The sequence below is a fragment of the Pseudomonas sp. HP_12 genome (assembly GCF_055283955.1).
This window is the reverse complement of the sequence record NZ_JBTOQG010000061.1, coordinates 57,672-115,342: the sequence shown is the minus strand read 5'-3', so window position 1 is coordinate 115,342 and position 57,671 is coordinate 57,672. Positions and strand designations below refer to the sequence as shown.

Genomic DNA, 57,671 nt, shown 5'->3' with positions numbered 1-57,671 from the left:
AGGCGAGGCAGTGCGTATTCGGGAATGGGGTCGGCTCTGTTGAAAAACAGCACGTTCACGCGCTCGCCCTCCGGCTCGGCGCTGAAGCGCAACGTGCCTCCGTCTGGCGTGAAGTCCAGCGCGTTGTCGAGCAAATTGGAGAACGCCTGGCGCAACAGAAAGCGCTCCCCAGTCACAAACACCTCAGCCGTAATCAGCCGTTCGACGATCAAACCCTTGCGCTCGATGCGCGCGGCCTGCGCCGCCAGCGTGTCCTCGACCAGCCCGGCAAGTGGCACCAGGACGCGCTCTTCCAGTCCCTGGCGTTGTTCGACCATGGCCAGATTCAGCAGCCGTTCGATCAACTGCTGGACGCGCGCGCTTTCGTTATCGATGTTGCTGACGAAGCGCTGCCGCTGATCGGCGGGCATGTCGCCCTGCAACAGCTCGGCAGCGCCGCGGATCGCAGCAAGGGGGCTTTTCAGTTCATGGGTGAGGGTATGCACATAGCGCTCGACGTAGTCCTTGCCTTCCAGCTGTGTGCGCATGTGCTCGACGGCTGCAGACAACTGTGCCAGTTCGCCGCCTCGATAACGGGGCAGCTCGACGCGGCGCCCTTCGCTCACGGCCTGGGCGTATTCGGTCAATCGACGCAGCGCGCTGCTCACCCACCACGACAGCAACCCAGCGAACATCAACCCCAGAACGATCAGCCCCGCGCCGTAATACAGCAGACGCCGCTCTGTCCGGTCCACGTAAGGCTGCAGCGAGCTATTGGGTTTGGCCACGGTCACGACACCGATGATGCGGTCACCGTCGCGAATCGGCGCGCCCACGTGCATGACCGATGAGTTGGGGTCCTGAGGATCGCTGCGGGTCGAGCGCGCGCCATATTGGCCACGCAAGGTGAGAAACACATCATTCCAGCGTGAATAATCCTGTCCCACGGCCTCGCCACTGGAGTCGAGCAAAACAATGCCGTGGGCGTCGGTCACATACACGCGGTTATTGACCTGATTCTTTGGCATGCCCCAGATCTTCGCGTCCGGCTGTCGCAACCCATAGGCCGTGAGCACTTGCGGAAAGCGGCTCTGGCTCAAGGTGCCCGCTTTAACGTCGGCCTGCAGCACCTCGGCAAGAAGGTTCGCGGTGTCCACCAGCGTCTCTTCCGTGGATTGCCGAACGCCGGGGCGCACCTCTTTCATCACCGTGTTGAGGACGAAATACCCCGTCAGGCCAATGAACAGCGCATAGACCAAAAAAATCCGCAGGCCCAGCCGCATCAGCTGTGATCCGGGCTGTAGCTGTAGCCGAGCCCGCGATGGGTCTGAATCGGCTCGGCCACGGCGACGATCGCCCTCAACTTGGCGCGGACGCTTTTGATGTGGCTGTCGATGCTGCGCTCGTAGCCGGCATCGCTGGCAACGCCGACCGCATCGAGTAACTGCTCTCGGCTAAACACCCGTCCTGGTTGCTCCAGCAGACAGCGCAACAGGCGAAACTCGTGCCGCGTCAGGCTCATGGGCTGGCCGCGATAGCTGATCAGCACGCGCTGGGCATCCACCGAAAAATGGCCGGTGGGGGGATTGGCGTCGACTCGAGGCGCGATTCGTTTGAGGATCGCCTTGACCCGTGCAGTGACTTCACGCGGGCTGAACGGCTTGACGACGTAGTCATCCGCGCCGATTTCCAGCCCCACCACGCGATCAATTTCACCATCACGGGCGCTCAGAAACATCACAGGCACCTCGGTAAACCGACGCAGTTGTTTGCAGGCTTCGAAGCCGCTGATATCGGGCAGGCCGATGTCGAGGATGATGAGGTCGGCGGGCGTCTCGCGTTGCAGGTCGACGGCCGCCTGTCCCAGCGTTAGCCATGCGGTGGTGAAACCCTCGCCCTGCAGGGCATAGATGAGGGTATCGGCGATGGCGGCTTCATCTTCGACAATGAGAATGTGGGGCATGGCATCCGAGCACGCGGCGTAAAGCCGGAACGGTGCCGGATATCAGTCCCGCCCGTCAATCAGCACTCAGGCTTGTCCGCCGTATACCGACGGGCCGGGTTAACCGCCGCGCCGAATTCAAGCAGGGCCTTAGCGCCAATCAGCAGGGGATAGTTGAAGTGGCTGCGGTCGACGAGGTTGACCTCAACGGTACGCTTGACGTTGCCCAGGCACAGTTCGAGGTCCACGACCGGGCGCTTGGTCGGGTCAGCCGGTTCTTCTTCATCGTCGCCTTCGGAGCGGCCCTTGATCCGGCTGATGCGCGAAACCTTGTGCTCGTACACTTTGCTGTCGGCGTCTTTGGTCGCAAGACGGAAGCGCACCCAGTCATCGCCATCGCGCTTGAACAGTTCGATGTCCTTGGCCGACAGCGATGCGGTCAACGCGCCGGTGTCCATTTTGGCTTTGAACGTCTCGCCGATCTCCGAGACCTGAATGTATTCGTAACGACCGTACAACGTCGGTTCGGCAGCCATGACAGGCAACGCCAGCAAAGACATAAGCGCCAGAAGGGATTTCACGTCACATTTTCCTCGTGATGGATGAGCGGTCGGGCGTGCCCGGTTTAGACCATAACTTTGCCGATGGTTCGCGCCCGGAACTGCAGCACCGGGCAGTCGCGGTGCAGGCAATGGGAAGCGTACCGAAAACGGCGTGAAACATTCGTCGGTATCGCCGGGGATTTTGCGCCAGGCGCCCGGCCTGCTTATCATTGCGCGCCACCCTGTCGACCGCGAGTGCCTTATGCGTCACCTGCTCACCGGAATTGCCGTCACGTTGCTGCTTCTGCTCAATACGCTGGTGCTGATCGGCCCGCTGATGGTCTTTGCTCTGCTCAAGTTGGTGTTCCAGAGTGAGATGCGTGACAACTGCTCGGCGGCGGTGATGTGGATCGCCGAGACCTGGTGTGAGATCAACAAGCTGATTTTCAAAATTTGCCTGCCGACCCAGTGGGAAATCCGCGGCGACGAAGGCCTGCGTGGCGACACGTCCTACCTGGTCATCGGCAACCACCAGTCCTGGGTCGACATCCCGGCGCTGGTGCAGGCGCTGAATCGACGTACGCCGTTCTTCAAATTCTTCCTCAAGAAAGAGCTGATCTGGGTGCCGTTCCTGGGGCTGGCGTGGTGGGCGCTCGATTACCCGTTCATGAAGCGCTACACGAAAGCGTTTCTGGCCAGGCATCCCGAGCTCAAGGGTAAGGATCTGGAAATCACCCGCGAGGCGTGCGAACTGTTCAAACGTCAGCCGGTGACGGTGGTGAATTACCTGGAGGGGACGCGCTTTACCCCGGCCAAGAAAGCCGAGCAGGCTTCGCCCTATCGTTACTTGCTCAAGCCCAAGGCGGGCGGCGTCGCATTTGTGCTGGCGGCGATGGGTGAGCAACTGGACGCGGTGCTCGATGTGACGGTCGTGTATCCCAGCGAGCGCATCCCGGGGTTCTGGGACTTGCTATCAGGACGCGTGCCGCGGGTGATCGTCGACATCAAGACCCGCGAACTCGACCCTGCGCTGTGGCAGGGCGATTACGAGAATGACCCGGTGTTCCGCGTGTACGTGCAGGACTGGATCAACAGGCTTTGGGAAGAGAAGGATGCGCGAATTGCCGAGCTACGCGGCCTGATTTCCTAGCACCATTTCTTGGCAACAAGCGCCCCTTTTGCAGGGGCGCGGCAACTCAATTACTTGGCGCCCCAGACGCCACTCAACGCCTGCAACGCCGAACCACCGACGCCTTGCTGACCGAGGTATTGCAGAATCACCGGCACGAACTGGCTGACCATGCTGCTGTTCATGCCCAGCGCGCTGAACGCCTTGTTCACGTCGCCCATGCTCTGCACGTTGCCCAGTGCGCTATCCAGAGCAGAGTTGCTGCTCCCGGAATTACCCAACAGTCCGCCCAGATCACTCAGGCTACCAAGGGCTGATGTGCCGGCCAGCTGGTCGAGGCCAGGCACTGATTTGCTCAGTTGCGAATAGTCGTTGCCGGCGAGCTTGTTTTTGGCCAGCCCCAACAAGGCGCCAGTCCCGCCAACCGCTTGCTCCGGTGTGACGTTCAACTGGGTGCCCAGCGTGTTCAACAGCCCGGCTGCTTCAGGCGCGGCGGTTGCCTTTTGCTGGCCGCCGGTGGCATTGGCAACCGCATTGGCCGCGTCATTCAGATTGAAAGCGAAGACCGGCGTGGCTGCCAGCGCCATCAGGCTCGCCAGCGCAGCACCGCGTACGTTTTTCAGTGAAACTTTCATCGCAACAACCTCGTTTGCCGGGAGACCGGCCATGGCCGGGTAAACACGCGTTGGACCGCCCCTCGAAGGGAAGTTCCACGCAGGGCCTCAGGGTTTGCTGACATAAAACAACCGCTGCGGCTCGAAGGTCCGCGCCAGCCGTTGATTCGCAGCTGTGGAGCCCGCCTGCAGGACCCGGTGGCGAATGAATGCCTTATCGAAATGCTCGCCGTTGTTAAGCTTCTCGCGCAGGCTGATCAAGCGCGTGCCGCCCTGATGATCGGCGCCGCGATAGAGCGGTTCACTGAAGAGGCGCACCTGGGAGTCGGGGCTACCCCCGGTGGATGTCAGCTGAACCTGGGTGATGATCGCGAAACCGGACAGCCAGGGCGACCAGAGCCGGGAAACGTCGGCAGCGAAACACTCACCCGGGGTGAAGTCCGCCTCGCAGTCCGCCAGCTCACGGTAGGTCGGCGCCACTCGCACATGCTGTCGGTAAGCAGCGCGGTATCCTGCCTCGCAGACCGGCGGGGCGACCCCGGCCCAGATGCAGGCATTCGGACTTTCAAAGAACATTTCCGAAGAAGCCCAGCCCGACGAAAAGGGCTCCAGGTGAGCGCTTGCCAACGTCGCCGGCAGCCAGAGCAGCGGCATTGCGACGAGGAAATGAATCGATGTTCTAACCCACCTGACAACCATGCATGACCCGCCACCTGAAAAAACCGGCCGGACAAATAGCACGGAGAAAAGGCAGCTGAAACAAGCAGGAACGCAATTCAAACGCTCCTCAACCATTTTCAGAAACGCCCTACAAATATCGGGTTAGAGCCCTACGTCAGACATAAAAAAAGCGACCCGAAGGTCGCCTTTTGTGAGCGTCAGAGGATCACGCGGCGCTGAACAGTTTGTGCGGATCGATGACGAATTTCTTCGGCACACCGGCATCGAACTCGCCATAACCGCGCGGGGCATCGTCGAGGCTGATGACTTCCACGCCCACTACATCGGCGATGTTGATGCGGTCCCACATGATGGCCTGCATCAGTTGACGGTTGTACTTCATGACCGGTGTCTGGCCGGTGTGGAAGCTGTGGGATTTCGCCCAGCCCAGGCCGAAACGAATGCTCAGCGCGCCCACCTTGGCGGCAGCGTCCACGGCGCCCGGGTCTTCCGTTACGTAAAGGCCGGGAATGCCGATCTTGCCAGCAACGCGAACCACGCCCATCAGCGAGTTGAGTACGGTGGCTGGTGCCTCGGCCTTGGCGCCCGTATGGCCATGACCGCGCGCTTCAAAGCCCACAGCGTCGACGGCGCAGTCCACTTCGGGCTCACCCAGCAGATCGGCGATTTGCTCGTGCAGCGGGGTGTCTTTGGACAGGTCGGCGATCTCAAAACCCTGGGCCTTGGCGTGGGCCAGACGCACCGGGTTGACGTCACCGACGATCACAACTGCAGCGCCCAGCAAGCGGGCCGAAGCAGCAGCGGCAAGCCCCACGGGACCGGCGCCGGCGATGTACACCGAGCTGCCCGGGCCAACGCCGGCAGTCACTGCGCCGTGGTAGCCGGTCGGCAGGATGTCGGAAAGGCAGGTCAGGTCGCGGATCTTCGACATCGCCTTGTCGCGATCGGGAAGCTTGAGCAGGTTGAAGTCGGCGTAGGGCACGAGCACGTATTCGGCCTGCCCGCCGGTCCAGTCGCCCATGTCGACGTAACCGTAGGCACCGCCGGCACGGGCCGGGTTAACGGTCAGGCAGACGCCGGTGTGTTGTTCTTTGCAGGAGCGGCAACGGCCGCAGGCGACGTTGAACGGCACGGACACCAGATCGCCGATCTTGAGATTCTCGACGTCGCTGCCCTTCTCGATCACTTCACCGGTGATTTCGTGACCCAGTACGAGGCCAACCTGGGCCGTCGTTCGGCCACGCACCATGTGTTGATCGGAACCACAAATGTTGGTGGAAACCACGCGCAAGATCACCCCGTGCTCGATCTTCTTGCCGCGCGGGTCCTGCATCTTGGGATAGTCGATTTTCTGTACTTCGACCTTGCCTGCGCCGAGATACACCACACCACGATTACCAGACATGCCATCACCTCTGTATTTATTGTTGGATAGAGAGTGGATCGGGTTCGAGCGGCAAGCTACACGCCGCAAGAAGTGTGAACACCGCCTTTTCTTGCGGCTTGAAGCTTGAAGCTTGCAGCTACCACCTACAGCACCACCGTCCTGTTGGCGTTGAGAAACACCCGGCGCTCAATGTGGTAACCCACCGCGCGTGCCAGGGTCAGGCCTTCGATGTCGCGGCCCTTGGCGATCAGGTCTTCGGGGTAGTGACTGTGGTCGACCACTTCGACGCCCTGGGCGATGATCGGCCCTTCGTCGAGGTCGTTGTTAATGTAATGCGCGGTCGCGCCGACCAGTTTCACACCCTTGTTGTAAGCCTGGTGATAGGGCTTGGCGCCCTTGAAGCCTGGCAGCAGCGAGTGATGAATATTGATCGCCTTGCCATCGAGCTTACGGCACAGCTCCGGCGACAGCACCTGCATGTAGCGGGCAAGCACCACCAGTTCGGCGCCGGTGTCTTCGATCACCTTCATCACCCGCGCTTCCTGGGCCGGTTTGTCGTTGGGGTCGAGGGGGAAATGGTAGTAGGGAATGTCGTGCCAGCGCACCAGTGGTTCGAGGTCCGGGTGATTGGAGACGACAGCAACCACGTCCATGGACAGCTGATTGATGCGCTGGCGGTAGAGCAGATCGTTCAGGCAGTGGTCGGCTTTGGAGACCATGATCACCACTTTCGGGCGGTAATTCGGGGCCGTGAGCTCGAAGATCATGCCGAAGGATTCGCCGCGCTCGGCCAGGCCGGCCCGGAAAGACGACTCGTCAAATCCCTCCGGCTGGCGGAACTCGACGCGAATAAAGAAGCGGCTGGACAGCCGGTCATCGAACGAATGGTGCTCGGTGACGTAGCAGCCCTGCTCAAAGAGGTAACGCGTCACCGCGTCCACCGTGCCCAGCACGCTGGGACAGTCGGCGGTCAGAATCCAGGTATCGGGGGCGCGGCTCATAGATATTCCTTGATCGTTCCCACGCTCTGCGTGGGAATGCGGTTCAGGACGCTCCGCGTCCATAGTCGAGTGACGCCGAGCATCACAGGCGGCGTTCCTACGCTGAGCGTGGGAACGATCAGCACAGGTCGTGTCGCCAATCCGGAATCAGGCAGCGACGCCCAAACCATACTCCGCGCTCGCATCCTGCAACCACAGCCACCAGTAATCGGCAAAGCTGCGGCGGATCACCAGCTCCCAGGTCTCTTCACCGGTACGGCGGATCACCAGCTGCGATTTGGCGAACACCGTGCCGACGGCCTTCCCCACCGGAAAATTATTCGGGTGCACGTCATAGCTGGTGGACTTCATCAGCACTTCGCGCACCTTCGGGCCGGTCAGCTCCAGCAACGATTGCCCGCCGCTGACGTTGACGATCGCGATGTGCAGACCAGCGAGCGCTTCGCGCAGCTTCTGTTCGACGGCGAATTCTTCACCGGTCGGCACGATCAACAGCCACTCATCCGGGCCCAGCCACTGGATTGAGCTGTCGCCGCTGGAGACCAGCGCCAGCGCGCCCGGCAGTTCCATGCCCAGCGCCTTGTGCACGCCCGCCGCGAACGCCGGGTCCTGGCCATTGCCACGGATGGTCAGGTGGCCAAGCAGTTTTTTCTCCCGCAGCACGACGCCCGGATTGCTGCGGCCCTTGCCAATCAGGCTCTGAAGGTCAGCATGAAACAGCGGCGACTCGGCTTTGGCCTCGGTCGCTGGCCGCTGTTGGTAAACGTTGGCTGTGGTCATAGAGCACCTGTGTTGAAGTCTGTTGTTTCAGTGAACACGTTCCCGTAGGAGTGAGCTTGCTCGCGATCGCGGTGTATCAGTCACCAGATGTGAGCCTGATCTCACGCCATCGCGAGCAAGCTCACTCCCACAGGAATGTAAGCAAGCCAAGACTTACTCCACGTTCTGCTGATCACCCTTCGGATCGAAGAATACCGAGGACACAATCTCCGCCTCGATCACCGATCCATCCGCCAGCGGCGCAAACACCCGCTCGCCCATGCGCTTCAGCCCGCCCTTCACCACACCCATGGCAAACGAATAACCCAGCGAGTTCGCCGCGTAACTCGACGTCACGTGGCCGACCATCTTCATCGGGATCGACTGCTTCGGATCGAACACCAGTTGCGCGCCTTCCGGCAGCCACTTGTTCGGATCAATTGGCTTGAGGCCTACGAGTTGCTTGCGATCTTCCCGCACGCAGTCCTCACGGTTCATGCCACGCTGGCCGATCCACGAGAACGGCTTGGTACGGCCGACACACCAGCCCATGTTCAAATCGTCCGGGGTCATCGAACCGTCGGTGTCCTGGCCGACGATGATGAAGCCCTTCTCGGCCCGCAGGACGTGCATGGTTTCAGTGCCGTACGGGGTCAGGTTGTACTGCTTGCCCGCTTCGGCGATTTTTTCCAGAACGCCCATGGCGTAGTCGGCCTGGATGTTCACCTCGTAGGAGAGCTCTCCGGTAAACGAAATCCGGAACACCCGCGCCGGTACTCCGCCCACCAGCCCTTCTTTCCAGGTCATGAACGGAAACGCTTCACGGCCCAGATCGATGTCGGTCACTTCGCTGAGCAGCTTGCGGCTGTTCGGGCCTGACAGGGTCAGGGTCGCGTAGTGGTCGGTGACGGAGGTGAAGTACACCTTCAGGTCCGGCCATTCGGTCTGTTGATAAATTTCCAGCCACTGCAGCACGCGTGCGGCGCCGCCGGTTGTGGTGGTCATGATGAAATGGTTGTCGGCGATGCAGGCGGTGACGCCGTCGTCGAAGACCATGCCGTCTTCCTTGCACATCAGGCCGTAACGCGCCTTGCCCACATCGAGCTTGGTCCAGGCGTTGGTGTAGATGCGGTTCAGAAACTCCCGGGCATCCGGGCCTTGAATGTCGATTTTGCCCAGCGTCGATGCGTCCAGCAGGCCTACGCTGTCGCGCACGGCCTTGCATTCGCGGCGCACAGCCGCGTGGATGTCTTCACCGGCTTTCGGGAAGTACCACGGCCGTTTCCACTGCCCTACATCTTCGAATTCGGCGCCGTTCTTCACGTGCCACGCATGCAGCGCGGTGAAGCGCACAGGCTCGAAGACGTGACCGCAGTGACGCCCGGCAATGGCGCCGAAGGTCACCGGCGTGTAGTTCGGGCGGAACATGGTGGTGCCCATTTCCGGGATTGACACGTTCAGCGAGCGAGCCGCAATGGCCAGGCCGTTGACGTTGCCGAGCTTGCCCTGGTCGGTACCGAAACCCAGCGCCGTGTAGCGTTTGACGTGCTCGACGGACTCGAAACCCTCGCGGGTCGCCAGTTCGATGGCCGCGGCGGTGACGTCGTTCTGCAGGTCGACGAATTGCTTCGGCGCCCGCGCTGTGCCTTTTTCGTGCGGTACCTGGAACAGCGCCAGTGTCGGTTCTTCCACACGGCTCAGGGCTTTGGGCAGTACGCCTTCGACCGGTTTGAAACCGGCTTCACTGGCGGCACGAACACCGCCTTCAAAACCGTCGGCCAGCGAGTCGCCGAGGGCGTAAACGCCATTCACACCACCGACACAGACGCGTTTCTGCGGCGCTTCGCCCGGCACGAAACCGAGGATGTCCTCGCGCCAGACCGGTTTGCCGCCGAGGTGCGAAGCCAGGTGAACGATCGGGCTGTAGCCACCGGAGCTGGCGACCAGGTCGCAGTCGAGCCACTCGCCCGGGCTGGCAACCTTGTGGCCTTTGACGTCGATGGCGGCCACGCGGGCGGCACTGACGCGCTTGCTGCCACGGGCTTCCACCACGGCGCTGCCGGTCAGGATCCGAATGCCTTTGGCGCGGGCTTCTTCCACCAACGCACCGCGCGGGTTGTGACGCGCATCGGCGACGGCGACCACGTGCAGGCCGGCATCAAGCCAGTCCAGCGCCACGCGGTACGCGTAATCATTGTTGGTCGACAGGATCAGTTTCTTGCCCGGCGCCACGCCATAACGACGCACGTACGTGGAGACCGCGCCGGCCAGCATGTTGCCCGGCACATCGTTGTTGCCGTAAACCAGGGGACGCTCGTGGGTGCCGGTCGCCAGCACCACGCGCTTGGCGCGAACCCGGTGCATGCGCTGACGCACCTGGCCAATCGGCGCGCGATCGCCCAAGTGATCGGTCAGCCGCTCGTGAATGGTCAGGAAATTGTGGTCGTGATAGCCGTTCACCGTGGCGCGCGGCAACAGGGTCACGTTGGGCAGGCCTTTGAGTTCGGCCACCACCGTCGCTACCCATTCCGCTGCCGGTTTACCGTCCAGACTTTCGCGGCTGTCCAGCAGGCTGCCGCCGAATTCTTCCTGCTCGTCCGCCAGGATGACCCGAGCACCGCTGCGCGCAGCGGCCAGTGCGGCGGCCAGACCTGCAGGGCCGGCGCCGACCACCAGCACATCGCAGTGCTGGTTCATGTTGTCGTAGGTGTCCGGATCCAGCTCGGTCGGCGAACGCCCCAGGCCCGCTGCCTTGCGGATGTACTTCTCGTAGGTCATCCAGAACGACTGCGGGTACATGAAGGTTTTGTAGTAGAAGCCCGGCGGCATCAGCTTGCCGCCGACCTTGCCGAGAATGCCCATCATGTCGGTGTTCACGCTCGGCCAGCCGTTGGTGCTGGTCGCGACGAGGCCCGAGTAAAGCGCCTGTTGCGTGGCGCGCACGTTGGGGATCTGCGTGGCTTCGGTGGCGCCGATCTGCAGCACGGCATTCGGCTCTTCGGAACCCGCCGCGAAGATGCCGCGAGGACGGGAATACTTGAAGCTGCGACCGATGATGTCGACGCCGTTGGCAAGCAAGGCGGCGGCCAGGGTGTCGCCTTCGAAGCCTTGGTAGGTCTGGCCATTGAAGTTGAAATTCAGGACCTTGCTGCGATCGATGCGGCCGCCGTTGGGCAGGCGATTGGACTGGCTCATACCTGATCCCCCTTTCTGATCGCGGGCGCCGGATTGACGAACTGCGGCTGCGTGCCGATCGGATAGGTTTCGAGAATTTCGTAGGTCACGGTGTCACGCGTCGTGTTGAAGTACTGACGGCAGCCCGCTGCATGAATCCACAGTTCGTGGTGCAGGCCGCGCGGGTTGTCGCGAAAGAACATGTAGTCGCCCCACTCCTCGTCTGTGCAGGCGGCCGGGTCCAGCGGACGCGGGATGTGAGCCTGACCGGAGACGTGGAATTCCTCTTCGGAGCGCAGTTCGCCACAGTGAGGACAGAAGATATGCAACATGGGAAAAGTCCTCTGTTAGTGGGCTACGGCTGCAGCGCCGTGTTCGTCGATCAACGCGCCGTTGTGGAACCGGTCGATTGAGAAGGGTTTGGCCAGCGGGTGCATTTCGCCCTTGGCCAGGCTGGCGGCAAACACGTTGCCCGAGCCTGGGGTGGCCTTGAAGCCACCAGTGCCCCAACCGCAGTTGAAGAACATGTTCGGGACAGGCGTTTTGGAAATGATCGGGCAGGCGTCCGGCGTGGTGTCGACGATGCCGCCCCACTGGCGGTTCATGCGCACCCGCGAGAGCACCGGGAACATCTCGACGATGGCCTGAATGGTGTGTTCGATCACCGGGTAAGAGCCGCGCTGGCCGTAGCCGACCCAGCTGTCGATGCCGGCACCGATCACCAGGTCGCCCTTGTCGGACTGGCTGATGTAACCGTGTACGGCGTTGGACATGATCACGCTGTCGATGATGGGCTTGATCGGCTCCGACACCAGCGCCTGCAACGGATGGGATTCCACCGGCAGACGGAAGCCAGCGAGCTTGGCCATGTGGCCGGAGTTGCCTGCCGTCACCACACCGACGCGTTTGGCGCCAATGAAGCCCTTGTTGGTTTCGACGCCGATGCACACGCCGTTTTCCTTGCGGAAGCCGGTCACTTCGGTCTGCTGAATCAAGTCCACGCCCAACGCATCAGCGGCACGGGCGTAACCCCAGGCCACGGCGTCATGACGCGCGACACCGCCGCGACGCTGCACCGTTGCGCCGATGATCGGGTAACGGGTGTTTTTCGAGCAGTCGAGGTACGGAATTTCTTCAGCCACTTGCTTGCCGTTGAGCAGCTCGCCGTCGACACCGTTGAGGCGGTTGGCGCTGACTCGGCGCTCGGAATCACGCATGTCCTGCAGGGTGTGGCACAGGTTGTATACGCCGCGCTGGGAAAACATGACGTTGTAGTTGATGTCCTGGGACAGGCCTTCCCACAGTTTCATCGCGTGTTCGTACAAGTGCGCGGATTCGTCCCACAGGTAGTTGGAGCGCACGATGGTGGTGTTGCGTGCGGTATTACCGCCGCCCAGCCAACCTTTTTCGACCACGGCCACGTTGGTGATGCCGTGCTCTTTCGCCAGGTAATAGGCTGTCGCCAGACCGTGTCCGCCGCCGCCGACGATGACCACGTCGTAGACCTTTTTCGGGGTCGGCGTGCGCCACATGCGCTGCCAGTTTTCGTGGTGGCTGAGGGAGTGTTTGAAGAGGCCGAAGCCCGAGTAATGCTGCATGGTGCGACTCCTGACTCAGCGGTAAACCGGGAAATCGGCGCACAGCGCGGCGACCTGCTCGGCAACATTGGCCTCGACATCGGCGTCGCCGAGGTTGTCGAGGATGTCGCAGATCCAGCCGGCCAGCGTGATGCACTGGGTAACTTTGAAACCGCGCGTGGTCACAGCGGGTGTGCCGATGCGCAGGCCCGACGTCACGAACGGCGATTGGGGATCATTCGGCACGGCATTCTTGTTGACGGTAATGTGCGCTCGACCGAGCGCCGCGTCGCCGTCTTTCCCGGTCAGGCCCTGACGGATCAGGCTGACGAGGAACAGGTGGTTGTCCGTCCCGCCGGAAACTACGTCGTAACCACGATCAATGAACACTTGCGCCATGGCCTGGGCGTTGTCGATCACTTGCTGTTGATAGGCTTTGAAACCGGGCTCCATGGCTTCCTTGAAGCACACGGCCTTGCCGGCAATCACGTGCATCAGCGGGCCGCCCTGGGCACCCGGGAACACGGCGGAATTGAGCTTCTTCTCGATCTCTTCGTTGGCCTTGGCCAGGATCAACCCGCCACGGGGGCCGCGCAGGGTTTTGTGTGTGGTGGTGGTGACCACATCGGCGTACGGCAGCGGGTTCGGGTACAAACCGGCGGCGACCAGACCGGCCACATGGGCCATGTCAACGAACAGCAGCGCGCCCACCTTGTCGGCGATCTCACGAAAGCGCGGGAAATCCAGGGTTTTGGAGTAGGCCGAGAAACCGGCAACGATCATCTTCGGTTTGTGCTCGACCGCCAGTCGCTCAACTTCGTCGTAATCGATCAGGCCGGTGGCAACGTCGATACCGTATTGAACGGCGTTGTACAGCTTGCCCGAGGACGACACTTTGGCGCCGTGGGTCAGGTGACCGCCATGGGCCAGGCTCATGCCCAGCAATGTATCTCCCGCTTGCAGCAGCGCCAGGTAAACCGCGCTGTTGGCCGACGAACCGGAGTGTGGCTGGACGTTGGCGTAGTCGGCACCAAACAGCAGCTTGGCGCGATCGATCGCCAGTTGCTCGACCTTGTCGACGTGCTCGCAACCGCCGTAGTAACGCTTGCCGGGATAACCCTCGGCGTATTTGTTGGTCAGGCCGCTGCCCTGGGCCTGCATCACGCGCTTACTGGTGTAGTTCTCCGAGGCGATCAGCTCGATGTGGTCTTCCTGACGCTGCTCCTCGGCACTGATTGCCGCCAACAGTGCATCGTCATAACCCTGGATCTGGTCTTGCTTGCTGAACATCGCGGTTCTCCCAGCGGCGGCGCGGCGCCTGAATGATCGACAGGGCCGTGAACTGCCCTTTGGCCACGATGGTATGGCTGACGCCGACAGCCCAGATGCCTGCGCGCGCCACACAAAGGCGCGTTTACGACATGGGTTAACGGGGAAGGAGAAACGAGGTGCCTGGAACGATGATTTTACTACGGAAAGCCCCCCAATCCATTTCTGGTCCTGATTCTCGCCACAAGCCGTGAGAGTCTGGTTTGCCGACGATCTGCCGGGAAGAGACGGCAAGCCCACAGAACGCGGTATGTCAGGGGGGACCGTGTCGTCGGGCTTTGTGACTGAGTCGTAGCCAATCGTCGGCAAGCCGGACTCCCACGCCCTTCAGGCAGAAGTGGAACGGTCAATGCGTCACACACAAAAATCCTCTGTCGACGCTGCGACTCTAGTGGGGAGAATGTCGCATTTAGACATATCGACGATATGGGTATTTTTAAATCATCAACACGGGAGAGTGCTTATAATCCGATCAATGGCTATATAAACTGTCATTTCTGACAGTAGTCACATCACTAATACCAGCATAGAGTTGATTAGCAGTTCAGGGATTAATCCGTCATTCAAGGAGACAAACGCTAATTGAGGATTGGTAGCATTTTTGCTGCTGCTCCAGCTTTTCGTCATAACAAGCTCATCCTGCTACAACGGGGTGCATTTGAAGATAATCCGGCAACTCTCATACCAATGAAATAAGTTTATTGTCAAAAGGATAAATAACATGGCTGATATCGCTGCGAAAATCTATGTACAAGATGATTATAAAGGAGAGATCCCCTTGGAAGACTGGGCGTTTGCGGCGCTCAGCAAAGGTGACCTGCTGACAGTTTCCATGGTGGGTCCCACCGCTTACGAGGTCGCACACAAAGCAATGACTCACACATGGCATGACGCTACCCCTATTACGCTACAGTGCTCTTTATACTTAAAGTTACCTACATCCAGTTGAAAGTGCCGGAGAGTGAGCATGATCGACCTGCCGATATTATCAGGCAGAACGAGTGCGCGCCTATAGACGGGACGGCCCCTACGGGAGGGGCCGTCTAGTCATAGAAGATGTTTTTTCCAAAAAAATCTTGGCTTGTGCCCCGTAGGAATCTTGTTGGAATCACCTCAATAAGACCGACTTGGAGGGCAAAAACCCATCGGACCTGAACATCCCGCGAATCCTCGGCACGCCGCAACACCTCAGGCCAATGGGCACGGGGACTGTCAAAACTGACAGTATTCAAATAGCAATGACGGGCTTACTTTTGAGCCAACGGAACGGCTGACAGCCACTCACTCAAGGGAATGATCATGGGCACAATCGCAAGGTCGCATACGCTAACTCCGCAGTTATGGAAAAAGCTAAGGGGGAAAAACGTCTGTCGGCAGGGACCCGCTACGGAGCTGCTGCTCTTTCTGACTCAAGGCGTGTTTCATACGGTGGATATAGAAGGCTCGGTCAAACTGAGGATTATTCGGGAACTGAGCGAGTCTGAGGCGCTGCTTGCCGTCTACGTCGAAGATTCGGATGTAGTTCTTTCGTCCACTGTTTCAGTGAGTGACGCCAGGCTTTATGCCACCCCCCAAGACATCGTTCACCAGGACGGCGGTTACTATTCGGTCATTCTCAAGATCATTTCCTATCCGAACGCTGAGCTGGTCGCCGACATCTATCTATGGGAAATACCACCCATCGCGGCACCGCAGTCTGTCGAATCGGATCTTGCGCTGTACCTTCCCAAAGGCTCGACTTTTCACGCAAGCCCCTCTGAAGAAGACATTGTGATGGACAGGACTTTCAGAGTGTCTGAAGACCGCCAAGTCTCGGTCAACATTCGCACCGTTGAAGGGCGCAGCTACTCAACAACCGCCACGGAAGCCGAAGCAATCCGATGTGCCGCGCCCGGCGATTACTATGTAGAAAGCGGTTCCAACGAGCTGTCGGTCGTTTATGGCATCACCACACATCCCGAATCAGCGTCATCGCCGATCCTCAAGCGTATGCCGCTGCCGGATGTGCCGAGGTCAGGTCATGACCTCGGCAAATGAGTGACGACCGTCAGGCTTTTTGCGTAACCAATCCGTCAGCCCGGAACATGCTGCGAATACCCCGCACGGCCTGACGGATGCGGTCCTGATTCTCGATCAGCGCAAAGCGAACGTGGTCATCGCCGTATTCACCAAAACCGACACCAGGCGACACGCAGACTTTGGCTTCGGCGAGCAGTTTCTTGGCGAATTCCAGCGATCCCAGGTGTGCGTAAGCCTCGGGTATCTTGGCCCAGACGTACATCGACGCTTTCGGGTTTTCGACCATCCAGCCCAGTTCGTGCAGGCCTTTAACCAGCACGTTACGGCGCTGGCGGTACTGCTCGGCGATGTCGAGCACGCATTGCTGATCACCTTCCAGCGCGGCGATGGCGGCCACTTGCAGCGGCGTGAACGTGCCGTAGTCGTGGTAGCTCTTGATCCGCGCGAGGGCGTTGACCAGCTCGGGATTGCCGACCATGAAGCCAATCCGCCAGCCCGCCATGTTGTAACTCTTGGACAGGGTGAAGAATTCGACGGCGATGTCCTTGGCGCTCGGCACCTGCATGATCGACGGGGCTTTCCAGCCGTCGTAGACGATGTCGGCGTAGGCCAGGTCGTGAACCACCAGCACGTCGTACTGTTTGGCGAGGGCAACGACGCGCTCAAAGAAATCCAGCTCGACACATTGGGCGGTCGGGTTGGACGGGAAACCCAGGATCATCATTTTCGGCTTGGGGATCGAACCGCGAATGGCTTTTTCCAGTTCAGCGAAAAAGTCCACGCCTGGCACCAGTGGCACGGAGCGCACCTGAGCGCCGGCGATAACGGCACCATAGATGTGAATCGGGTAACTGGGGTTCGGCACCAGAACGGTGTCGCCCTGATCCAGCGTGGCGAGCATCAAATGCGCCAGGCCCTCTTTGGAACCGATGGTGACGATAGCTTCGTCTTCGGGATCGATGTCCACGTCGTAGCGTTTTTTGTACCAGCTGGAAATCGCCCGACGCAGACGCGGGATGCCACGCGAAGTCGAGTAGCCGTGAGTGTCTTCACGTTGGGCGACGGTGACCAGTTTCTCGACAATGTGCGGCGGCGTTGCCCCATCAGGGTTGCCCATGCTCAGGTCGATGATGTCCTCACCACGACGACGCGCAGCCATTTTCAGCTCGGCGGTGATGTTGAACACGTAAGGGGGGAGTCGATCGATGCGCGCGAAACGGCGCGGCGAACCTTGGTCTGCCATGGAAACCTCTGAAGACGTAAGCGCCCGGAACCGTCCGAGCGACGCTGGCCACTGCGGTGGCCTGAGGCGGAAGATACGGGCGGGGACGGCGGTTTGTCTACAGCGAAACCGCGAAATCGACGGCGCTCTCACAGGCCTCTTCTCGGCTGAAGCCGGTCCCACTGAAGATATGCGCGCGGTCAGTAGGACCGGCTTTAGCCGGGCAGGCGTCGGAGGTCGGAACGCAAAACCAAGGGCATACACGCTGAATACCTGTCTGCCACATCACCGTCATTCGATGATCTGCCGCAGTCCAAACAACAGCAAAAAATGCACTGGATAAATCAGGTACGCCCACCGCCGCATCGGCCACACTCCGAATGCCGGGCGCCCGCGCAGAATCGCTAACCCCAACAGTGGCGCCAGCAAACAGGCCACCAGCGCGCCGATGGAAATCGGGTCGCCCCATAGCATGCCGTCGATAATCTTCGGCCACTCGTTGCTCAATAAACAGACGATCCCCGGCACAATCGCCAGCCATATGGAAGTGCGCAGCACGAGCACAAACGCCAGAGGCAGCAACACCCCGTACATGCCGAACATCAATTGCGACCCAAACAGAACACCCATCGCCAGGGCAGCGATACCCAAGACCCTCGCCGGCCATGAGCGACTCAATCCACCCTGCGCGACCAGCAAACCCAAAGCCAGCGTAGGCAGCACATTGAGCGTGGTGACCTCACCGGCCATGTAAATCCGGTATGGCAGCTCCGCGACCACGGAAAACACCGCCAGCCACGTCAGGTATTTCCACTTGATCGAAGCCTCCACATCGTGCCGGCCAGTGCGTACGACGTTGACCGCGATCGCCAGGCAAAACCACGGGAACGCCAGACGCCCCGGCACGTACAGCCAATTGGCGTGCCAGCCGACATAGCGCAGGTGATCCATCACCATGCTTAGCATCGCCAGCCACTTGAGCAGGTCCAGCGCGCGATTCCGCCCGGGTGTGGTCATTGATTTCGGTTCGCTCATATTGCTTCGCTGTCTGGCTGAATTTTCTGACGCAAGAATGCATGACCAAACCGATCAACTTTGGTTACAGTCGCAGCCTTCGATTACAGGGAAGCGGCCATGTCAGACCAAAGCCAGCAGTTTGCCAGCGACAACTATTCGGGAATCTGCCCGGAAGCGTGGGCGGCCATGGAGCAAGCCAACCACGGGCACCAGCGTGCCTATGGCGACGACCAATGGACAGCGCGCGCGGCCGATCAATTCCGTCAGTTGTTCGAAACAGACTGCGAGGTGTTTTTCGCCTTCAACGGCACGGCGGCCAACTCCCTGGCGCTGTCATCGCTCTGCCAGAGTTACCACAGCGTCATCTGCTCGGAAACCGCCCACGTCGAAACGGACGAATGCGGCGCACCGGAATTCTTCTCCAACGGCTCCAAACTGCTGACCGCACGCAGCGAGAACGGCAAGCTGACGCCTGATTCCATTCGGGAAGTCGCGCTCAAACGCGCCGATATCCACTATCCAAAACCCCGCGTCGTCACGCTGACCCAGGCCACGGAAGTGGGCAGTGTGTATCAGCCGGAAGAGCTCAAAGCCATCAGCGAGACCTGCAAGGAGCTGGGCCTGAACCTGCACATGGACGGCGCCCGCTTTGCCAATGCCTGTGCGTTTCTCGATTGCTCGCCTGCCGAGCTGACCTGGAAGGCTGGCGTTGACGTACTGTGCTTCGGCGGCACCAAAAACGGCATGGCAGTGGGCGAGGCGATTCTGTTCTTCAACCACAAGCTCGCTGAAGACTTCGACTACCGCTGCAAGCAGGCCGGTCAACTGGCCTCGAAGATGCGCTTCTTATCAGCGCCTTGGGTGGGTTTGCTGGAAAACGACGCCTGGCTCAAGCACGCACGCCACGCCAACAGCTGCGCGCAGTTGCTGGCGGATCTGGTGAAAGATATTCCGGGCGTTGAATTGATGTTTCCGGTGCAGGCCAACGGCGTGTTCCTGCAACTGTCGGAAGCGGCCATTGCTGCGTTGACCGCGAGGGGCTGGCGCTTCTACACCTTCATCGGCAACGGCGGCGCGCGCTTCATGTGCTCATGGGACACCGAAGAAGCCCGGGTGCGGGAACTGGCAGCGGACATTCGGTTGGTGATGGGGAGCTGAAAGCGGCTTACTCGTCACTGGTAGGTGCAGCCCATCCGCAGCCTGCAGATGGACTGAACCGGTGCCTCACCCCTGAGCAATAACCTTCTCGATCACCTCGACCGTAGCGCTGACCTTGTCTTCATAACGGCTAAGCGCTTCGGCGTGTTGCTGCTTGAGTTCGATCTGCTTCGAGCAGAGATTCAGCGCCGCCAGCACCAGCAGACGATCGCCGATCAGCGTCGGGTAACTGCGCTTGGTTTCGAACAATGCCGATTTCAGCATCGACACGGCATCCATAAGGGTCTGCTCTTGGCCGGCAGGTGCCTTGATCGTGTAGTCGTTGCCAAGGATGGAAATAACCTTGGCGCCGTCCTGATCCATGATCATGCGTCAACCGCGCTGGCACTGGTGGCGCGGTCAACCAGCGCCTGAATGCGCGCAGCCGTCGCACCCTGTTTCTCTTCTTGCTCCATCAGACTCAACTGCAGACTGTCGTTGTCATCCCTGGCTTGCTTCAACTCTTCGGCGAGTTGTGCGTTCGTGTTCTGCAGCTCCTGATTGTGCTGTACCAGGTCACTGACGAGCTTTTCCAACTGGCTTAGGGATGTTTCCAACATTTTGATATCTCAGGCAAATTTCAAAGGGCGCGTACGATAAAGAAAAGTCACTTTAGCTACCAGTGAAATCAGGGCATCCAAGCCGCTACACCGACCAACAAGTATCTCTACAACTCTATTCCGCAAACGCATAACGGCCCTGATTGACTACGTTTTTACGGTCTTGTTCCTGCTGTTCGTCAGATCACCCGGCTGCGACATAACCGCGCAGCGCAGAGGAGCCGCATCAAGTCGCCGTAAAGACGACCGATAAACCGTGCATCTCTGCCCCTTCTCTCTTTCGCCTCGCATGGATCGCGGCCTCTCTGGAACCGTAATGTCCCTACGTAATTTGAATATAGCGCCCCGCGCTTTTCTCGGATTTGCCGTCATCGGCCTCCTGATGCTGATTCTGGGCGTGTTCGCTCTGTCGCAAATGAACAAAATCAACAACGCCAACGTTGCCATGGCCAGCAAAAGCATGCCGAGCATCAAGGCGCTGGATAAATTGACCGAAGGCAGCATTCGCCTGCGTGTTCTGTCCTATCGCCTAATGCTCAACCGCGACCCCGACACGCTGCAGAAAACCACTGAATTGTTTGCCATGCGCAACAAGCAGATCGACGACGCCCGGACAATCTACGCCAAGATGATTTCCGCGCCCGAAGAGCAGTCGGCCTACGACCAGTACGTCAAGTTGCTCAACGACTACCGCCAGCTTGAAAGCCGTATGAAGACGCTGAGTCAGGCCAACGATATGACCGAGCTGACCCGCCTGCTCAGCGCCGATCTGCAGACCAACTCGGACCAGATGAATGTGGTGCTGGCCAAGCTGATTGAGATGAACACCCAACAGGTCAATGAAGCCAGTGCGACGGCCACTCAACAGTACTCGACGGCTTTCACGATGGTCGTCACGCTGCTGATCATTGCCACCGTGCTGACCTTGCTGTTCGCCTGGCTGCTGACCAACAGCATCACCCGCCCTATCGCATCGGCATTGAACGCTGCCGAGGACATTGCCGAAGGCGACCTGACGCGCACCATCACGGTGGACGGTACTGACGAAGCGGGCCGCTTGCTGGCTGCAATGTTGAAGATGCAGTCCAGGCTGCGCGACACCCTGCAGCGCATTTCCGGTTCGGCCACACAGCTTGCTTCGGCCGCCGAAGAGCTGAACGCAGTCACTGACGAAAGCGCCCGTGGCCTGTCCCAGCAGAACAACGAAATCGAACAGGCTGCCACTGCGGTCAACCAGATGACCAGTGCCGTGGAAGAAGTCGCACGCAATGCGGTGAGCACCTCGGAAGCGTCGAAAAATGCCACCACCTCCGCCAGCGATGGCCGTGACCTGGTGCAGGAAACCGTCAGCGCCATCGAACGCATGAGCACTGACGTACAGAGCACATCCACGCTGATCGGCAATCTGGCGGACGAGTCCCGTGACATCGGCAAGGTGCTGGATGTGATTCGCGGACTGGCGGATCAGACCAACCTGCTGGCCCTCAACGCCGCCATCGAAGCTGCCCGCGCGGGTGAAGCCGGTCGCGGGTTTGCCGTGGTCGCAGACGAAGTTCGCGCCCTCGCCCACCGCACCCAGCAATCGACCAGCGAAATCGAGCGTATGATCGGCAGCATTCAGGGCGGCACCGAACAGGCCGTGAACTCCATGCGCAGCAGCACCGAGCGTGCGGAATCCACCCTGAACATCGCCAAGGGCGCCGGCCTTGCGCTGGACACCATTAACAGCGCCGTTGTGGAAATCAACGAACGCAACCTGGTCATCGCCAGCGCGGCGGAAGAACAAGCCCAAGTCGCACGGGAAGTGGACCGCAACCTGGTCAACATCCGTGACCTGTCGACCCAGTCAGCGACCGGGGCGAATCAGACCAGCGCTGCCAGCAACGAGCTGTCGCGTCTGGCTGTTGACCTGAACGGGATGGTTGCGCGGTTCAAAGTTTAAAAGACGTTGCAGAGCCGACTCGAAACCGGGTCGGCTCATCAAGACGCGGGGAGAGGTCGACGCCCGCTGCAGACCTCAATACTCAATCCGCACATCTCCCTTCGGCACGCTGCAGCAAGCCAGGATGTAGCCTTCGTCCACGTCGTCATCGGTGATGCCGCCGTTGTGCTCCATCTCGACCTCCCCGCTCAGTTTCATCACCTTGCACGTCCCGCAGATGCCCATGCCGCACGCTTTGGGAATCATCAGGCCGAGCTTGGCAGCCGCTGCATGGACGGTTTCCCCAGGTGCTACGCGGATGCTCTTGCCGGTGTCAGTGAATTCAACCTGATTCAATTCAGCAACATCCAGGTCCGGCGCATCGGCGGCCTGTTCGGCGTGCTCCACGGCGTCGGCGCGGGCTTCCGGTGGCGTCGCGCCAAACGACTCTTCGTGGTACTGCGCCATGTTGAAACCGTTGGCTTCAAGCAACCGCTTGACCGCGCTCATGTACGGCGTCGGCCCGCAGCAGAACACTTCCCGCTCCATGAAATCCGGGGCCATCAGTTCGAGCATCTTCTGATTCAGATAACCGCGATAACCCGCCCACGGCTCACCCAGCCCGTGCTTTTCACAAACGATGTGCAGGGCGAAGTTATTGATTCGCGACGCCATCTGTTCCAGTTCGCGGTGGTAGATGATGTCTTTGGGTGAGCGGGAACTGTGCACGAAGACCATGTCGACGTTGGCGTTGGTGTCGTAGTACCAACGCGCCATGGACATGACCGGCGTGATGCCGACGCCGCCGCTGAGGTAGAGGATTTTCGGATTGGGGAAGTCGATGGCGTTGAACAGACCCACCGGGCCGTGCACCGCCAGCTCCTGACCTTCGTGCAACGTGTCATGCAGCCAGTTTGAAACCTTGCCCCCGGGCACGCGCTTGATGGTAATGGAGAAGCTGTACGGCACCGAGGGTGAACTGGAGATGGTGTACGAGCGCATGATCGGCGCGCCGTCGATTTCCAGCTCCAGGGTGACGAACTGGCCGGGCTTGAAGAAGAACAGAATCGGCTGATCGGCCATGAAGCAGAACGTACGCACGTCCCAGGTTTCCTGGATCACTTTGACGACCCGCACCAGATGGCGGCCGTTGGCCCACGTCTGGGTATTGACCGGGCTGAGGAAACTCTGGGACATACTCACTCTCCACGGCCGACGGTCGGCCTCTTATGGTGGCGATTCTGCGTAACGCGCGAGCCGCCTATTTACCTATCAGCGACATTCACATACTTATGGCGACCAGCCCCGGTCTATAGGGGTCGGGCCGTCGGAAACGGATTCGGCCATGTCGCCCATGGATAAGGTTCAGGTCGCGCCCGGCTCCACACTCGCCATCAATTCATTACAGATTCTTTATCCATCGGCCTGAGCGTCAGAAATCACTGCCGCCTCGCGTGCTTCGCTACACACCCACCGTATCAGCCACATTCGTAGACTGCGCAAAGCGCGGCCTGAGGACTTGAAAGATGGACGTCACCGCAACTCTGAGCTTGGGCGATCCGCTGGAACCTGCGCGCAAGGCGACTGCCGAGATGCTGCATACCCGCGAGCGGACTTACTCGCTGCCGCAGCCTTTCTACAGCGATGAGCGGCTGTTTGAAATCGACATGCAGGAAATCTTTCAGAAAGAGTGGCTGATCGCGGGCATGACCTGCGAAGTGCCGGCGAAGGGCAACTTCCTCACCCTTCAAATTGGCAAAAACCCGATCCTGGTCGTGCGCGCGCCGGACGGATCGATCAATGCATTCCATAACGTCTGCCGCCACCGCGGCTCTCGCCTGTGCACCAAGGAAAAAGGCAAGGTCGCCAAACTGGTTTGCCCTTACCACCAGTGGACGTACGAACTCGACGGGCGCCTGCTGTACGCGGGGACCGAGATGGGTGCGGACTTCGACATGAAGCAGTTCGGCCTCAAGCCGGTGCACTGCAAGGTCGCGGGCGGGTACATCTTCATCAGCATGGCGAGCAATCCGCCTGCCATCGACGCGTTCCTGCAGACGCTGAACCACTATATGGAACCGTACGACATGGAAAACACCAAGGTGGCGGTGCAAACCACCTTGATTGAAAAAGCCAACTGGAAGCTGGTGCTGGAAAACAACCGCGAGTGCTACCACTGCAATGCGTCGCACCCCGAACTGCTGAACACCTTGCTGGAGTGGGACGACGTCACTGACCCGCGCGCCGACCAGGCCTTCAAGGACCACGTTGCTGCATCCGCCGCCGCCTGGGAAGCGGAAAAGATTCCCTTCGCCCACGCCAGCTTTGGCCTGCGCAACCGCATCGTGCGCATGCCGCTGCTCAAAGGCACTGTTTCGATGACGATGGACGGCAAGCAGGGCAGCAAAAAACTGATGGGGCGCATCCAGAACCCGGACCTGGGCTCGATGCGCATCCTGCACCTGCCTCACTCCTGGAACCACTGCATGGGCGACCACGTAATCGTGTTCACCGTGTGGCCGGTCAGCGCACAGGAGACCATGGTCACTACCAAATGGCTGGTGCACAAGGACGCCGTCGAAGGCGTGGACTACGACGTCGCGCGCCTGCGTGAAGTCTGGGACGCCACCAACGACCAGGACCGCCGTCTGGCTGAAGAAAATCAGCGCGGCATCAACTCCGTTGCTTACCAGCCGGGGCCGTATTCGAAGACCTACGAGTTCGGCGTGGTGAATTTCATCGACTGGTACAGCGCCAAATTGCTGGAAAACATGGGCGCGGAACCGGCTTCGTATTTGAAGGGCGTGGCGGTTAACCACGAGTAGGGTTTTACCTGTCGGATTTGGACTGACACCTTCGCGGGCAACCGCGTTTCTACAGACATTCGAGCTGTAGAAGGGCGCTTGCCCGCGATGCGTTTTTTTGGGGGTGGAATGAGCGGAAGTTTGAGTAAGGGCTCAGCAGGGTGCTCGCAGCAGCTGTGTCTAGTCAGCCCGAATTTCCTACACCGAAGCGTTAATCAATTCAGAGACTTATGCAGGTCAGCCTACAACACAGCCGAAGCAGCCTACAGAACGACCAGAAGTTTCACCTCAGCAATCTATGTGAATGACGATCAACGCCTGCTATCAGTACAGCACTCGCAACGAATGACGGGCCGTTTGAAAACGCTCATCACGACGTGTGCTTCCTGAGGTAAATATGCGGATGATGGAATTTATCATTGAAACACTAAGCTCCAGGAAAAGACTGTTCATAAGCGCCACCGCACTTACCGTTCTATTGAAGCTGTCCACCCTAGCGCCAGCCCTGTTGCTGGGGAAGATTATTGATAACCTCTCTGTCGCAGAAGATGTCGCTTCACTCACCCTTAGCGATTTACTGATTGTTCTTTGTGGCGCTGTGCTGCTGCAGTCCGTGTTGCACCCGCTTCAGACTTATCAACTGGTGAAGCTCGTGCAGACAACCCTGGCAGACCTCTCCACCGAATGGTCTGAAAAAATACTGGGCGAAGAGTTTGAGCAATTTTCGTCCCTCCGGATTGGCGGCCTCATCAAATCCGTGGAGCGAGGAATAACTGCCCACGAGAAGTTTCTGATTTTTTTCATCACATCAGGGTTCCCGCTGCTGATTGAACTGGCTTTGATCGCGATCATCTTTGCCTACTTGGGCGGCGCACTGATGTTCACCACCCTGCTGGGTATTTCTGTCGGCTACATACTGCTATACCACCAGCTGATCTGCTGGCGGCGTCCTTATCTGGTTGCCGTCAATGATGAAGAAGACAGGGTGTCGTCCAGGCTATTCGAAACCCTGCAAGCCGGCAAAATCCTGAAGCTCGAACAGGCTTGCGGCCTCGCCATGAAGCCGCTTCGTCAGAGCTACACGGAGTACGCACATGCGGCAACACGAGTGGCAAGTACCGGTGCCGTTCTCAGCTCGATCAAAGTGTTGTACATCGGGCTGTCCACGGCCGGGCTGCTTGCCTGGGGCGTCAGTGACCAGGCTTCCCTATCCCCACGTTTGTCTGTTGGGGAACTGGTCGCGGTGTTTTCGCTGGCGGGCATGTTTCTCAGTAATTGCAGCGCTTTGGCAGAGGCCTATCGGGCACTGGATCAGTTTTCGGTAGACAGACAGAGGCTTCTGCAAATCTTGTCACTGGAGGATCTTGTAGAGGTACCGCAAGAACCTTTACCTGAACCTTTATCAAGACTGGAATTGGTCGCAGTTACTCAGGTAACGAACTGTACGCTGCATTTCACACCTGACCAATCCGTTGCGATCATCGGGCCCAGTGGTGCCGGCAAAAGCACGCTTTTAGACACGATGGCCGGAACGTTGAAAACACTCCGGCACGCCCTTTCGATAAATGGCAGGACATTAAGAGGGTGCGACATTCAGACGTATCTGGATCGGGTCCGCTACTGTCCTCAAGACCCAGTGTTTCTTGAAGGCACATTCAAACACTCTGTGCTCTTCGATCAACCCATGTCAGACCACCTCCCCCGAATCCTTGACGATCTTGGCGTGGCACACCTGGCCGCCTACCGATCGATAGCTGAAGGCGCAGTAAACATTTCCGGAGGCGAAGCAAAGCGACTTTCACTGCTCCGGCTAATCAATCGCCCTGGAGATTTCAACTTGTTCGACGAGCCAACATCGGCTCTGGATCAGGAAACTGCCTTGGGTGTGTGGAGCACTCTGTTCGAGCACTTCCATAAAAGGGGGCTGGTTTGCGCTACCCACGACATGACTGCGCTGTCCCGTTTTGATCGTGTGATTGTGTTGAAAAACGGCGAAGTCATTGCAGACGGCCCCTGGAGCGAATTGCAAAACGACGGGGTCGTTGCGCAGGCGCTGGCGTAGATACGAGGCTGTTGAACCAAACGGCGAGGCTCCTCACCTCCGTGCCGATTGAGGAGATTTACAACGCCATCAGGTTTGAGGATTTGGGGGTATTAGCGCGATTCAATGCCGCTTCGTGATTATTGAGCGGGAATCGTTGATCATTTTTTGAGCATATCGCTCAACGCGCCGGATTCAGGGGCCCAACCCTGACCGCGAACATGTTATCCACAGAAGCACCAACAGCCTGTGTGCGTAAGTCTGCCCATCGCTGTGGAAAAGCGTGCAATGGGCGTGATAATGACGGTCAGAGACGCAAACGGAGGCGCTAGAGCTGTTATTGGTTAAAATTTGACCATAACTCTACAGACCACGGAATACAGGGGCTACAGCGGATCACAAACATCTTATCCACACGCCCGCACACAGAGAATGTGGGTAAGAACACGGATCGCGAGGCCTGGCTTGTGGAAAAAACCTATAAGAATCCGGGGGATAGAGCGATCAAAAATTGACCACCTGCTTGAAAGCCACAGTCAACATGGTGTGTAGCAATGGCCGAACAGTTTATCCACAGGCGGATCAACAGCGATTGTGGGTAATACCGAACTTACAAACCGAATCAGACGCGTCTGACATTCATATCTTTTTTTGAGCGTTAGACTGCCGCCCATCATCGATTTGGAGTGGCCAAGAATGACATCAAGAGTCCGGTTTTCTGAGCAGGTTGTCGTACGGGCAAACGCTCAGCTCATAGAACAACGCGGACGGCCCACCCGTCTTCCGCGGGAGCTGCTGGGTATCGTGACCTACAGACCCCGAACGCTTCAGGAGATTAAAAGCGCATTCGCCTCCGCCTACGCAAAAATGCAGCGAACCTGATGACCATGGCGAGAGGAGGCTACAACTACATCTACAAGGAACTGGTCGCTGACGAGAGCGACATTCTGGGCAAACTCGCTTATTCGAGCTACAAGCGGCAGAAAATCGAGTAGATCCAGGCTTTCATCGCGAAGCACGGAGAGGATCCGAAAGACTCCGATCTAGCGGCTTTCCATGACATCAGCAACAACGCTTCGCAGCTGGATGTTTACAGAAACCAGGCGGCCCAGTTGGCAGTGAGTTTTCTGGAAACATCATTCGCGAATGAAGCAAAAGAGCTTGAGGAGCTGTACTCAGCCAAGGCGAATAACGAGATCCGATCATTCAGACCCGGATTCTGGTCAGGTGTGTCTCAAAGCGTCGTTGGCTCAGGCTGTTTCGTCCTGCTGGTTGGGTGCTTGGTGTTCTTTACCTGGAGCCTCAAACAAGGACCTCGGCAGGTCATTGAACACGTTTTCGATGTGGCGATTATTGATGTCCCATTAGCGGAGCAAGCCGTTGAAAGCCGGTTGTCCGAGGAATCACCTCCAAATGAAAAAGGCGCCACTTAGGACGCCTTCCTCAATGCTGAAACCCACTCAGCGAACCACCCCCTCCTCCACCAACAATTTCAAAATCGCCGCAGCCCCCTCCTGAGCAGTCACCCCTTTGAGCACCTGCCCACCGCCTCCGCTCGCTTTCGCCGTGGCGGCTTTCATACGATCAGCGCCGCTTTTCGCTTTGATGACCTTCAAGCGTTTTGGCCGAGGTTTCGCGGGCGTCAGCTCTGCGCCGGTGAATACTTCGTCGATGACCACCTCGATCTCTTCTACATCCAGCAGACCCCGTTGCGCCGGGCCGTAAGCGCTTTGCCGCGGTTTCGGGGCGGCGTTATCCACAGTCGCCAGAAACGGCAATCGGACCTTGAGTCGCCGGCGCTGACCACGCGGGAGCGCCTGCAGCACCTGGGCGCTGCCGTTGCTCATGGACTCGACCTCGGCCAGGCCCATCACCAGCGGCCAGCCGAGCGTTTCAGCCAGCAAATACGGGAGCATGCCGGACCCTTCGCCCGTCTCGGCCTGACTGCCGGTCAGTACCAGTTGCACGCCCGACTCGCGAATGTAATCCGTCAGCCCGGGCAATGCGTCCGCACCCGGCGGCTGAGCCAGCACATGAAGCTCATCTACGCCCATCCCCAAATAGCCACGTAATGCGGGTTCTTCGGCATCACCCGCATGTAATACGTGCAAGTTATCCCCAGCCAGTTGCAAACCCAGCTCAACGGCACGGGCATCCTGCTCGGCACGACGCAGCCGTCCCGACGTCGGGTGCGCACCGACGGAGACCAGGCTGATTACGTGCAGCGCACCTTTATCCACAGAGACCTCCATTTCAGGCTGCATCGCGCTTCGCCCCATTCCGGTAACTGTCAACCACTTCAATCAGCGCTTCGAGAATGGCAGAGCTTTCGCCGATCACGGACAAATCGGCCCGCTTGATCATGTCGCAGGTCGGATCGAGGTTGATCGCCACGACCTTGTCGCAGGCGCCAATGCCCTGCAAATGCTGGATCGCGCCGGAAATCCCTACCGCCACGTACACCCGGGCAGTGACCCAAGTGCCCGACGCACCGACTTGGCGATCCCGGGTCATGAAGCCATCGTCGACGGCCACACGGGAAGCGCCTTCAGTTGCGCCCAGCGCGACGGCGGTGCGGTGAAACAGCGACCAATCCTTGACCCCGTTACCACCCGAAAATATGAATTCAGCTTCGGACATGGGGATAAGTGCCGGATCGACCGCCACAGCGCCAAGGTCTTCGATGCGCGGCAAGCTGCGCGCGACAGCTGTGGATAACTCGACGGGCAGTACTTCGTGCCGGGTCTCACTGACCGGTTCGGCGCATTCCGCCTGGGCGAGGATCAAGCGTGACACGGGACGCAACAGGTCTTGCGCACCAGCGCCTGCACGACCGATGCACTGTCCGCCAGCCACTTGCCAGACGCGTGTCGACGGTCGCTCACCCAGACTGGCAGCAAAACGGCGACCCAATTCTCCCCCGCCGTTTCGGCTGTCAGGCAGCAACCAGTGATGGGGGTCGAACTGGTTATCCACAGCCCGCAAACCTTGCACACGTTGCTCGGGGGAATAGCCAGTGAACGCATTGCCTTCCAATATCAACAGACGATCGACGCCAGCGGTGTCGAACGCCGTCTCTTTGTGCTCGCCAAAAATCACCGCCAGGACGGCGCCCTCGTTGCCCGCCAGCCCATGGGCCAAGCCCAGCAGGTCTCGGTCGTGGCTGCTCAAACGGCCACCGACCATGTCGGGCACCACAGCGATGTAGAAGGCTGGCGTCGCAATCCGATGCAGCGGCAATTGCACGTCCACCGATGCCGAGCGTTTGACCGCGCCGCCTTGCTGCGCCCCGCTTCGGTCGATGCGTTTGACGCCGTTGGGACCGATAAAACCGACGCCATGCACGTTTTTACGAAGCACACCGTTGGGGCCCATCCAGCTGGTTTGAGTCGGCTGCATGGCCGCGTGCAGCGGATGCAACCGGTTTCGCGCAATCCATTCAGCGCGTGGGTCGCGTCGGAAAATGTCGCTCATCAATGCGCCTCCGCAGGTTCACGTCGGGCCGCTGCCGGTTTTACAGGTGCGGTTTCCTCAAGCAGTGCATCAGCAACGAGTTCGGCGATGTCCTTGATCATCGGTCGCGGCTCGACCACGCCTTCGAGCATCGCGGTGCACTGCGGACAACCCACGGCCACCAGCTCAGCGCCGGTCTCGCGGATGTCATCCATGCGCATGTCAGGGATCCGCTGCTTGCCCGGAATGTCGGTGATCGGCGCGCCGCCACCGCCGCCGCAGCAACGTGAGCGGAACCCGGACCGCACCATTTCCTTGACCTCGACGCCCAGCGCACGCAGCACATCACGCGGCGCCTGGTATTCGCCGTTGTATCGGCCGAGGTAGCAAGGATCGTGATAGGTGACGCTGGCGCCTTTGTGCTGACCCAGATTCAATGCGCCGTCGCCGATCAGCTCGGCAAGATATGTGCTGTGATGCTGTACGACGTAGTGACCGTCGAACGCACCGTATTCGTTTTTCAGAACATGAAAGCTGTGCGGGTCGCAGGTGACGATGCGCTTGAAGTCGTACTGGGCCAGCGTCTGAATATTGCGTCTGGCGAGCATCTGAAAGGTAGCTTCATCGCCCAGACGACGGGCCACATCGCCGCTGTCGCGCTCTTCCAGACCCAGCACGGCGAAGTCGACGTTTGCGGCTTTCAGCACTTTGACGAACGCGCGCAAGGTGCGCTGATTGCGCATGTCGAACGCGCCATCGCCGACCCAGAACAGGACCTCCACGGTTTTCTTGTGGCTCATGACGTCAAGGTTCAGGTCTGCCGCCCAATTCATGCGTCCGCCCGGAGCGAAGCCGCCCGGGTTGTCCGTCGCGATGAGGTTTTCCAGGACCTCGGCGCCCTTGTTGGGGGTAGCGCCTTTTTCAAGGGTCAGATGACGGCGCATGTCGACAATCGCGTCCACGTGCTCGATCATCATCGGGCACTCTTCCACGCAGGCCCGGCAGGTCGTGCACGACCACAGGGTGTCGGCGTCGACCAGCCCGTTGACGATGGGTTGATGGGGATTGCCGCCATGCTCGCCGATAGGCTTGCCCTGGCCGTCGAGGGACGGGTAAGGGCTGCCGGCGAAATGGGCATCGGTGCCGCCCGCCAGCCCGACGACCATGTCTTGGATCAGTTTTTTCGGGTTCAGCGGCTGGCCGGCAGCGAAGGCCGGGCACGCGGCTTCACACTTGCCGCACTGCACGCAGGCGTCAAAACCGAGCAGCTGATTCCAGGTGAAGTCCCTGGGTTTCTCCACGCCCAGCGGCGCGGTTTTGTCCGTCAGATCGAGGGGTTTCAGCCCCGTAGAGCGGCCACCGCCGAAGCGCTCCGGCCGGCGGTGCCACGCCAGGTGCAACGCGCCAGCGAAGGCGTGTTTCATCGGGCCGCCCCAGGTCATCCCGAGGAACAATTCGCACACACCCCACAGCACACCGATGCCCAGAATGATCGCCAGCAACCAACCGCCGAAGTTCGCCGGCAGCACGCCCGCAACGGGCAACGTGACGATAAAGAACGAACCCGAGAACGCCAGCAGGCTTTTCGGCAGGCGCATCCACGGGCCTTTCGACAACCGGCTTGGCGGGTGAAGACGACGCAGGTACATGAAGATTGCGCCCACAAACATCACCGCCGACATCAGCAACAGCGCGTAGCCGAGGATGCGGTTATGCAAGCCGAAGCCGTGCACCAGAATCGCAAGGATGACGGACGCAACCGCGCCGCCCGCCGTGGCTACGTGGGTGTTGGCGATGTATTTGTCCCGCGCGACTACGTGGTGCAGATCGACCATGTAGCGCTTGGGCATCGCCAGCAATCCGCCGAGCAGGTCGACCTTGGCGGCACGCCCGTTGCGCCACAGGCTCACCCGCCGCAGCGCGCCAAGGACCGCGAGGCCCAGGGCAGCGAAAAGCAGGATGGGAAGGAGGGTGTTTAACATGTGGAGCTCCCAAAGACTCAGGGTCTTGCAGGTCGGGATGCCTGACTCGTTTCCCGTGGGGCGAGCTTGCTGGCGAAGCCCTGCTGACATTCAACATGGATGTCGACAGACCGGCCGCTTTCGCGAGCAAGCTCACTCCTACAGGGTTGTGTGCCGGCCGCTAGAAATCCTTGCACAGCCTGAGTGCGTCATAGATCGCCGCATGGGTATTGCGTTGAGCCACGCAATCGCCAATGCGGAACAGCAGATACCCGTCACCCGGCTGACTCAACGACGGCTGCGGCTGAATCGCGAACAGGGCGTCGATGTCGATCTGGCCTTTGTTGCGCGAACCTTCCTTCATCCCGTAGTAGAGCGCTTCGTCAGGACGCACGCCGTTCTCGACCACCACTTGATCGACTACCCGCTCCTCTTTGGCGCCGGTGTATTCGTTCTCCAGCACCGCGACCAGCTTGTCGCCCTCGCGGTAGACCTTTTCCAGCATCATGTCGCCGGTCATGATCACTTCTTTGGGGTACATGCTGCGGTAGTAGGTCGGGAACGACGTACCACCGATGGCAACGCCAGGCTTGATATCGTCAGTAACGATCTCGACCTGGCAGCCTTTGTCCGCCAGGAAGTCGGCCGTGGACATCCCGGTGAACTCGCAAATGGTGTCGTAGACCAGCACGTTCTTGCCCGGCGCAACTTTGCCGTCGAGGATGTCCCAACTGCTGACGACCAACCCTTCGGCCGCGCCCCAATGCTCGTTCTGCTCAATGAACGGATGACCGCCCACCGCCAGCACCACCACATCAGGCCGCAGATCCATGATGGTCGCGATATCTGCCGTCGTGCCCAAACGCAGATCGACTTTCAAACGCGCCAGCTCCAGCTGAAACCAGCGAGTGATGCCAGCGATCTGATCGCGCTGCGGTGCTTTCGACGCCGTGGTGATCTGTCCGCCGATGGCGTCTTTCTTCTCGAACAAGGTCACGTCATGGCCCCGCTCGGCCGAGACGCGCGCCGCTTCCATCCCCGCGGGCCCTGCGCCGACGATCACCACCTTGCGCTTCACGCCGCTGGTCTTTTCGATGATGTGCGGCACGCCCATGTATTCGCGGGACGTCGCGGCGTTCTGAATGCACAGCACATCCAAACCCTGGTACTGACGGTCGATGCAGTAGTTGGCACCGACGCACTGACGAATCTGATCGACCTGGCCCATTTTGATCTTGGTGATCAGATGCGGGTCGGCGATGTGCGCGCGGGTCATGCCGACCATGTCGACGTAGCCGCCTTCGAGAATACGGGTCGCCTGATTCGGGTCCTTGATGTTCTGCGCGTGCAGCACTGGCGCCTTGACCACTTCCTTGATGCCGGCCGCCAGATGCAGGAATGGCTCCGGTGGATAACTCATGTTCGGGATGACGTTGGCGAGGGTGTTGTGGGTATCGCACCCCGAACCCACGACCCCGATGAAGTCGATCATGCCGGTCTGGTCGTAATACTTGGCGATCTCTTTCATGTCCTCGTGGCTCAAGCCATCCGGGTGAAATTCGTCGCCGCAGATACGCAGGCCCACGCAGAAGTCTGGACCGACTTCCTTGCGCACAGCCTTGATCACTTCCAGGCCGAAACGCATGCGGTTCTCGAAGCTGCCACCCCACTCATCAATTCGCTTGTTGACGCGCGGGCTCCAGAACTGGTCAATCATGTGCTGGTGCACGGCGGACAACTCAACGCCGTCCAGACCACCGGCCTTGGCCCGTGCCGCCGCGCTGGCGTAGTTGCCGATCACGCGCCAGATTTCTTCCGGCTCGATGGTCTTGCAGGTCGCGCGGTGTACCGGCTCGCGGATGCCCGAAGGCGACAGCAGCGTTGGCCAATGATCGCCGTCCCAGCGGGAGCGACGGCCCATGTGGGTAATCTGGATCATAATCTTGGCGCCGTGCTTGTGCATGGCGTCAGCGAGGTTCTGGAAGTGCGGAATGATCTTGTCGGTCGCCAGGTTGACCGATTTCCACCAGCCCTGCGGGCTGTCGATGGCCACGCTGGACGAGCCGCCGCAAATGGCCAGACCGATGCCGCCCTTGGCTTTCTCCTCGTAGTACTTCACGTAGCGGTCGGTGGTCATGCCGCCGTCGGTGGCGTAGACCTCGGCGTGCGCGGTACTCAATACGCGGTTGCGTATGGTCAATTTACCGATCTGAATCGGTTGAAACATCGCTTCGAAAGCCATGACGGAAACCTCGACTTACAACGGCTTGACGACAAACAGGCCGTCGTCGTGGCCTTCTTCCGATCCGCCGTAAACCTGCTCGGCCACGGTGCGGATGTTGCTGCCGCTGGCTTCAAGGACTTGGTCCATGGCGCCCGCGAACCAACCGGTGAACATGTAATCGACCTTGCGACCCACTTTGCCGTAGACGTAAACGAAGGCCGAGTGCTCGAGCTTGACGCTGGCAGTGCCTTTTTCCAGATCGATGTCCTGAATTTTGAACAGCCCCCAACCGCGCTGGGACAGACGATTCATGTAGTGCTCGAACACCGCAACGCCTTCGATGCCGTGGCATTCGGCTTCTTTCTCGCACCAGTGCCAGGCGGACTTGTAACCGGCCTTGTAGAGGATGTCGGCATACGCCTCGGCGCCCAGCACTTCTTCGATGCCCATGTGGTTGTTGACGAAGAAATGGCGCGGCACGTACAGCATCGGCAGGGCGTCGGAGGTCCAGACACCGGTCTCGCTGTCGACTTCGATTGGCAATTGCGGGGCGATCTTGGCCATGGAAACTTAACTCCGGAAAATTCGTGTGGAAGCCCTCTCCGCGATGGGAGAGGGAAAGATTCTGTGTTCGGCGAGTGAATCCGGAGGCTTATTCGCCCCAGACATCGCCCAGGATGCGTACCCAGTTTTCGCCCATGATCTTGCGCACCACGCGCTCGGAGTGGCCGCGTTTAAGCAGGGTTTCGGTGAGGTTCGGGAATTCGCCGACGGTGCGGATGCCCAGCGGGTTGATGATCTTGCCGAAGTTGGTCAAACGGCGGGCGTAGCCTTTGTCGTGGGTCAGGTATTCGAAAAATTCCTGACCGTGACCCTGGGTGAAGTCAGTGCCGATGCCGATGGCGTCTTCGCCGACGATGTTCATCACGTACTCGATGGCTTCGGCGTAATCGTCGATGGTCGAATCGATACCCTTGGCCAGAAACGGCGCAAACATGGTCACGCCAACAAAGCCGCCGTGATCGGCGATGAACTTCAGCTCGGCGTCGGATTTGTTGCGAGGGTGTTCTTTGAGGCCCGAAGGCAGGCAGTGGGAGTAGGTCACTGGCTTCTTCGATTCGAGGATGACCTCCTCGGAGGTCTTGGAGCCGACATGGGAGAGATCGCACATGACGCCGACGCGATTCATTTCCGCGACGATTTCACGACCGAAACCCGACAGGCCGCCGTCGCGCTCATAGCAGCCGGTGCCCACCAGATTCTGGGTGTTGTAGCACATCTGCACGATGCCCACGCCCAGCTGCTTGAAGATCTCAACGTAGCCGATCTGGTCCTCGTAAGCATGGGCATTCTGGAAGCCGAACAGAATGCCGGTCTTGCCCAGCTCCTTGGCCTTGCGGATGTCGGCCGTGTTGCGCACCTGTATCACCAGGTCGCTGTTTTCACGAATCAGTTTCTGGCTGGAGGCAATGCTGTTAACGGTCTGCTGAAAACCTTCCCACACCGAAACTGTGCAGTTGGCCATGGTCAGGCCGCCCTTGCGCATGTCCTCGAACAGTTCACGGTTCCATTTGGCAATGATCAACCCGTCAATGACGATGCTGTCGGCGTGTAATTCGGCTGGGCTCATCAGGCGGTCCCCTGGGGTTCTTTAATGGCCGGAAGGTCTGCCGGCACTTTGGGGTCAGCATATGCCTGAGGGTCGGAGGAGCCGGGTGCAAAAACGACAGGGGAATTGCCGAAAGCGTCAAGAAACGACAAAGGGCATAGGCATGACGACGCAGCAGGTCCTCACGATGATGCAGCCATTCAGGCAGGGGGGGCGCTCTGGGGCGGAATTCAGAAGTCGGGAAGATACGCCCAAACAAAAAAAACGAGGGTGACTAACGTCGTCAATGTGACTAGAGCCACCTGAGCCAACATCATGTATTTGAATTTTTTTGGGAATGTATCGACCTGCTCCAAGTCGATGGCGCCCAGTTTCAGGAACATTTGGGGCCGAAGGAACATCGCGCTTACGATGGCTAATTTTCTGATATCTCCTAGAAACCCGGTCCCGTTCTGGAACAAACTAGAGTCCGTGACCGCTAAACAGTTATCCAGTGATTTATTGATCTTGTTTCGCAGATACAACGTTATCAACACCGTATACAACAGAGTAACTACGAAAAGGATACACATCGTCAAAACGATAAAGTCATGATCCGCAGAATGAATGGCGCCACCATGACGATAGTGTCCGCTTCTAATTATCATAATGACCTCCGGGCCGATCGCAAAAAAGCTGCCAGCTACTAATAGCTTCACGCACCCTGCAAATACAACCAAAATACTTATATGCTTACATTAATGATGCCACCCTTTGAAAATAGCTCTCACCAGCGTCGGCTGCTATTTCGGTGCCAATGGAGATATTCTTCAAAGCATATGAAGTCGTTAGAAATCATAAAAGTAGAGCCAGGCACGAAACACCAACATGGCCGTAAAAAAAATGATATTTAGAAAAAACGGCACCACGATCAATAGTTTCCATTTTTTTGGAAAGTCCACTACCTGCCGAACATCAATGACTCCTCGCTTGAGGAACAGCTTAGGGAAAATTAAGATACACGCCACAGTGCCTACCCTATAGACATCTCCGATAAATCCCAAGCCACCAAAAGTGGCCTTGATATCTACAATTATGGAACATCGAGAAAGACGGCTGTCCACCTCGTCCCTTACCCACCAGGTGATGAATAGCAGCACCAATAAGTTCAGGATTCCAGGGATCATTATCGAAGTTGCAACTAGGCCAGGTACGATATCTTTCATTGAGAGACCTCATAGAGTAACTCGCCCGTCATCTCGCCTCCCTTACCTCCTATCTCGCCCCCCAACCAACCCAATATCCCAGCAGTGATGACACCGCAGGCGAGTGCACCCGGACCTGTTGTAAGCCCCAACCCGGTAACGCAAATCACAGTAGCCACTCCCGCGCCGGCCGCAGCGCCCCCCAAATTACCAACCAGCTTACTCCCCTCAACATACTTCGCCTTCGTACACTCATCCTCCCGGCCCGTCGAGCAAGCCGTCTTGATATCAACCGCCGTCGAAGCTGTATCGAGAACTATCCCCACATAAGCTCCTCTTTTTATTAGCTTCGCCGCTTTGGCAACGCCGCTCGTTTTTTCGGCGTAGTGTCTGATCTCGCCAGTGTGCAGGTAGCTTTTAGTTGAGATCCCCAGCATTCGCCGGATTGAGCCTGTGTTCCGCAGTCCTGCTCCCAGACTAAGAAAGCCTTTCAGCAGCTTTTCGAGTTTGTCGAAAAGCTGGCGGCGTTTGGTATAGAACAGATTTCGTTCGATCAGGGTTCCCGAGGCCATGTGTTGCTTATGCAGGGCATCGATGCTGTCGAGCGTGGTCTTGATCTGCTCCAGATGCTTTTCCCAAGCGTCAGCAGCCATTCCGATACCGATTGAGGTATTGCCAAGTATCCGCGTGATGAGTTCGTGGTTGGCCACGATGAAGTCGTCGCCTCCTGCGTCGTTATCGATGAGGCCCTGATGGGTCATCGTAGCAAGCCTCATGAGTTCGGCTTCTTCAGACGTGCACGCGGAGGTTGAATCATCGGGGACGATGACGATTTCTCCCGCCGCTACGGTGGAATTGCGGATGTGGGCATTAAGCACATCGAATTTATCAGCCGCGCGGCGTCCCAAGGGCAGTTTTGCCTTGATAGAAAAATAGGTCTGCATCTGATCATTGATGAAGCTGTAAGGCCGCGACATAGACGACCCTCACGCGTAAATCGTGTTTTTGATACGGTCCCAGCCACCCGTCACGTTGCCGCCCCCACCACCATCGCTACGACGCTGCTGAACGTAGTTGGTTTTGATACGTCCGTAATCGAGCTGCACCACTTCGCGGGGCACGCCGTCGGTGGAACTGTGGCTGTAGTCAGAAATGATCACTTCCTCTAGCACGATCTCAAAGTACTTGAGCTTTTCGCCGCCAGCGCGGTGCACCGCGATGGTTACTTTTTTGAAATGCTGGCCTGCGCAGCTCGCTTGCATCAGTTTGGCGCTTGCCGAATCAAGGAACTTGGAAAAGTTGAATGTGGTGACAGTGGTCCGGCCCGACGAGGCGCCACCCGCCGAGGTTGCGGTCGCCGATGCGCTCTGATGGGTACCGAAGTTATAGCCGAGGATTTCGATCCAGTTCTTGTGCTGGTCGTCGAGGCTCTCACCCGGGATGCCGTCGAATTGGATAAATGCGTCAAGCGCCATGAGTTCTCTCCCTGAGTTGCTTGGTTATTTGCGAGTGCCGGTTAACGGCGCGGATTGGATCCTACCCAAAGAAACTCGCTACAAAAACCCTGATGGAAAATTTCAGACTTTTCCGTAGGACGGTTCTTTTACCCAGTGGAGATTCGACAAAACTCCCTTCTTGACGTATCAAAAGGCCAAGCATCGCGAGATAAAACGACTGGAAAAGTGTCGAAACCGTCAACAAGCGACGCCGGCTCACGGCGTCCGGACGGTCACCGCATTTGACACCTGTTCATTGCCTCGCGCTTGGGCGAGAATCCAATCCATCTCTGACTCGGAAAGCCCTAATGAAAACCATGTTTCTGGCTCTGGCTCTATTCGCGACAGGCGCACACGCAGCAGCCACTCCGGCCGCCGACCCCTGTGAGGGCCTTGAAGAAGATCAGCAGACGCTTGAGTGCTCGGTATACACCCGCGATACGGCGGAGAAGTTGCTGATCGAGAATGTGCAGAACGTGCTTGAGCGCGTGCAGACGCAGTTCGGGGCGAATAAGGCCCAGGCCGAGGAATTCGCCACCAAACTCAAGGCCGCTCAGGAAGCCTGGAAAAAACTGCGTGACGCGGACTGCGCAGTGGAAGTGTTTCCCGCCAAACCGGGTACCAAGGAATTCAATATCGATCAGAACGATTGCCTGACCCGCGCCAGTGACGAACGATCGGAGTATCTGGACACCGTCGCGCAGTCTGAGTGATCCCGAATGCGCTACCCTGACGCCCTTCCCGAGCTCAAGGTAGGCACATGAACATCTGCGGCGTAGAAATCAAAGGCAGCGAGGCCATCTTCGCTGTCGCCACTCGCGCATCTGGCGCGCTCGAACACATCCCACTGCCGACCAAAAAGATCGCACTCGAAGACGACGATGAAGCCGTCAACGTGAAAGCGTTCGCCCGCCAGATCGAGGCGTTCGTGCGTGATAACGGCATTGGTCATATCGCGATCAAAAAGCGCAGCAAGAAAGGCGAGTTCGCCGGCGGCCCGACGACGTTCAAGATCGAGACTATCTTTCAGCTGCTGGAAGACTGCGACGTCATCCTGCTGTCGCCCCAGACCATTAATGCTCAGATGAAGAAGCACAGCTTTGAACTGCCCGCAGCACTGAACAAGTATCAGCACGAGGCGTACAAAGCGGCGTGTTCGGCGTTGATGAAGACCAAGTAGAAAGGTCTGCACCCGATCGCTTGCTCAGTGGTGGGCCGGGGTTAAATCCGACTGTAGGACCGGCTTTAGCCGGGAAGGCGTCAGGCGCCACCACCTTAAACTGAGGGTGCTCAACCGGGCCTATTCCCGGCTGAAGCCGGTCCTACTGAACGAGCCGGAGCCTGAAGAAGAAGACGAAAGCCGCCCGCCGGGTCATTTATACCGAATTATAGTCGCGACTATAATTCACCATAATTGAGCATCAAACAGCCTTCACCTCGCGCGTGCGCCCTCGATCCTCCCTCGGGCACACCACAAATCTCGCCCTGTAGCTGCGGGTGAAATACGACGGCGATTCAAACCCGCAGGCGATGCTGACTTCCAACACGGTCATATCGCTCTGGCGCAGCAGTTGCCTGGCTTTTTCCAGCCGCAGGCCGAGGTAGAAGTTGCTCGGCGTGTCGTTCATGTGCAGGCGGAACAGCCGCTCCAGCTGTCGCCGCGTCACCTGAATCCCCTCGGCCAGTTCCAGCGTGCTCAGCGGCGGTTCGGTGTGCTGCTCCATCACGCCGATCACCTGAACCAGTTTCTTGTTGTTGATGCCGTAGCGCGTGGCGATCTGCATGCGCTGGTGGTCTTTGCGCTGGCGTATGCGCCCAAGGACGAACTGCTCGGAGACCTTGATCGCCATGTCCGGGCCATGCGCCTGCCCGATCAGGTCGAGCATCATGTCGATGGAGGCCGTGCCGCCGGCCGACGTAATGCGGCGCCGGTCGATCTCGAACAATTCCTGTGTTGCTTGCAGCCGGGGGTAGGTTTCCTTGAAGGCGTCCAGGGCTTCCCAGTGCAGGGTAAGGCGATAGCCCTCCAACAAACCGGCTTGGGCGAGCACGAAACTGCCGGTGTCGATCGCCCCTAGAACCACGCCTTCCAGGTCCAGCCGACGCAGCCAGTGTTCCAGCGCGCCGGTGTAAAACTTCAGCGGATCGACGCTGCCCATCACCCACAGCGTCGCGCCTTTTTTCAGTGGTTCAAGCGCAGCATCGGCGTTCACCGACATGCCGTTGCTGGCAATCACAGGGCCGCCGTCGGCGCTCAAGATGTGCCAGCGAAACAGCTCGCCACCGAAGCGATTGGCGACGCGCAACGGCTCCAGCGCCGAGACGAAGCCCATCATCGAAAAGCCGGGCATGAGCAGAAAGTAGAAATCCTGGGACATCGTTGGCGCGTTCCTTAGGATCGAAGCATATGGGCGATTGGGTCGAAAAGTGATCAGACACGATCGCGTTTCTTGAGCCCGATCATCAAATACACCTCTTGCCGAGGGGCAGCAACAGCACAGGTCGCTGCTGTGCAAGACCGTGTCGCCGCTGTGCGTTTTGAGGGGTTCGCCGCTGCGTAGCTTTGCACCTCAAAAGCGGAATGCAAATGTCCGCGTCACTGCCTGGCCTGCAAGGAACCCCAACCATGAACCACGACGTCATCATCACCTGCGCACTGACCGGTGCTGGCGACACGACCGGAAAAAGCCACTTGGTCCCGATCACGCCCAAGCAGATTGCCGCCGCCGCAGTCGAGGCCGCCAAGGCTGGTGCGACGGTCGTGCACTGTCATGTGCGCGATCCCGAGACTGGCAAGTTCAGCCGTGACGCCGAGCTGTACCGCGAAACCATGGACCGCATCCGTGAAGCCGACATCGACATCATCGTCAACCTGACTGCGGGCATGGGCGGCGATCTGGAAATCGGCCCGGGCGAACGTCCGACCGACTTTGGTCCCGGTACCGATCTGGTCGGTCCGCTGACCCGGCTGGCGCATGTCGAAGCGCTGCTGCCGGAAATCTGCACGCTGGATTGCGGCACCCTCAACTTCGGCGATGGCGACACCATTTACGTGTCCACGCCCGCGCAACTGCGGGCCGGGGCCAAGCGTATTCAAGAGCTGGGGGTAAAAGCGGAGCTGGAGATTTTTGACACCGGCCACCTGTGGTTTGCCAAGCAGATGATGAAAGAAGGCTTGCTCGACAACCCGCTGTTTCAGCTATGCCTGGGTATTCCGTGGGGCGCGCCGGCGGACACCACCACGATGAAAGCCATGGTCGACAACTTGCCTGCCGATGCAGTCTGGGCCGCCTTTGGTATCGGCCGCATGCAAATGCCGATGGCTGCGCAGGCGGTATTGCTCGGCGGCAACGTGCGGGTCGGTCTGGAGGACAACATCTGGCTCGATAAAGGTGTGCTCGCCAGCAACGGCGCACTGGTCGAGCGGGCCAGCGAGATTCTGAGCCGCCTGGGCGCCCGGGTTCTGACCCCGGCCGAGGGCCGCGTGAAGATGGGGCTGAAAAAGCGGTTTTGATCTCCACATAAATCCTACCGTGCAGGAGTGAGCTTGCTCGCGATGACGGTGGGTCAGTCACACATGCCGCACAGATGAATAGCTATCGCGAGCAAGCTCACTCCCACAAGGGCTTCGACACTTTTTTGAGTAACCGACATGACCTTCATTACCACCATCAAAACCTTCGCGGCCTTGGGCAGCGGTGTCATTGGCAGCGGCTGGGTGGCGCGCGCGCTGGCTCACGGCCTGGATGTCATGGCTTGGGACCCGGCGCCGGGAGCGGAAGCCGCGCTGCGCAAACGCGTCGCCAACGCGTGGCCGGCCCTTGAACAAAAAGGCCTAGCTTCGGGCGCCTCCCAAGAACGTCTGCGCTTCGTCGACACCATCGAAGAGTGCGTTCGCGACGCCGACTTCATTCAGGAAAGCGCCCCGGAGCGTCTTGACCTCAAGCTGGATCTGCACAGCAAGATCAGCGCGGCGGCCAAGCCTGACGCGATCATTGGTTCCAGCACTTCCGGCCTGCTGCCATCGGAGTTTTACGAGAGCGCCACCCACCCGGAACGCTGCGTGGTGGGTCATCCGTTCAACCCGGTTTATCTGCTGCCACTGGTGGAAGTGGTCGGCGGCAAAAACACTGCGCCTGAAGCGGTGCAGGCGGCGATTCAGGTCTATCAATCACTGGGGATGCGCCCGCTCCATGTGCGCAAAGAAGTCCCCGGCTTCATTGCGGATCGCTTGCTGGAAGCGTTATGGCGTGAGGCGCTGCATCTGGTCAACGATGGCGTGGCGACCACAGGCGAAATCGATGACGCCATCCGTTTCGGCGCCGGCCTGCGCTGGTCGTTCATGGGCACTTTTCTGACGTACACCCTGGCCGGCGGCGATGCAGGCATGCGTCACTTCATGGCGCAATTCGGCCCGGCGCTGCAGTTGCCGTGGACCTATCTCCCGGCGCCCGAGCTGACCGACAAGCTGATCGATGACGTGGTTGATGGCACCTCGGATCAGCTCGGTAGCCACAGCATTGCGGCGCTGGAGCGGTATCGCGATGACTGCCTGCTGGCGGTGCTTGAAGCGGTGAAAACCACCAAGGCCAAACATGGAATGGCGTTTGAGGATTGATACGCCAGCGCCCTATCGTCTGAACTGGGGCCCTCGCGAGCAAGCTCGCTTCTACAGGGGATCGGGAAATACTGTTCTGATGTGCACCCGAAATTTCGCGGTGGCGCTTGCCGTCTTCCCGGCTAAAGCCGGTCCTGGATGGGTTCACGCAAGACCTGTGGGAGTGACCTTGCTCACGAACAGGCCCGTTCAGCTCACCAAGATTTCAGCCATGGGAATCCTATGCCAGCGCTCATTACCTTCAAAACCCCGGTCCTCGCCGATTGGGTCGACTACAACGGTCACCTCCGCGATGCCTTTTATTTGCTGATTTTCAGCTTCGCCACAGACGCCTTCATGGACCGAATCGGCCTCGCAAGTGACGATCGGGATGCGAGCGGCCACTCGCTGTTTACGCTCGAAGCGCACATCAACTTCCTGCACGAAGTGAAGCTCGGGGAAGTGGTGGAAGTGCGTACGCAAATCATCGGACACGACCGCAAGCGGGTGCAGCTTTATCACGGGCTTTACAAAGCAGAAGGGGATGTCGAGTTGGCAGCGAGCGAGCAGATGCTGCTGCATGTGGATCTGGCCGCCGGGCCGAAGTCGGCGCCGTTCAGCGAAGTGTCGCTGCAGGCATTGCGCGTGCTGAGCGAAGCCCAGCATGACCAGCCTGGGCCAACGTATGTTGGGCGAGTGATTGGACTGCCGTAACAACGTTCGCGGATCATAGCCACAAAAAAGCCCGCATCGCTGCGGGCTTCTTCATTCTTGCAAATTGATCAGAAAACGATCAGTTCACTTTGGCGTTCAGCTCGCCCTTGGCATAACGCTCGAACATCTTCTCCAGAGAGATCGGCTTGATCTTGGAGGCGTTGCCGGCGGTGCCGAATGCTTCGTAACGGGCAATGCACACGTCGCGCATGGCCGATACAGTTTTTGCCAGGTACTTGCGTGGGTCGAACTCGCTCGGGTTTTTCGCCATGAACTCGCGGATGGCACCGGTGGACGCCAGACGCAGGTCGGTGTCGATGTTGACCTTGCGCACGCCGTGCTTGATGCCTTCAACGATTTCTTCGACCGGCACGCCGTAGGTTTCTTTGATGTCGCCGCCGAACTCGTTGATGATTTTCAACCATTCCTGTGGAACGGAAGAAGAACCGTGCATCACCAGGTGGGTGTTCGGAATGCGCTTGTGGATCTCTTTGATGCGCTCGATCGCCAGAATGTCGCCGGTAGGCGGCTTGGTGAACTTGTAAGCTCCGTGGCTGGTGCCAATGGCGATGGCCAAGGCATCGACCTGGGTTTTCTTGACGAAATCAGCTGCTTCTTCCGGATCTGTCAGCATCTGGCTGTGGTCCAGCATGCCTTCTGCGCCGACGCCGTCTTCTTCACCGGCCATACCGGTTTCCAGCGAACCCAAAACGCCCAGTTCGCCCTCAACCGAAACGCCGCAGGCGTGAGCCATGGCGACGGTTTCCTGCGTCACGCGAACGTTGTACTCGTAGTCCGCAGGGCTTTTGCCGTCTTCGCGCAGCGAGCCGTCCATCATGACCGAGCTGAAGCCCAGCTGGATGGAACGTTGGCAGATGGCCGGACTGGTGCCGTGGTCCTGGTGCATGACCACCGGGATGTGCGGGAATTCTTCGATTGCCGCCAGGATCAGGTGGCGCAGGAACGGGGCGCCAGCGTATTTGCGCGCACCGGCCGAAGCCTGAACGATCACCGGAGAATCGGTCTTGTCGGCCGCTTCCATAATGGCGCGCATTTGTTCCAGGTTATTCACGTTGAATGCAGGGACGCCGTAACCGAATTCGGCTGCGTGGTCCAACATCTGGCGCATGCTGATAAGTGCCATTGTCTGTCTCTCTCCCGGTGGGGTCGTTAATCGTGCGTGCCGTATTGGCGGCTATTCAAATTATAGGGGTCGATTGCTCAGTCATCGTCCCGGTGCAGCCTCGCTCGAACTGCTCGGCCCTTTACGGCGCCTTGCAGCCACGACCGATCAAATCGTTGGTAGCGTCCCAGTAGACCAGGCCTTCGCTCCCTTTGTTGTCGAACGCCAGCACGCCGTTACTGTAGAGCGCGCCGGAAGCTCCGGGCGACGCTTGCAGACGGAATACCTGCTCGCTCTGATTGAGGCGTACATCGACCTCTTTCTTAGCGGCATCGGCGTACTTCCAGAAAATCTCGGCTTTGCTGTCGCAGACCCAATGGGTCCAGGGGGCTGCCGGTTCCGATGCCTTCATGCTGGCGCAACCGCTCAGCAGCATCAGTGTCGCAAGGGCTAACAAGCCTTTCATTACTACTCCTGAATCGCCTGCATCGCGCGACGGATGTCGATCATGGCAGGGGCAATGCTGTTCCTGTATTCCGGCGCACCGTCAGCTGAGAATCAGTGGTCGACTGAAAATCAGTGACAGGGGACTGGTCCCATGGCAGGCATGAATTCGTATTTTTCCCAGACCTCAGGCCCGCCACGCTTGTAAACGATCGGTACGGTTTCCGCCTGCCAGCCCGCCTGATAGCAGCTGACCTGAAGCAATCCCGGTGCCGCGCTGGACGCCGTCTCCGCTTCAGGCTTGCTTGCGCAGCCGACCAGCAAACCCGCCATGATCAACAGCGGTAATGGCTTGACCATTTCACTCCCCTTCACCTTGGCCGGTCAGGCCTTGGCGCGTTGTTCCAGAACTTCCACAGCAGGCAGAACCTTGCCCTCGACGAACTCGAGGAACGCACCGCCGCCTGTAGAGATATAGGAGATTTTGTCGCCTACACCGTATTTGTCGATGGCGGCCAACGTATCGCCGCCGCCTGCGATCGAGAAAGCAGAACTCTCAGCGATTGCGTGAGCCAGTGTCTTGGTGCCTTCGCCGAACTGATCGAACTCAAATACGCCGACCGGGCCGTTCCAGAGAATAGTCTTGGAAGATTTCAGCAGTTCGGCGAAGTGCGCAGCTGTTTGAGGACCGATGTCGAGGATCATGTCGTCCTCGGCCACATCGGCGATCAGCTTGACGGTCGCTTCCGCATCGGCGGCGAATTGCTTGGCAACCACCACGTCCACCGGCAAAGGCACGCTGACCTTGGCGGCGATGGCTTTAGCGGTCTCAAGCAGGTCAGGCTCGTACAAGGATTTGCCAACCGGATGACCTGCCGCTGCCAGGAAAGTATTGGCGATGCCACCGCCGACGATCAGCTGATTGCACTTCTGGCTCAGGCTGTTGAGCACGTCCAGTTTGGTGGAGACCTTGGAGCCGGCCACGATGGCCGCCATTGGTTGGGCCGGATTGCCGAGGGCCTTGCCCAGCGCGTCCAGTTCGGCTGCCAGCAAAGGACCGGCCGCAGCGATTTTGGCGAACTTGGCCACGCCGTGGGTCGAGCCTTCCGCACGGTGGGCGGTGCCGAAGGCGTCCATCACGAACACATCACACAAAGCGGCGTACTTCTGCGCCAGCTCGTCAGCGTTCTTCTTTTCACCCTTGTTGAAGCGCACGTTCTCGAACAGCACGATATCGCCCGCCTTCACGTCGACACCGTCCAGGTATTCCGCGACCAGCGGCACTTCACGACCGAGCGCCTTGCTCAGGTAGTCAGCAACCGGCTTGAGGCTGTTCTCGGCGGAAAACTCACCCTCGGTGGGGCGACCCAGGTGCGAGCAGACCATGACGGCTGCGCCTTTCTCCAGCGCCAGCTTGATGGTGGGCAGCGACGCGAGAATGCGGGCATCGCTGGTCACCACGCCGTCTTTGACCGGAACGTTGAGGTCTTCGCGGATCAGTACACGCTTACCTTGCAGATCGAGGTCGGTCATCTTCAACACGGTCATGAGGCATTCCCTGTTTTTACTATTGTTTATGAATGGTGTGCAGGTAGTGATCGGCGACATCCAGCATGCGATTGGCAAAACCCCACTCGTTGTCGAACCAGGCCAGGATGTTCACCAGCCTTGGGCCCGAGACCCGCGTCTGGCTGGCATCGATGATGGCCGAGTGCGGGTCGTGGTTGAAATCGCAACTGGCATGCGGCAATTCGGTATACGCCAGCAGTCCCTTCAGCGGGCCGCGGGTGGCGGCCTCGCGCAGGATGCGGTTGATCTCGACGGCATCGGTATCACGGGCGACCTGCAGCGTGATGTCTAGGCACGAGACGTTCACCGTCGGCACACGAACTGCTTTGGCCTGAATTCGGCCGGCAAGTTCCGGAAGCAGCCGCTCGATGCCGCGCGCCAGACCAGTGGACACCGGGATGATCGACTGAAAAGCCGAACGCGTGCGGCGCAGATCTTCATGATGATAGGCGTCGATCACCGGCTGATCGTTCATCGCCGAGTGAATCGTGGTGATGGTCACGTATTCGAGACCCAGTGCGCGATTCAGCAGGTCGAGCAATGGCACGCTGCAATTGGTGGTGCACGACGCGGCAGACACCAGCCGCTCATCGCCCGTCAGGGCTTCCTGATTGATGCCGTAGACGATGGTGGCGTCAACGTCGGCTTCACTGGCCATGGGCTGGGAGAACAACACCCGTGGCGCACGCGCTGAAAGAAAGCGCTCGCCGTCAGCACGGGTGTTGTGGACGCCGGAGCATTCGAGCACCAGATCCACGTCGAGGGAGCCCCAGTCGATGCCTTCCGGCGTCGCGCTGCGAAACACTTTGATGACGTGATCGTTGATGTGCAGAAAATCGCCTTCGACCCGCACTTCGCCGGGAAACCGGCCGTGTGTGGAGTCAAAGCGCGTGAGGTATTCGAGACTGGCCATGTCGGCCAGGTCATTGATTGCCACCACTTCAAAGCCCGCCTTCGCACCTCGCTCGCACAGCGCGCGCAGCACGCAGCGGCCGATACGACCGTAACCATTGAGGGCGACTTTATAAGGGCGTGGCTGGGGCATGGGGTTCTCAACATCTTGAGTGGTACAGAGAACCTGCAGGCGCGCGGCTCTCCCGCGACCTGCCAGTTACAGGCAGCAGATCGCAGAACAAGCCACGCGCCTACAAGGGCAACGCGATGGTGCTTAGTCTTCCAGCAGCTCTTCAGCCGTGGACAGAACGTTCTCCAGCGTGAAGCCGAACTCTTCGAACAGCAGGTTGGCAGGTGCCGACTCCCCGAAGGTGGTCATGCCGATGACGCGACCTTCCAGGCCCACGTATTTGTACCAGTAGTCGGCGTGAGCAGCTTCGATGGCGATACGCGCGCTGACTTCCAGCGGCAGAACCGACTGCTTGTACTCGGCGCTCTGAGCTTCGAAAACGCTGGTGCATGGCATGGAAACCACACGCACGTTCTTGCCGTCTGCGGTGAGCTTGTCGAATGCCTGAACAGCCAGGCCGACTTCGGAACCGGTGGCGATCAGGATCAGATCAGGCTCGCCACTGCAGTCGCGCAGCACGTAGCCACCGCGGTTAATGTTTTCCAGCTGCTCGGCATCACGCGCCTGATGTTGCAGGTTCTGACGGGAGAAGATCAGCGCAGACGGGCCGTCATCACGTTCGATGGCGTGTTTCCAGGCGATGGCGGATTCCACGGCATCAGCCGGGCGCCAGCAGTCCAGGTTCGGCGTGGTGCGCAAGCTGGTCAGCTGCTCGATCGGCTGGTGAGTCGGGCCGTCTTCGCCCAGACCGATGGAGTCGTGGGTGAACACATAGATGATGCGTTTCTTCATCAACGAAGACATGCGCACGGCGTTGCGGGCGTATTCCATGAAGATCAGGAAGGTCGCGCCGTACGGCACGAAGCCGCCGTGCAGGGCGATACCGTTCATGATGGCGCCCATGCCGAACTCACGAACACCATAGTGCAGGTAGTTGCCGGTGGCGTCTTCGCCGGTGATGCTGCGGCAACCTTTCCAGATGGTCAGGTTGGAACCTGCTAGGTCAGCCGAGCCGCCGAGGAACTCAGGCAGCAGCGGACCGAAGGCGCTCAACGCGTTCTGGCTGGCCTTACGGCTGGCGATGGTTTCGCCCTTGGCGTTGACTTCAGCGACGTACGCGGCGGATTTCTCGGCGAAGTCAGCAGGCAATTCACCGCTCATGCGGCGGATCAGCTCGTTGGCTTCGGTCGGGAAGGCAGCGGAATAGGCAGCAAAACGCTGATCCCATTCGGCCTCGGCGGCCAGGCCTTTTTCCTTGGCGTTCCACTCGCTGTAGATGTCGGCCGGAATTTCGAACGGGCCATGGGTCCACTTCAGCGCAGCGCGGGTCAGGGCGATTTCGTCAGTGCCCAGCGGAGCGCCGTGGCAGTCTTCCTTGCCCTGCTTGTTCGGCGAACCGAAACCGATGGTGGTCTTGCAGCAGATCAGTGTCGGCTTGTCGCTCTTGTGAGCGGTGTCGATGGCGGTTTTGATTTCGTCGGCGTCGTGGCCGTCGACATTACGGATGACCAGCCAGCCGTAGGATTCGAAGCGCTTCGGGGTGTCGTCGGTGAACCAGCCTTCGACTTCGCCGTCGATGGAAATGCCGTTGTCGTCGTAGAACGCGACCAGCTTGTTCAGGCGCAGCGTACCGGCCAGGGAAGCGACTTCGTGGGAGATGCCTTCCATCATGCAGCCATCACCCATGAACACGTAGGTGTGGTGGTTGACGATGTTATGGCCTGGACGGTTGAACTGGGCAGCCAGCGTTTTCTCGGCAACCGCAAAACCGACGGCGTTGGCGAAACCCTGACCCAGTGGGCCGGTGGTGGTTTCAACGCCCGGGGTGTAGCCGTATTCCGGGTGGCCCGGCGTGCGGCTGTGCAGCTGACGGAAGTTTTTCAGGTCGTCGATGGACAGGTCGTAGCCGGTCAGGTGCAGCAGCGAGTAGATCAGCATCGAGCCGTGACCGTTGGACAGAATGAACCGGTCGCGGTCAGCAAACATGGGATTGGCTGGGTTGTGCTTCAGATAATCGCGCCAAAGCACTTCAGCGATATCCGCCATGCCCATCGGGGCACCCGGGTGGCCGCTATTGGCCTTTTGCACGGCATCCATGCTGAGGGCACGAATGGCATTGGCTCGCTCACGACGGCTTGGCATCGCTGATCTCCTGGGGCAGATAAAAGTGGGACCGGAAAAAGGCGGCCATTTTCCCTCAGGCACCCTCCGGGGGCAATGACAGATCACACACCATCGGTGTTTTCCTCTGCCGCTGACGTGTTTTCGTACACCGCACCCAACAGGCGACGGCAAACGGCAGAATCACGGCGCCGGGGTGCCGCCACTGATCGAGCAATATCAAAACTTTTTGATATTGCCCTTGCGACAGCCCCGGTCGATAACTAGACTGCCTGCCTTATGAATCTTCGCGTGCCTGCCATTAGCCATGATGAATGCGACGAGCTGGCTGCCCTGTGCAAAGCCGGCGGCGATCCGCTGCGGCTGAATGTCTTGCGCGCACTGTCGAACGATTCCTTCGGCGTACTGGAGCTGGCGCAGATTTTTGCGATCGGTCAGTCCGGCATGAGCCACCACCTCAAGGTCCTTGCTCAGGCAGACCTGGTGGCGACGCGGCGTGAAGGCAACGCGATCTTCTATCGACGCGCCCTGCCCCACACCGAACACACCGGCGGCAAGCTGCACGCAGCGCTGCTTGAAGAAGCCGATAATCTGCGCCTGCCCGATGATGTACAGACCCGGATCGGGCTGGTGCATCGCCAGCGGGCCAATGCCAGTCAGGATTTCTTCGCACGCACTGCCGAGAAATTTCGGGCCCAGCAGGACCTGATCGCAGGACTGCCGCAGTACCGCGACAGCCTGCTGTCGTTGCTGGACAAGCTGAGCTTCCCCGCCGATGCCACGGCGATAGAGGTGGGGCCGGGCGATGGCGGTTTTCTGCCGGATTTGGCGCGGCGTTTTCGACATGTGACGGGCTTGGACAACAGCCCGGAAATGCTCGATCTGGCGCGCAAGATCTGCACGCAGAAGTCGCTGGTTAACGTCGAGCTGAAACTGGCCGATGCACTGACCAACGCTAATATCTCCGGCAACTGCGTGGTCTTGAACATGGTGCTGCACCATTTCGCCGCGCCCGCCGAAGCGCTCAAACATTTGGCCAACCTGTTGCAACCGGGCGGTAGCCTGCTGGTGACAGAGTTGTGCAGTCATGACCAGAGCTGGGCCAAGGAGGCCTGTGGCGATCTCTGGTTAGGCTTCGAACAGGAAGATCTGGCCCGTTGGGCCATCGCTGCGGGGCTGGTCCCCGGGGAAAGCCTGTACATAGGCTTACGTAATGGTTTCCAGATCCAGGTCCGCCATTTTCAGCGACCGGCTGGCAACACTCACCATCGGTACTAATCAGGAAAACCGTCGAGATGAGCGAATACTCCCTTTTCACCTCCGAGTCCGTGTCTGAAGGACATCCGGACAAAATCGCCGACCAGATCTCCGATGCGGTGCTGGACGCCATCATTGCCCAGGACAAGCAGGCGCGCGTCGCCGTGGAAACCCTGGTCAAGACCGGTGTGGCCATTGTTGCCGGCGAAGTCACCACGACCGCGTGGGTCGACCTGGAGCAGATCGTTCGTGACGTGATCTGCGAGATCGGCTACACCAGCTCCAACGTCGGTTTTGACGGTGCGACCTGCAGCGTGATGAACATCATCGGCAAGCAGTCTCCTGACATCAATCAGGGCGTCGACCGTGCAAAACCTGAAGATCAGGGCGCTGGCGACCAGGGCCTGATGTTCGGCTACGCCAGCAACGAAACCGCCGAGCTGATGCCTGCGCCGATCGCGTTCTCGCACCAGCTGGTACACCGCCAGGCCGAAGCCCGTAAATCCGGCCTGCTGCCGTGGTTGCGCCCGGACGCGAAATCCCAGGTCACGTGCCGCTATGAAAACGGCATCGTGGTGGGCATCGACGCCGTTGTGCTGTCGACCCAGCACAACCCGGAAGTGTCGTACAAAGATCTGCGCGAAGGCGTGATGGAGCTGATCGTCAAGCACGTGCTGCCTGCCGAGCTGCTGCACAAGGACACTCAGTTCCACATCAACCCGACGGGCCAGTTCATCATCGGCGGCCCGGTGGGTGACTGCGGTCTGACCGGTCGCAAGATCATCGTCGACAGCTACGGCGGCATGGCCCGTCACGGCGGCGGCGCGTTCTCCGGTAAAGATCCATCGAAGGTTGACCGTTCGGCAGCGTACGCTGGTCGTTACGTTGCCAAGAACATCGTTGCCGCCGGCCTGGCCGAGCGCTGCGAGATTCAGGTGTCCTACGCCATTGGCGTTGCACAGCCTACGTCGATCTCGCTGAACACCTTCGGTACCGGCAAGATCAGCGACGACAAGATCGTCCAGCTGGTCCGCGAGCACTTCGACCTGCGTCCGTACGCGATCACCACCATGCTCGACCTGCTGCACCCGATGTACCAGGAAACCGCTGCCTACGGCCACTTCGGCCGCACGCCGCAAACCAAGACCGTGGGCGACGACACGTTCACCACGTTCACTTGGGAAAAAACCGACCGCGCAGACGCGTTGCGCGCTGCTGCCGGTTTGTAATATCCGCCAGGTGCATTGCGCTTAGCGGCACCTGGTAAGAGAAAAGCCCCTGGCGATGCGAGTCGTCAGGGGCTTTTTGCTTATTGGTCGGTTAATTCGATTCAAACGGATAACTGGCCAAAGAATTTACAGGTATCGGCCTAAACCAATTGGCTATTAGTGTTATCGCGACGGGTGATAACGACTTTCAACCCTTTGATTCGCTTATCATTTCATTCAAATACATCTCATCTGCAATTTCGGCCGATCCCTGAACTTGTCTCTACGCTGGATTAGTAACTGCGAATCTCGCAACTCATCCAGCGTAGAAGGAATCCGATCATGGACGACACCACCACATCTGCCACCTATGCCAAGCTGTTTCCCGAACAAGTCGCTGATAAATGCGCATCTGACGCTCTGGAGGCCAACATATCGCCTTTGGCCTATCTTCACGCCCTCTATCAGCAAGCGCTGAATCTAGAGGCAATCGGTGATACCGCTAGCCAGATCAAGCTAGCCGACCGACGCCCGGATATCGAAGAGCAGGTTCTTGATCAAAGCAGCCTTGAAAATCAGCTCCCAGCCCTAACGCTTGCGATTGATGCGATGGAACGAAAAGCCAAGTCGCATGCAGGGCAAAATAAAGACCTGGCTGAAGAAATCGCGAAGGCGCAATACCCCGCCCAGTTGCCGTTCCACCTACCTCTGGAACAGATCAAGTCAGTGTTGAAGCAGAAAAAAACGTCACTGTTCGATCTGCTCCAACGCAGCCATTACAGTTATCCGAACTTCACCTCTGAGAATTTGCGCACCGACGAACTCAGGGAAGTAATGCTGAACGCAGCTGGCTTTAGTCCCGCGCTGCGCTCCATGTTACTTGATTACAGGGCCACGACGAGCAGCGACTATCTGCAAACACTCTATGGCGTCACCGACGATGCAACCAAGATTCTTGATCAACTGCCCAATGTCGACTTCCTGTCCAGACAAACTGGCCTAACACCGGAAAGCATTCTGGAGTTGTTAGCCGTTTCAGGCGTTCCTGACGACGGCACCGAAGCCATCACAGCAGTAAAACAATCCAAAGCCTACGCTGCTGCGGCGGAAAAGGATGCGGCACCGATCGCTGGCCATCTTTACGGTGCGGTGTTCATCAATAATGCCACCGCGCCAGCGCTGTCTCTGAAAGATATCTTCAAAGGGCCAGGGATCAATCTCAGAATCAAAGGTGCCAGTGCGGAGCACTTCAGCCGTATTCACAAAATGATCCACCTACAACATGTGCTGCAAATACCGTTTGCCGAAGTCGATCTTCTGGTGATGGCAGCCTTGCGCGCGGAAGGTCAGACCGAGGATTTCCACTTGACCCAAAATACGCTCAGAGCACTGGGCGTTTTCTGTTACATGCGTGATGAATACAGGGTGACCGCCGAACAGTTCGCAGCGCTCATCAATGGATTAACGCCCTACGCTGTGGGCGAAGAAACACCTTTTCTGGATCGGGTTCTAGATGGTCCTGGCGCAGGACAAATGGCCGACACTTCGGATTGGCTGAAGCTCGACGGCCGCGAATTCGACATCAGTGTCACCACTCAGACCAGCGACAGCCTTTCCAAATCCCCCATCGGAATGATCTGCCGTGCTTTCGCGCTGGAAGAACGCGTGGCGAATGTTTATCTGACCCAGGTAGTTCAGGGGTTGGGGCTCAAAAAGCCGACCTTGTCGCTGCCAGTCTTCTCTTCACTCTATCGCCTGACCAGACTGCCTCGTCTTCTAAAGCTGAGCATGGGCGAAGGCACCAGCGTTATAGCCCTATTGGCTAAATCAAATCCGCGGGTGTGGACGCAACTGGCTGGTAAACCGGAGATCACTCAAGACGAGCTCTATTACGAAGATGATGGGAGCGATGAAGTTAATACCGAAGCAGGAGAATGCGACATCCTAGACGTGTTGGCCGGCGTGATAAATCTCGAAAAATGGCTGCGGCGACAACGTATATCCGCACAAGCACTATTGAGTTGGCTCACTCCGCTGCCCGCTGACATCAGCGCCGAACTCAAGCCCCTTTACAGAGTGGATGCACGTATCCAGCAAACCCTGATCGACGCGCTTCCGCGCATCGGGGCGTCTCTGTTGACCGAGACGCAAATTGCACAAGAAGTGGGTCCGGCCGTGTTGCCCGCATCGGGCTCATGGCTCAACGCTTTGTCAGCATTTCTGGATGCTCGTGGCCTGGTGAAAGCAGTAACACTGGCTCCTAAAAAGAATCTTGCCGACATGTTGGGAGATGAACTCAATGGCAAGCTGAAAAGTGCAAATGGTTTGTTGCTGCAGGTAAGCGGGGACATCGACCAGGTCAAATACAATCTGGAACGGCTGATTACCAATGCAACCATCGCGCAGGAAGACGTCGTCAAGCACATCCTCAGCAACGCCTTAGCGAAGGATGAAGACGGCCGCGGACTCACCCCGGGGCATGCACTTGCGCTATTGCGCTGGGTCGAAGAAACCCGTTTCACGCTCCTGACGGACATATTGGCGGCGCAGGGCAATGCGTCCTCAACCGCGGCGACGCTCGAAGGGCTGAATCTTCAACTGTGGGACAAGCTTGTCCGCCATGCGCAGGTGATCAAATGCCTTCAGTTAAGCCCTGCCGGATTGACCGCCCTGCTGGATCACCCAGACTGGTTCGAACTCGCTGGCGACACCGACAGTCAGGATCAATCCCCTTCGCACCCGCCTGCACTCAGCCTCGACCTTTGTTACCAAGTTGGCTGCTATCGGGCCTGGATTGATAAATGTCAGAGCAATGGTTATGCGGAAGACGACGCGCTGGATTATTTCGCCACGCTCCCCTCGAGCGACCACACGGGTGCACCGCTGCAAGCCGCCAAACAACTCGGCAAGCTTATCGGCTGGCCCGAGAGCGAGACGGCACTGGCACTACCCTTTGTCAAGGTGAGCGTCGCCAGTTTGACAAAAACGTTTGATGACTTTCTCAACTTACTGACCCCCTCGGAAATGAACTGGTATAAGTATTGCGAGAAAAACCATGCACTTAAGGGGCTGGGCGCAATAATCGACCGGTACTTGCATGGCAAGAGAACCAATACCAAGGATCCAAAAGTGGCACAAATTTACGACAAGTTTGTGCAGTTTTTGAAAGACAATCCTGGCACGTTAAAAGTGAGTAAAGATCAATACCTACCGACAACAAAGCCAACATGGACACGCATCACTGACATCACGCCTGTCGAGTCAAGATCTCAAATAAAGCTAGAGGTTTACCCTCCGGATAACTCGACCGCGGAGACTGAATATACATATATCCACTGCGTACCCAGCGTTATAAGCGACATCGATTTTATTCTTCAGCAGCAGTCGCTCTGCGAGAAAACCGGGATGTCTTGCCGCTCACTACTTGACCTGTCACTGGTCGACAGCGATGCCTCGTTCAACGATGTGAAAAACATTGCTCAGATACTAATGGGTGCTTGCAGCGATGAAGAACTGGCGGCGATCCAACCCACTCTTCGAGAACAATGGCGAGATGCGCTGGCGGCTTATTTGCTGGGCTATTGGGCAACGTCGAGTCCAGCCCTCAAGAGTTTCATAGCGAACAAGGACGACCTTTCCAGTTACTTCCTGACGGACGTCTGCGTCAGTTCAGCTGTTAATACCAGCATTGTGATGCAGTCAACAGCCAGTCTGCAGCACTACCTGTACCGACTGTTTGCGCGCCTGGACCCTGGCTATCTGACTAACATTATTCCGCAAGAGATGTCAGACTTCTGGCGGCAATACCTGAGTGAATATGGAGCCTGGAAGATATGGCGGACGCAACTTAACCACCCTGAAAACCTTATTTACTACGCTAATCGTCCCAAGAAGAGCACTGCCTTCCAGTCTCTGGAAGTTGAACTTAATCAGGGCAAGCTTGATCCTGAATTATTGCAAACAGCAATCACCGGCTATCTCACAAAGTTTGAACAGACCAGCAACCTGCAGATTGTTAGCGGTTACTTGGATGGCGTTAACCCTAAAAATGATACGTATCACTTTATCGGCAAAACCAACACGTCTCCCCCTGAATATTACTGGCGATCGGTAGACATGGGGCTGCGCGATGACAAGGAACGTTTGAGCCCTCTGGCCTGGACGGAGTGGGAAAAAATTGGCATTGCACCGAGCGGCCAAATCACCCAAAGCAGCTACCAAGAGACGGCAAGTGATAAAACGGTCCTGAAACACGCCTGTGACACGATCCGCCCGGTCATGATCGAAGGGCGCCCCTATGTATTCTGGGTCGAGCGTGGCACCGTGGGCCTGCCCAGTTCTGACGAGCAAAACCAGACCCCTACCAAGTTCAAGAAGCTTTCTGTTCAGTACATTTACAAGCAAAGTGACGGCTTTTGGTCGCCACCTAATGAGTTGATGAGCCTGGATGGAACAAAAGATGGCAAGCGGCTTGATGACATGGTGACCGACGAATCGAGCACAGAGAAAGTCAAACCAAAAATCCCGAATCCATACCTCAAAGATGACACATACGAACCTGGCCTGATTGCGCTGGTGAACGTGGAAGGCGCGCGCGCCCAAGATCCGTGGTTGACGGTAATGCTATACGATTGTGCCCACACCTCCGAAGCAGTCGCCAGCCTTGGCAATTTTGATAGCGATTACTTTATTCAGTCGCGAGACCTGTTACTTATAGATAACAAAACACTGTCCGACGAAGAACGTGGCAAGCTCGCCATTAATATCTACACATCGAATCGTGACATTAGGA

The 57,671-nt window shown here is 58.7% G+C and carries 50 protein-coding genes and 1 pseudogene (2 of these 51 cut by a window edge); 17 read left to right on the top strand and 34 right to left on the bottom strand.

The features are described 5' to 3' along the window. The 3 genes in view from creC to rloA2 are tightly spaced (at most 59 nt apart) and all read right to left on the bottom strand, a layout consistent with a single transcriptional unit that may run on beyond the window. On the bottom strand, positions 1-1,262 hold the 5' portion of the coding sequence (gene creC, locus ACYASU_RS25515) for a two-component system sensor histidine kinase CreC (protein ID WP_463584465.1). The gene continues 169 nt to the left of window position 1, outside the view; the window shows 1,262 of its 1,431 coding nt (coding positions 1-1,262); the start codon lies at positions 1,260-1,262; the stop codon falls past the left edge of the window. After that, positions 1,262-1,942: a two-component system response regulator CreB gene (gene creB / locus ACYASU_RS25510; protein WP_463584464.1), complete on the bottom strand. Its 681-nt coding sequence runs from the start codon at positions 1,940-1,942 to the stop codon at positions 1,262-1,264. Before creB ends, creC begins: the two co-directional genes overlap by 1 nt. 59 nt (positions 1,943-2,001) lie before the next feature. Continuing rightward, entirely contained in the window at positions 2,002-2,502 is a 501-nt protein-coding gene (gene rloA2 / locus ACYASU_RS25505; RefSeq protein ID WP_463584463.1) for a retropepsin-like aspartic peptidase RloA2, read from the bottom strand. Between the two features lie 223 nt (positions 2,503-2,725). On the opposite strand from rloA2, the gene ACYASU_RS25500 reads away from it, so the two are divergent. After that, positions 2,726-3,613: an acyltransferase gene (locus ACYASU_RS25500; protein ID WP_463584462.1), complete on the top strand. Its 888-nt coding sequence runs from the start codon at positions 2,726-2,728 to the stop codon at positions 3,611-3,613. Between the two features lie 50 nt (positions 3,614-3,663). Here ACYASU_RS25500 and ACYASU_RS25495 read toward each other — a convergent pair whose 3' ends face one another. The 9 genes from ACYASU_RS25495 to glyA form a co-directional block, all read right to left on the bottom strand. Then, positions 3,664-4,227: a DUF2780 domain-containing protein gene (locus ACYASU_RS25495; RefSeq protein WP_463584461.1), complete on the bottom strand. Its 564-nt coding sequence runs from the start codon at positions 4,225-4,227 to the stop codon at positions 3,664-3,666. 87 nt (positions 4,228-4,314) lie between these two features. After that, positions 4,315-4,782, bottom strand: coding sequence for a DUF1190 domain-containing protein (locus ACYASU_RS25490; RefSeq protein WP_463584460.1), 468 nt, complete (start codon positions 4,780-4,782; stop codon positions 4,315-4,317). Positions 4,783-5,092: 310 nt separating this feature from the next. Further along, positions 5,093-6,292 carry a formaldehyde dehydrogenase, glutathione-independent gene (gene fdhA, locus ACYASU_RS25485; RefSeq protein WP_192173166.1) on the bottom strand — a complete coding sequence of 400 codons (1,200 nt, stop codon included), beginning with the start codon at positions 6,290-6,292 and terminating at the stop codon, positions 5,093-5,095. Between the two features lie 125 nt (positions 6,293-6,417). After that, positions 6,418-7,275 carry a formyltetrahydrofolate deformylase gene (gene purU, locus ACYASU_RS25480; RefSeq protein WP_463584459.1) on the bottom strand — a complete coding sequence of 286 codons (858 nt, stop codon included), beginning with the start codon at positions 7,273-7,275 and terminating at the stop codon, positions 6,418-6,420. Positions 7,276-7,422: 147 nt separating this feature from the next. Continuing rightward, a complete protein-coding gene (locus ACYASU_RS25475) occupies positions 7,423-8,055 on the bottom strand; it encodes a sarcosine oxidase subunit gamma (RefSeq protein WP_463584458.1) in 633 nt (210 codons plus the stop codon). 153 nt (positions 8,056-8,208) lie between these two features. Further along, positions 8,209-11,229, bottom strand: coding sequence for a sarcosine oxidase subunit alpha (locus tag ACYASU_RS25470; RefSeq protein ID WP_463584457.1), 3,021 nt, complete (start codon positions 11,227-11,229; stop codon positions 8,209-8,211). After that, complete coding sequence (locus ACYASU_RS25465; protein WP_074886785.1) at positions 11,226-11,540, bottom strand: sarcosine oxidase subunit delta; 315 nt, start codon at positions 11,538-11,540, stop codon at positions 11,226-11,228. The genes ACYASU_RS25470 and ACYASU_RS25465 overlap by 4 nt, the downstream gene beginning before the upstream one ends. A 15-nt stretch (positions 11,541-11,555) precedes the next feature. Next, positions 11,556-12,806: a sarcosine oxidase subunit beta family protein gene (locus ACYASU_RS25460; RefSeq protein WP_192173169.1), complete on the bottom strand. Its 1,251-nt coding sequence runs from the start codon at positions 12,804-12,806 to the stop codon at positions 11,556-11,558. 15 nt (positions 12,807-12,821) lie between these two features. Then, positions 12,822-14,075, bottom strand: a complete 1,254-nt coding sequence (gene glyA, locus ACYASU_RS25455; protein ID WP_463584456.1) for a serine hydroxymethyltransferase — start codon at positions 14,073-14,075, stop codon at positions 12,822-12,824. A 760-nt stretch (positions 14,076-14,835) separates the two neighbouring features. Here glyA and ACYASU_RS25450 point away from each other — a divergent pair. Both ACYASU_RS25450 and ACYASU_RS25445 read left to right on the top strand, forming a co-directional pair. Next, entirely contained in the window at positions 14,836-15,063 is a 228-nt protein-coding gene (locus ACYASU_RS25450; RefSeq protein WP_463584455.1) for a hypothetical protein, read from the top strand. Positions 15,064-15,413: 350 nt separating this feature from the next. Further along, positions 15,414-16,151: a hypothetical protein gene (locus ACYASU_RS25445; protein ID WP_463584454.1), complete on the top strand. Its 738-nt coding sequence runs from the start codon at positions 15,414-15,416 to the stop codon at positions 16,149-16,151. A 10-nt stretch (positions 16,152-16,161) separates the two neighbouring features. Here ACYASU_RS25445 and alaC read toward each other — a convergent pair whose 3' ends face one another. Both alaC and ACYASU_RS25435 read right to left on the bottom strand, forming a co-directional pair. Next, complete coding sequence (alaC, locus tag ACYASU_RS25440) at positions 16,162-17,376, bottom strand: alanine transaminase (RefSeq protein ID WP_463584453.1); 1,215 nt, start codon at positions 17,374-17,376, stop codon at positions 16,162-16,164. A 270-nt stretch (positions 17,377-17,646) separates the two neighbouring features. Beyond that, the gene (locus ACYASU_RS25435; protein ID WP_346627201.1) at positions 17,647-18,390 is read right to left on the bottom strand and encodes a TraX family protein; all 744 of its coding nucleotides are present in this window, start codon (positions 18,388-18,390) and stop codon (positions 17,647-17,649) included. 99 nt (positions 18,391-18,489) lie between these two features. Between ACYASU_RS25435 and ACYASU_RS25430 the strand changes: the two genes are divergently transcribed. After that, positions 18,490-19,530 (top strand): threonine aldolase family protein, encoded by a 1,041-nt coding sequence (locus tag ACYASU_RS25430; RefSeq protein ID WP_463584452.1) that lies wholly within the window; start codon positions 18,490-18,492, stop codon positions 19,528-19,530. Positions 19,531-19,596: 66 nt separating this feature from the next. Here ACYASU_RS25430 and ACYASU_RS25425 read toward each other — a convergent pair whose 3' ends face one another. Both ACYASU_RS25425 and ACYASU_RS25420 read right to left on the bottom strand, forming a co-directional pair. After that, entirely contained in the window at positions 19,597-19,899 is a 303-nt protein-coding gene (locus tag ACYASU_RS25425) for a cell division protein ZapA (protein WP_463584451.1), read from the bottom strand. Beyond that, positions 19,896-20,129 carry a hypothetical protein gene (locus tag ACYASU_RS25420; RefSeq protein WP_346630962.1) on the bottom strand — a complete coding sequence of 78 codons (234 nt, stop codon included), beginning with the start codon at positions 20,127-20,129 and terminating at the stop codon, positions 19,896-19,898. Before ACYASU_RS25420 ends, ACYASU_RS25425 begins: the two co-directional genes overlap by 4 nt. A gap of 289 nt (positions 20,130-20,418) precedes the next feature. Here ACYASU_RS25420 and ACYASU_RS25415 point away from each other — a divergent pair. Both ACYASU_RS25415 and ACYASU_RS25410 read left to right on the top strand, forming a co-directional pair. Further along, positions 20,419-21,216, top strand: a pseudogene (locus ACYASU_RS25415) (MCP four helix bundle domain-containing protein); the annotation flags it as partial. Further along, a complete protein-coding gene (locus ACYASU_RS25410; protein WP_463584546.1) occupies positions 21,199-22,071 on the top strand; it encodes a methyl-accepting chemotaxis protein in 873 nt (290 codons plus the stop codon). The pseudogene ACYASU_RS25415 and the gene ACYASU_RS25410, both read left to right, overlap by 18 nt. A gap of 75 nt (positions 22,072-22,146) precedes the next feature. On the opposite strand, the gene gbcB is transcribed toward ACYASU_RS25410, so the two are convergent. Next, positions 22,147-23,247 carry a glycine-betaine demethylase subunit GbcB gene (gene gbcB / locus ACYASU_RS25405; protein ID WP_192173177.1) on the bottom strand — a complete coding sequence of 367 codons (1,101 nt, stop codon included), beginning with the start codon at positions 23,245-23,247 and terminating at the stop codon, positions 22,147-22,149. 329 nt (positions 23,248-23,576) lie between these two features. On the opposite strand from gbcB, the gene gbcA reads away from it, so the two are divergent. The 3 genes from gbcA (at position 23,577) to ACYASU_RS25390 (ending at position 28,328) form a co-directional block, all read left to right on the top strand. After that, entirely contained in the window at positions 23,577-24,875 is a 1,299-nt protein-coding gene (gene gbcA / locus ACYASU_RS25400) for a glycine-betaine demethylase subunit GbcA (RefSeq protein ID WP_192173178.1), read from the top strand. Between the two features lie 382 nt (positions 24,876-25,257). Beyond that, complete coding sequence (locus tag ACYASU_RS25395; protein ID WP_463584450.1) at positions 25,258-26,916, top strand: ATP-binding cassette domain-containing protein; 1,659 nt, start codon at positions 25,258-25,260, stop codon at positions 26,914-26,916. Between the two features lie 1,097 nt (positions 26,917-28,013). After that, positions 28,014-28,328 (top strand): hypothetical protein, encoded by a 315-nt coding sequence (locus ACYASU_RS25390; protein ID WP_463584449.1) that lies wholly within the window; start codon positions 28,014-28,016, stop codon positions 28,326-28,328. Positions 28,329-28,355: 27 nt separating this feature from the next. On the opposite strand, the gene etfB is transcribed toward ACYASU_RS25390, so the two are convergent. The 10 genes from etfB to ACYASU_RS25340 all read right to left on the bottom strand — a co-directional run bounded on the left by etfB (position 28,356) and on the right by ACYASU_RS25340 (position 38,801). Beyond that, positions 28,356-29,159 carry an electron transfer flavoprotein subunit beta gene (gene etfB, locus ACYASU_RS25385; protein ID WP_463584448.1) on the bottom strand — a complete coding sequence of 268 codons (804 nt, stop codon included), beginning with the start codon at positions 29,157-29,159 and terminating at the stop codon, positions 28,356-28,358. Continuing rightward, complete coding sequence (gene etfA / locus ACYASU_RS25380) at positions 29,149-30,369, bottom strand: electron transfer flavoprotein subunit alpha (protein ID WP_463584447.1); 1,221 nt, start codon at positions 30,367-30,369, stop codon at positions 29,149-29,151. The genes etfB and etfA overlap by 11 nt, the downstream gene beginning before the upstream one ends. Further along, on the bottom strand, positions 30,369-32,330 hold the full coding sequence (gene dgcB, locus ACYASU_RS25375) for a dimethylglycine demethylation protein DgcB (protein ID WP_463584446.1): 1,962 nt from the start codon (positions 32,328-32,330) through the stop codon (positions 30,369-30,371). The genes etfA and dgcB overlap by 1 nt, the downstream gene beginning before the upstream one ends. Positions 32,331-32,490: 160 nt before the next feature. Further along, the gene (gene dgcA, locus ACYASU_RS25370) at positions 32,491-34,551 is read right to left on the bottom strand and encodes a dimethylglycine demethylation protein DgcA (protein ID WP_463584445.1); all 2,061 of its coding nucleotides are present in this window, start codon (positions 34,549-34,551) and stop codon (positions 32,491-32,493) included. Between the two features lie 15 nt (positions 34,552-34,566). Further along, complete coding sequence (locus tag ACYASU_RS25365) at positions 34,567-35,097, bottom strand: 4-vinyl reductase (protein ID WP_122536464.1); 531 nt, start codon at positions 35,095-35,097, stop codon at positions 34,567-34,569. Positions 35,098-35,185: 88 nt separating this feature from the next. Further along, complete coding sequence (locus tag ACYASU_RS25360) at positions 35,186-36,163, bottom strand: dipeptidase (protein ID WP_074886739.1); 978 nt, start codon at positions 36,161-36,163, stop codon at positions 35,186-35,188. Between the two features lie 209 nt (positions 36,164-36,372). Beyond that, on the bottom strand, positions 36,373-36,840 hold the full coding sequence (locus ACYASU_RS25355) for a hypothetical protein (RefSeq protein ID WP_463584444.1): 468 nt from the start codon (positions 36,838-36,840) through the stop codon (positions 36,373-36,375). Between the two features lie 129 nt (positions 36,841-36,969). Further along, the gene (locus tag ACYASU_RS25350) at positions 36,970-37,347 is read right to left on the bottom strand and encodes a hypothetical protein (protein WP_108121072.1); all 378 of its coding nucleotides are present in this window, start codon (positions 37,345-37,347) and stop codon (positions 36,970-36,972) included. Next, entirely contained in the window at positions 37,344-38,303 is a 960-nt protein-coding gene (locus ACYASU_RS25345) for a hypothetical protein (RefSeq protein WP_463584443.1), read from the bottom strand. The genes ACYASU_RS25350 and ACYASU_RS25345 overlap by 4 nt, the downstream gene beginning before the upstream one ends. 9 nt (positions 38,304-38,312) lie before the next feature. Continuing rightward, positions 38,313-38,801: an Hcp family type VI secretion system effector gene (locus ACYASU_RS25340; RefSeq protein ID WP_463584442.1), complete on the bottom strand. Its 489-nt coding sequence runs from the start codon at positions 38,799-38,801 to the stop codon at positions 38,313-38,315. Positions 38,802-39,130: 329 nt separating this feature from the next. On the opposite strand from ACYASU_RS25340, the gene ACYASU_RS25335 reads away from it, so the two are divergent. Together ACYASU_RS25335 and ACYASU_RS25330 are read left to right on the top strand one after the other, a co-directional pair. Then, positions 39,131-39,535, top strand: coding sequence for a lysozyme inhibitor LprI family protein (locus ACYASU_RS25335; protein ID WP_463584441.1), 405 nt, complete (start codon positions 39,131-39,133; stop codon positions 39,533-39,535). 47 nt (positions 39,536-39,582) lie between these two features. After that, a complete protein-coding gene (locus ACYASU_RS25330) occupies positions 39,583-40,002 on the top strand; it encodes a DUF3010 family protein (RefSeq protein ID WP_192173191.1) in 420 nt (139 codons plus the stop codon). Between the two features lie 241 nt (positions 40,003-40,243). Here ACYASU_RS25330 and ACYASU_RS25325 read toward each other — a convergent pair whose 3' ends face one another. Next, entirely contained in the window at positions 40,244-41,200 is a 957-nt protein-coding gene (locus tag ACYASU_RS25325; RefSeq protein ID WP_463584440.1) for a GlxA family transcriptional regulator, read from the bottom strand. A gap of 248 nt (positions 41,201-41,448) precedes the next feature. On the opposite strand from ACYASU_RS25325, the gene cdhC reads away from it, so the two are divergent. The 3 genes from cdhC to ACYASU_RS25310 all read left to right on the top strand — a co-directional run bounded on the left by cdhC (position 41,449) and on the right by ACYASU_RS25310 (position 44,133). After that, on the top strand, positions 41,449-42,336 hold the full coding sequence (cdhC, locus tag ACYASU_RS25320; protein ID WP_463584439.1) for a 3-dehydrocarnitine:acetyl-CoA trimethylamine transferase CdhC: 888 nt from the start codon (positions 41,449-41,451) through the stop codon (positions 42,334-42,336). 138 nt (positions 42,337-42,474) lie between these two features. Next, complete coding sequence (locus ACYASU_RS25315; RefSeq protein WP_463584438.1) at positions 42,475-43,440, top strand: L-carnitine dehydrogenase; 966 nt, start codon at positions 42,475-42,477, stop codon at positions 43,438-43,440. A gap of 222 nt (positions 43,441-43,662) precedes the next feature. Further along, positions 43,663-44,133, top strand: coding sequence for a thioesterase family protein (locus tag ACYASU_RS25310; protein WP_463584545.1), 471 nt, complete (start codon positions 43,663-43,665; stop codon positions 44,131-44,133). A gap of 79 nt (positions 44,134-44,212) precedes the next feature. On the opposite strand, the gene fba is transcribed toward ACYASU_RS25310, so the two are convergent. The 6 genes from fba to tkt all read right to left on the bottom strand — a co-directional run bounded on the left by fba (position 44,213) and on the right by tkt (position 50,435). Next, positions 44,213-45,277 (bottom strand): class II fructose-bisphosphate aldolase, encoded by a 1,065-nt coding sequence (gene fba, locus ACYASU_RS25305; protein WP_037018967.1) that lies wholly within the window; start codon positions 45,275-45,277, stop codon positions 44,213-44,215. Between the two features lie 121 nt (positions 45,278-45,398). Beyond that, on the bottom strand, positions 45,399-45,722 hold the full coding sequence (locus ACYASU_RS25300) for an MliC family protein (protein ID WP_065991241.1): 324 nt from the start codon (positions 45,720-45,722) through the stop codon (positions 45,399-45,401). Positions 45,723-45,832: 110 nt separating this feature from the next. Next, positions 45,833-46,060, bottom strand: a complete 228-nt coding sequence (locus tag ACYASU_RS25295; protein WP_192173196.1) for a putative periplasmic lipoprotein — start codon at positions 46,058-46,060, stop codon at positions 45,833-45,835. 24 nt (positions 46,061-46,084) lie between these two features. Further along, positions 46,085-47,248 carry a phosphoglycerate kinase gene (locus ACYASU_RS25290; protein WP_463584437.1) on the bottom strand — a complete coding sequence of 388 codons (1,164 nt, stop codon included), beginning with the start codon at positions 47,246-47,248 and terminating at the stop codon, positions 46,085-46,087. Between the two features lie 19 nt (positions 47,249-47,267). Then, positions 47,268-48,314: an erythrose-4-phosphate dehydrogenase gene (gene epd / locus ACYASU_RS25285; protein WP_463584436.1), complete on the bottom strand. Its 1,047-nt coding sequence runs from the start codon at positions 48,312-48,314 to the stop codon at positions 47,268-47,270. Between the two features lie 123 nt (positions 48,315-48,437). Beyond that, positions 48,438-50,435 (bottom strand): transketolase, encoded by a 1,998-nt coding sequence (tkt, locus tag ACYASU_RS25280; RefSeq protein ID WP_463584435.1) that lies wholly within the window; start codon positions 50,433-50,435, stop codon positions 48,438-48,440. A 258-nt stretch (positions 50,436-50,693) separates the two neighbouring features. Between tkt and ACYASU_RS25275 the strand changes: the two genes are divergently transcribed. The 3 genes from ACYASU_RS25275 to ACYASU_RS25265 form a co-directional block, all read left to right on the top strand. Next, the gene (locus tag ACYASU_RS25275) at positions 50,694-51,692 is read left to right on the top strand and encodes an ArsR/SmtB family transcription factor (protein WP_463584434.1); all 999 of its coding nucleotides are present in this window, start codon (positions 50,694-50,696) and stop codon (positions 51,690-51,692) included. Between the two features lie 17 nt (positions 51,693-51,709). Continuing rightward, entirely contained in the window at positions 51,710-52,900 is a 1,191-nt protein-coding gene (gene metK, locus ACYASU_RS25270) for a methionine adenosyltransferase (RefSeq protein ID WP_065991235.1), read from the top strand. Positions 52,901-53,221: 321 nt separating this feature from the next. After that, a protein-coding gene (locus ACYASU_RS25265) for a Tc toxin subunit A-related protein (protein ID WP_463584433.1) crosses the window boundary here: on the top strand, positions 53,222-57,671 show its 5' portion. Its footprint extends 3,362 nt past the window's final position; the window shows 4,450 of its 7,812 coding nt (coding positions 1-4,450); its start codon is at positions 53,222-53,224; the stop codon falls past the right edge of the window.

Bases quoted from the DNA above. Each gene is read 5' to 3' on its own strand.
- creB (WP_463584464.1), bottom strand. From the start codon at position 1,942: ATGCCCCACATTCTCATTGTCGAAGATGAAGCCGCCATCGCCGATACC.
- ACYASU_RS25500 (WP_463584462.1), top strand. From the start codon at position 2,726: ATGCGTCACCTGCTCACCGGAATTGCCGTCACGTTGCTGCTTCTGCTC.
- ACYASU_RS25495 (WP_463584461.1), bottom strand. From the start codon at position 4,227: ATGAAAGTTTCACTGAAAAACGTACGCGGTGCTGCGCTGGCGAGCCTG.
- ACYASU_RS25490 (WP_463584460.1), bottom strand. From the start codon at position 4,782: ATGTTCTTTGAAAGTCCGAATGCCTGCATCTGGGCCGGGGTCGCCCCG.
- fdhA (WP_192173166.1), bottom strand. From the start codon at position 6,292: ATGTCTGGTAATCGTGGTGTGGTGTATCTCGGCGCAGGCAAGGTCGAA.
- purU (WP_463584459.1), bottom strand. From the start codon at position 7,275: ATGAGCCGCGCCCCCGATACCTGGATTCTGACCGCCGACTGTCCCAGC.
- ACYASU_RS25475 (WP_463584458.1), bottom strand. From the start codon at position 8,055: ATGACCACAGCCAACGTTTACCAACAGCGGCCAGCGACCGAGGCCAAA.
- ACYASU_RS25470 (WP_463584457.1), bottom strand. From the start codon at position 11,229: ATGAGCCAGTCCAATCGCCTGCCCAACGGCGGCCGCATCGATCGCAGC.
- ACYASU_RS25465 (WP_074886785.1), bottom strand. From the start codon at position 11,540: ATGTTGCATATCTTCTGTCCTCACTGTGGCGAACTGCGCTCCGAAGAG.
- ACYASU_RS25460 (WP_192173169.1), bottom strand. From the start codon at position 12,806: ATGCAGCATTACTCGGGCTTCGGCCTCTTCAAACACTCCCTCAGCCAC.
- glyA (WP_463584456.1), bottom strand. From the start codon at position 14,075: ATGTTCAGCAAGCAAGACCAGATCCAGGGTTATGACGATGCACTGTTG.
- ACYASU_RS25450 (WP_463584455.1), top strand. From the start codon at position 14,836: ATGGCTGATATCGCTGCGAAAATCTATGTACAAGATGATTATAAAGGA.
- ACYASU_RS25445 (WP_463584454.1), top strand. From the start codon at position 15,414: ATGGGCACAATCGCAAGGTCGCATACGCTAACTCCGCAGTTATGGAAA.
- alaC (WP_463584453.1), bottom strand. From the start codon at position 17,376: ATGGCAGACCAAGGTTCGCCGCGCCGTTTCGCGCGCATCGATCGACTC.
- ACYASU_RS25435 (WP_346627201.1), bottom strand. From the start codon at position 18,390: ATGAGCGAACCGAAATCAATGACCACACCCGGGCGGAATCGCGCGCTG.
- ACYASU_RS25430 (WP_463584452.1), top strand. From the start codon at position 18,490: ATGTCAGACCAAAGCCAGCAGTTTGCCAGCGACAACTATTCGGGAATC.
- ACYASU_RS25425 (WP_463584451.1), bottom strand. From the start codon at position 19,899: ATGATCATGGATCAGGACGGCGCCAAGGTTATTTCCATCCTTGGCAAC.
- ACYASU_RS25420 (WP_346630962.1), bottom strand. From the start codon at position 20,129: ATGTTGGAAACATCCCTAAGCCAGTTGGAAAAGCTCGTCAGTGACCTG.
- ACYASU_RS25410 (WP_463584546.1), top strand. From the start codon at position 21,199: ATGTTGAAGATGCAGTCCAGGCTGCGCGACACCCTGCAGCGCATTTCC.
- gbcB (WP_192173177.1), bottom strand. From the start codon at position 23,247: ATGTCCCAGAGTTTCCTCAGCCCGGTCAATACCCAGACGTGGGCCAAC.
- gbcA (WP_192173178.1), top strand. From the start codon at position 23,577: ATGGACGTCACCGCAACTCTGAGCTTGGGCGATCCGCTGGAACCTGCG.
- ACYASU_RS25395 (WP_463584450.1), top strand. From the start codon at position 25,258: ATGATGGAATTTATCATTGAAACACTAAGCTCCAGGAAAAGACTGTTC.
- etfB (WP_463584448.1), bottom strand. From the start codon at position 29,159: ATGCAGCCTGAAATGGAGGTCTCTGTGGATAAAGGTGCGCTGCACGTA.
- etfA (WP_463584447.1), bottom strand. From the start codon at position 30,369: ATGAGCGACATTTTCCGACGCGACCCACGCGCTGAATGGATTGCGCGA.
- dgcB (WP_463584446.1), bottom strand. From the start codon at position 32,330: ATGTTAAACACCCTCCTTCCCATCCTGCTTTTCGCTGCCCTGGGCCTC.
- dgcA (WP_463584445.1), bottom strand. From the start codon at position 34,551: ATGGCTTTCGAAGCGATGTTTCAACCGATTCAGATCGGTAAATTGACC.
- ACYASU_RS25365 (WP_122536464.1), bottom strand. From the start codon at position 35,097: ATGGCCAAGATCGCCCCGCAATTGCCAATCGAAGTCGACAGCGAGACC.
- ACYASU_RS25360 (WP_074886739.1), bottom strand. From the start codon at position 36,163: ATGAGCCCAGCCGAATTACACGCCGACAGCATCGTCATTGACGGGTTG.
- ACYASU_RS25350 (WP_108121072.1), bottom strand. From the start codon at position 37,347: ATGAAAGATATCGTACCTGGCCTAGTTGCAACTTCGATAATGATCCCT.
- ACYASU_RS25345 (WP_463584443.1), bottom strand. From the start codon at position 38,303: ATGTCGCGGCCTTACAGCTTCATCAATGATCAGATGCAGACCTATTTT.
- ACYASU_RS25340 (WP_463584442.1), bottom strand. From the start codon at position 38,801: ATGGCGCTTGACGCATTTATCCAATTCGACGGCATCCCGGGTGAGAGC.
- ACYASU_RS25335 (WP_463584441.1), top strand. From the start codon at position 39,131: ATGAAAACCATGTTTCTGGCTCTGGCTCTATTCGCGACAGGCGCACAC.
- ACYASU_RS25330 (WP_192173191.1), top strand. From the start codon at position 39,583: ATGAACATCTGCGGCGTAGAAATCAAAGGCAGCGAGGCCATCTTCGCT.
- ACYASU_RS25325 (WP_463584440.1), bottom strand. From the start codon at position 41,200: ATGTCCCAGGATTTCTACTTTCTGCTCATGCCCGGCTTTTCGATGATG.
- cdhC (WP_463584439.1), top strand. From the start codon at position 41,449: ATGAACCACGACGTCATCATCACCTGCGCACTGACCGGTGCTGGCGAC.
- ACYASU_RS25315 (WP_463584438.1), top strand. From the start codon at position 42,475: ATGACCTTCATTACCACCATCAAAACCTTCGCGGCCTTGGGCAGCGGT.
- ACYASU_RS25310 (WP_463584545.1), top strand. From the start codon at position 43,663: ATGCCAGCGCTCATTACCTTCAAAACCCCGGTCCTCGCCGATTGGGTC.
- fba (WP_037018967.1), bottom strand. From the start codon at position 45,277: ATGGCACTTATCAGCATGCGCCAGATGTTGGACCACGCAGCCGAATTC.
- ACYASU_RS25300 (WP_065991241.1), bottom strand. From the start codon at position 45,722: ATGAAAGGCTTGTTAGCCCTTGCGACACTGATGCTGCTGAGCGGTTGC.
- ACYASU_RS25295 (WP_192173196.1), bottom strand. From the start codon at position 46,060: ATGGTCAAGCCATTACCGCTGTTGATCATGGCGGGTTTGCTGGTCGGC.
- ACYASU_RS25290 (WP_463584437.1), bottom strand. From the start codon at position 47,248: ATGACCGTGTTGAAGATGACCGACCTCGATCTGCAAGGTAAGCGTGTA.
- epd (WP_463584436.1), bottom strand. From the start codon at position 48,314: ATGCCCCAGCCACGCCCTTATAAAGTCGCCCTCAATGGTTACGGTCGT.
- tkt (WP_463584435.1), bottom strand. From the start codon at position 50,435: ATGCCAAGCCGTCGTGAGCGAGCCAATGCCATTCGTGCCCTCAGCATG.
- ACYASU_RS25275 (WP_463584434.1), top strand. From the start codon at position 50,694: ATGAATCTTCGCGTGCCTGCCATTAGCCATGATGAATGCGACGAGCTG.
- metK (WP_065991235.1), top strand. From the start codon at position 51,710: ATGAGCGAATACTCCCTTTTCACCTCCGAGTCCGTGTCTGAAGGACAT.